This is a genomic window from Streptomyces sp. cg40 (assembly GCF_050320165.1).
In the GTDB taxonomy this organism is placed as follows: Bacteria; Actinomycetota; Actinomycetes; order Streptomycetales; family Streptomycetaceae; genus Streptomyces; species Streptomyces hokutonensis.
In genome coordinates, this window is record NZ_CP190128.1 from 4,347,078 (window position 1) to 4,404,201 (window position 57,124).

Here is a 57,124-nt window from a genome sequence, read left to right on the forward strand (position 1 = left end):
GTGGTCGATCACCCGGCGGGCGCCCTTGTCCTGGTCGTCGTAGCGGTAGGTGAGTTCGGCCCAGGTGGGGCCCGAGGTGCGGTCGAGGACCTGGTAGCCGGGCTGGCGGGCGAAGCCGTAGCCGGGGTCGTTCTCGGCGAGGTCGAGGGACAGCGCCGGGGAGTTCTCGGTGATCCGGAAGATCTGCAGGCGGCGGGTGCCGTCCGGGGAGTCGTAGGAGACCACCGGGGCCTTGGCGCCCTGCCGTTGGGCGCGGGTCCAGCCGCGGGGGATCTCGACGGTGTAGCCGGTGGGGTCCTGGGCGGTGCGGTACGACGATCCGGGCCCGGTCGCACCTGCGCCTGCGCCTGTGCCCGAACTCGCGCCCGCGCCCGCGCTCGTACTCGTACTCGTGTCCACGTGGTCGTGCGCGACGCGCCCGTGTGTGACGTACCAGAAGCCGCCACCCGCGCCCGCGCCCAGCACCACGGCGGCGACGACCGCGAGGACCACCCGCCGGACCCGGTGGTCGGGAGCCGGAGCGGGAGCGGGTGCGGAAGCCGGAGCCGGGACAGGCGTCGGCGGCGACACCCACGCCGGCGGGGTCAGCGAGGTCTGGGTCTCGGCCGTCGACCACACCGACCAGGGCGCCTGCCCTCTCTCCTCGCTCGGCCCGCGCTCCGCCCCGAAGCCGTTCCAGTCGCTCATCACGAACCCCCCGAATCACCCCACCGCGTGCCTCTTCGTACACCTTCCGAAGTTAGCGGCGGAAACAGGGAACGGGCCCTGTTCCGGCCGAAACCGGAACAGGGCCCGTGCATGCCCGTGACAGAGCCGTGGCGAACGGCTCCCGGGGGTGGCTCAGATGAGGCCGAGGGAGCGGACCGCGTCGCGCTCCTCCTCCAGCTCCTTCACCGACGCGTCGATGCGGGCGCGGGAGAACTCGTTGATGTCCAGGCCCTGGACGATCTCGTAGACGCCGTCCTTCGTGGTGACCGGGAAGGAGGAGATGAGGCCCTCGGGGACGCCGTAGGAGCCGTCCGAGGGGATGCCCATGGAGGTCCAGTCGCCGTCCGCCGTGCCGTTGACCCAGGTGTGGACGTGGTCGATGGCGGCGTTCGCGGCGGAGGCCGCGGAGGACGCGCCGCGGGCCTCGATGATCGCGGCGCCGCGCTTGGCGACGGTCGGGATGAAGTCCTCGGCCAGCCACTTCTCGTCGTTCACGGTCTCGGCGGCGTTCTTGCCGGCGACCGTGGCGTGGAAGATGTCGGGGTACTGGGTGGCGGAGTGGTTGCCCCAGATGGTCAGCCGCTTGATGTCGGCGACCGTGGTGCCCGTCTTCTTCGCGAGCTGGGTCAGCGCGCGGTTGTGGTCGAGGCGGGTCATCGCGGTGAAGCGCTCGGCCGGTACGTCCGGGGCGGCGGCCTGCGCGATGAGCGCGTTGGTGTTGGCCGGGTTGCCGACGACGAGGACCTTGATGTCGTCCGCGGCGTTGTCGTTGATGGCCTTGCCCTGCGGCTTGAAGATGCCGCCGTTGGCGGAGAGCAGGTCGCCGCGCTCCATGCCCTTGGTGCGGGGGCGGGCGCCGACGAGGAGGGCGACGTTGGTGCCGTCGAAGGCGACGTTCGGGTCGTCCGTGATGTCGATGCCCTGAAGGAGCGGGAAGGCGGAGTCGTCGAGCTCCATCGCGGTGCCCTCGGCGGCCTTGAGCGCCGGGGTGATCTCCAGGAGACGCAGCCGGACCGGCACGTCCGCGCCGAGCAGCTGGCCGGAGGCGATGCGGAAGAGCAGGGCGTAACCGATCTGGCCGGCCGCGCCGGTGACGGTGACGTTCACGGGAGTGCGGGTCATGGCGTTCTCCGTATGACAGCTGGCGGTGGGGCGGCACTGCCCCGGGGTGCGGGACGTACAAATGATCGATCTCTTGGCGTCAAGAGATCCACCGGTCAGGCTATCGCGCATCCGGGATCGCGGACTGCCGGGTCCGTGTGGCCCACCCCACAGCGCCCGGTTCGGGGCACGGAAAAGGCGGCCGTCCGGCTCGGGAGAGGAACACCGGACGACCGCCGTGGGGGGTACCGGGGGTCCGGACTCCCGTGGGGGTGCTGACCGCCTGCCCCGATCCGGGCCGGCCATTCCTCACGTTCACCGAATCCCCACAGACGCGTCCTGCGCGCCCTAAGTCGTGCACCCCTTCTGTCCCGAGGCCAGCGTCACGCAGGCCTTCGCCTCGCCGGCGTCCTTCACCGCCACCATCGGGGTGTAGGCGATGGTGTCGCCGGCCGCGGTGATGCCGTCGCTCTCCTTCGTGGTGCCCGCACTCACCTGCACGGAGTCCCCCGGGACACCCGCGGTGATCCGGCCCCAGGCGGCGCCGCAGGTCTTGCTGTAGCGGACCTCGACGACGGTCGTGCCGACGGTCGCGGTCTTGGCGGTCGTCGCCGCGCCCGCGTCCGTGGTGCAGCCCATCGCCTCGGCGTCCTTGCCGGTGCAGCCCGCGCCCGCGCACTTCACTCCGGCCGGCAGGTCGGGGTTCGTGCTGACGGACGGCGAGGCCGAGGTGTGCGTGGCGCTCGTCTTCTTGTCCCCGTCACCCTTGTTGGTGAACAGGAACACGGCCGCGATCACGACCAGCACCCCGACGACCCCGGCGACGAACATCAGCAACCGCCGTCTGGCACCGGCCAGTCCGTCCGGCGGCCCGGGCCGGGGCGCCCGCGGCAGCTCGCCGTGCGGCACCGGAGTCTCCGGCCCCCGCCCGGCCCCCGGCCGGGCAGCCGCCGGTCCAGCGGCAAAACCACCCGCGCCACCGGACTGCCCCGCCCCGGACGCCGACCCCGAATACCCCGCCAGCCCCCACGAGTTGCCGACCTGCGAGGCACCTTCCCGTACGTCGGGCTCGGGCGCCGCCGGCTGCGGCGGCACCGTCGGGGACACCCCCGCCGGGCCCGCGATCCCCGGGGTCGCGGTGGCACTCCCGCCCTTGCGGGCCGCCTTGCCGCCCTCGGCTTTCCCGCCCTCGGCCTTGCCGCTCTGTGCCTTGCCGCTCTGTGCGCTCGCGGGAGGCGCCCCGAACTCGCCGAGCGCGGCCCGCGCCTGGGAGATCCGCATCGCCTCCATGGTCATGTCGTGCCGCATCTCGGAGCGGCTCCAGGCCCGTTCGGCCAGCTCCCACATCGTGGTCAGATGGACGGGATGGGTGCCGGTGACCTCCGCGAGGGCGACGATCGCGCCCTTCGGCGCGAGGAGCCGGCCATTGAGATAGCGGTCCCAGGACGTCTTGCTGTAACCCGTGCGGTCGGCCACCGCCGCGACGCTCAGGCCGCTGCGGTCCACGAGCCGGCGCAGCTGACCCGCGAACTCCTTGACCTGCGGATCGAGTTCATCCGGCAAGGCCCTCCAACGAGGCATTGCTTTCCCCCCTCTGCCCTGAATCGCCCACGCTAACGCGGTTGTTGGTCGAGTTCGTTGCAAATCCGCAAACTTGTCAATACATCGACACACTGGGCACATACCGGCGTTCACCCGAGCACAACGGCCCCCACAACGGCCATGAGAAACATGAGCACCAGCAGCACCAGCAGCACCAGCGCGTACCGGAGCAGCCCTCCGCCGGGCCCGCGCTCCCCCTTCTCGGGCGGCGTGTCCCACCAGGGCAGGGTCGGATCGTCCCGGTACTCGTCCCCGTCGGCCGCCCGCTCCGGGACGGTGACCGGGCGGGGCCAGGCCTGCACCGCCAACTCCCAGCGCACCCCGATGCGTTCGGGGTCGGCGCCGGCCACCCGGCACAGCGCGACGACCGCCTGCCGGGGCGGCGGCTGGCCCGCGTTGAGATAGCGGTGCCAGGAGGACTTGCTGTACGCGGTGCGGGCGCCGAGCGCGGCCAGGCTCAGCCCGGTGCGGTCCTTGAGGAGGCGCAGGTGTTCCACGAAGTGCCGTACCTCCGCCGGGAGTTCGTCCGGCAGCGGCTGCCAGCCGCTCATCGCACCTCCACCGCCCGCCCGCTCGCCCGCCGGCCCGCCCCACTTGCCCGTTCCGAGCGAAATGACGACGCCGGAAGGGGAACGGTTCCCTCGTCGCGGCGGGGTGCGGACCGCGTAGCGAAACGGTCACCTCCCTGCCACAGCGCGCTGACAGCCGTTGAACAGCCCGCTCACCGCGCGGCACGCTGAAACGCAGACGGCGGCGCGTCCTTGCTCGGGGGAGGGGACGGGCCGCCGTCGTGTGTCGTGAACCGACCGGCTGTCAGCTGGTGTTGACCGTGTAGTGCAGCGTGTCCTTGAGGAACGGGATGACCAGCCACGGCTTGGGCTGCGCCATCATCGCCAGCAGGACGATCGCGAGGCCGAGCACGCAGTAGGTGACGACGTCGGTGAAGCGGGAGCGTACGGCGAGCATGCCGACGTCCGGCACGACCCAGCGCAGGACGGCGCCGGCCAGCAGGGCGGCGCCGATGAGCAGGGTGCCGTAGCGGAAGACGTCGAAGGCGGTCAGCAGGAGGCCGAGGCCGACCGTGCAGAGCACCGCGAGGATCGGCCACTGGCGGGCCGGTGCCGGGGCGGCACCGGACGCGGCCCGGCCGCCGCCCTCGGGGCGGGCGGTGTCGCGGGTGAAGAGGGGGAAGCGGCGGGTGGTGCGGCGCGGGACGCCGTCGGCGCCGGGGGCGCTGACGGGGTCCGTCACCTCGATGTCGTCCACGGCGTCCGTCCCCGTCCCAGTCGTCCCCTTGCCCGCCGGTTCCTTGCCCGCCGGTTCCTTGCTGTCAGGCGACACTGCGCTCCGCCGCCTCGACCACGTTGACGAGAAGCTGGGCGCGGGTCATCGGGCCGACTCCGCCGGGGTTCGGGGAGATCCAGCCTGCGACCTCGGCGACGCCCGGGTGGACGTCGCCCACGATCTTGCCGTCGGCGTTCCGGGAGACCCCGACGTCGAGGACGGCGGCGCCCGGCTTGACGTCCTCGGGCCGGATCAGATGGGCGGAACCGGCGGCGGCCACGATGATGTCGGCGCGCTTGAGGTGGGCGGAGAGGTCGCGGGTGCCGGTGTGGCACTGGGTCACGGTCGCGTTCTCGCTGCGCCGGGTGAGCAGGAGCGGCATCGGGCGGCCGATGGTGACCCCGCGTCCGACGACCACGACCTCGGCGCCCTTGATCTCCACGCCGTAGCGGCGCAGGAGGGTCAGCACGCCGTTCGGCGTGCAGGGCAGCGGGGCGGGCTCGTTGAGGACGAGGCGGCCGAGGTTCATCGGGTGGAGGCCGTCGGCGTCCTTGTCCGGGTCCATCAGCTCCAGGATGCGGTTCTCGTCGATGCCCTTGGGGAGCGGGAGTTGGACGATGTAGCCGGTGCAGGCCGGGTCCTCGTTGAGTTCCCGGACGACCGCCTCGATCTCCTCCTGCGTGGCGGTGGCGGGCAGTTCGCGCTGGATGGAGGCGATGCCCACCTGGGCGCAGTCGCGGTGCTTGCCCGCGACGTACTTCTGGCTGCCGGGGTCGTCCCCGACCAGGATCGTGCCGAGGCCGGGCGCGACGCCCTTCTCCTTCAGCGCCGCCACGCGGGCGGTCAGATCGGACTTGATCGCGGCTGCGGTGGCCTTGCCATCGAGAATCTGGGCAGTCATGAACCCATACTCGCGGATGACACCCTCCGGGTTCCAATCCGCCCCCGAAGGAGGACCTGCCTCACCAACTCGGAGCGGGCTTCCCACCATGATCGCCAGGATTCCACTTGTACAACATATCGGGAATGCGGCTGGACAAGTAAGCAAGAACTAAAGAACGATGAGCGGCGCAGTACCGCGGCATTGCTGGGGGGAGCGGGCCGCATCTGTGATCTTCCTCCAAGCGTTCCGCGACGTCCCCGCACTACCAACGGAGGAAACCGCGCCATGAGCTTTGGCGACCCGAACAACCCATACGGCCAGCCGCAGCAGCCCCCGCAGGGGCAACCGGGCTTCGGCCAACCCCCGCAGAACCAGCCCGGTTACGGCTACCCGCAGCAGCCCCCGCAGGGGCAGGCGGGTTACGGCTACCCGCAGCAGGCCGGCCAGCCTCCGTACGGAGCCTATCCGCAGCAGCCCGGTGGCCAGATCCCCGAGGGCTACGCGAACGTGCCCGGTCTCGGTGTGGTCGAAGTCGGCACCTACGGCGCGCGGTTCGGCGCCCGACTGCTCGACATGGTCTTCGCCTACATCATCGTCATCATTCTCAACGTGATCATCTTCGGAGCCGCCTTCGCGAGCTCCAGCGGCAGCGGGTCGAGCGGGCTGGCGATCGGCTCACTCCTCGCGTCGCTGCTGGTCTCCGCGCTCACGTTCATCCTCTACGACGTCATCTTCGTCAGCACGATGGGCACGACACCCGGCAAGATGATTCTCGGCATGCGCATCGTGAACTCACGCACCGGCCAGAAGCCGACCTTCGGCCCGGCCCTGGTCCGGTGGGGCTTCCCGATCGGGCTCGGCTACATCACGTGCGGCCTGGGATACGTCCTGATCGTGATCTCGCCCTTCTTCGACAACACCGGCCAGCTGCGCGGCTGGCACGACAAGGCAGCGAACACCATCGTCATCAAGAAGTGACGAGCGATACGGCCAAGGGCGGTGCCCCCAGTGGGGCACCGCCCTTGGCCGTACATCTCCGGGTCAGTGGAAGAAGTGCCGCGTCCCCGTGAAGTACATCGTGACGCCCGCCTTCTTCGCGGCCTCGACCACCAGCTCGTCACGGACCGAACCGCCCGGCTGGACAACGGCCTTGACGCCGGCCTCGGTGAGGATCTCCAGCCCGTCCGGGAACGGGAAGAACGCGTCCGAGGCGGCGAACGAACCCTGGGCACGCTCGGCGCCCGCCCGCTCGACCGCGAGCCTCGCGGAGTCGACGCGGTTGACCTGGCCCATGCCGACGCCGACCGAGGCACCGTCCTTGGCGAGCAGGATCGCGTTGGACTTCACCGCGCGGCAGGCCTTCCACGCGAAGGCGAGGTCGGCGAGGTCGGACTCGGACAGCGCCTCGCCCGTCGCCAGCGTCCAGTTGGCCGGGTCGTCGCCGTCGGCCTGGAGCCGGTCGGTGACCTGGAGCAGCGCCCCGCCGTCGATGGCCTTGAACTCGACCGCGTTCGCCGGGCCGCCCGGGGCCTTCAGCACCCGGATGTTCTTCTTCTTGGCGAGGGCCTCGAGCGCGCCCTCCTCGTAGTCCGGCGCGACGATGACCTCGGTGAAGATCTCGGCGACCTGCTCGGCCAGCTCCTTGCTGACCGGCCGGTTGACGGCGATCACCCCGCCGAACGCCGACAGCGGGTCGCACGCGTGCGCCTTGCGGTGCGCCTCGGCGACGTCCGAACCGACCGCGATACCGCAGGGGTTGGCGTGCTTGATGATCGCGACACAGGGCTCGGCGTGGTCGTAGGCGGCCCGGCGCGCGGCGTCCGTGTCCGTGTAGTTGTTGTACGACATCTCCTTGCCGTGCAGCTGCTCGGCCTTGGCGAGACCGCCGCCCGAGGCGTCGACGTAGAGCGCGGCCGGCTGGTGCGGGTTCTCGCCGTAGCGCAGGGTGTTCTCGCGCTCCCAGGTGCCGCCGAGGAAGTCGGGGAACTGCGACTCGTCGACCGGCGCGTACGAGGACGCGAACCAGCTCGCCACGGCCACGTCGTACGAAGCCGTGTGCTGGAAGGCCTCCGCGGCGAGCCGCTTGCGGGTGGCGAGGTCGAAGCCGCCGTTCTGTACGGCGTTCAGGACGTCGGCGTAGCGTGCGGGGCTGGTGACGACCGCGACCGAGGGGTGGTTCTTGGCGGCGGCGCGGACCATGGAGGGGCCGCCGATGTCGATCTGCTCAACGCACTCGTCGGGAGAGGCGCCCGAGGCGACGGTCTCCCGGAACGGGTAGAGGTTGACGACCACCAGGTCGAAGGGGGCCACGCCCAGCTCGTCGAGCTGCTGGCGGTGGCTCTCCAGCCGCAGGTCGGCGAGGATGCCGGCGTGCACCTTCGGGTGCAGGGTCTTGACCCGGCCGTCCAGGCACTCGGGGAAGCCGGTCAGCTCCTCGACCTTGGTGACGGGGACGCCGGCGGCGGCGATACGGCCGGCCGTGGAGCCCGTGGAGACGAGTTCCACGCCCGCCTCGTGCAGGCCGCGCGCCAGCTCCTCGAGGCCGGTCTTGTCGTAGACGCTGACGAGCGCCCGTCGGATGGCTCGCTTGTTGCTCTCGGCGGTCACTGGATAACTACCTTTCGTCCCTCGATGCGATAGCCGTTGCGGGCCAGCCGCCCCACGACATCGACGAGCAGCCTTCGCTCGACTTCCTTGATGCGCTCGTGCAGAGCGCTCTCGTCGTCCTCGTCCCGGATCTCGACCACGCCCTGAGCGATGATCGGTCCGGTGTCGACGCCGTCGTCGACGAAGTGGACGGTGCAGCCGGTGACCCGGGCGCCGTACGCGAGCGCGTCCCGTACGCCGTGGGCCCCCGGAAAACTGGGCAGCAGGGCGGGGTGCGTGTTCACGACCCGGCCGCCGAAACGGGCGAGGAACTCCTTGCCCACGATCTTCATGAACCCGGCCGACACGATCAGATCGGGCTCGTACTCCTCGGTCGCCGCCGCGAGGGCCGCGTCCCACTCCTCGCGGGTCGCGAAGTCCTTCACCCGGCACACGAAGGTGGGCAGTCCGGCGCGCTCGGCGCGGGCCAGGCCCTCGATGCCCTCGCGGTCAGCGCCCACGGCCACGATCCCGGCTCCGTACGCCGTCTCGCCCTCGGTCGCGATGGCGTCGAGCAGCGCCTGAAGATTCGTACCGGAACCGGAGACCAGCACGACAAGGCGCTTGGCCACGGGCTTGGCGGCCACGGCGGGGCCCTTTCTCGGGGGAGCGGGGTGCGTGCGGGCGGCCCGTTCGTGCATTCATACGAATGCTTCGCGCCCCGGGATACGGGGAAGTCTACGAAGCGGCCGACCGTCAGCAACGATACCGGCACACCGGACAGCCCCCACGGGACGGGGGCGTGGCCGGAAGGTAGCGTCTGGGGAGAGCGGGTTCGGGAACGCGGTTGTCGTGCGACGCGTTCACGAAGTGACAGCTCATGTCGGAGAGACGTATTCAACAAGGGGAAGACGCTCACTTGATGCCGGACCGCAGTCCCCGACTCCTCGCGTTCCCCCCGCAGTCGTTGCAGGGAGGGGAGCGCGGCACCGTGCTGCTCCGGGAGCGGCCCTCGTCGCCGCCGGACGCGCCCTCGGAGGGACAGAGCGGTGCGGGGCAGGACGACAACCCGTTCGCCCCGCCGCCCGAGGGCACCCCGGACCGGCCGTGGCAGCCGCGGCGCCCGGAGGGCGGCGACAGCGACGCCTCGAAGGGGGACGGCGGTCGTTCGCCGTGGGGCAGTCAGTGGAGCGACCGGCAGCCCGGGCGTTCCCAGGGCGGCTTCGGCGACCGGCCCGGCGGCCAGGGCGGACCCGGCGGCGGCCCCGAGGGCCCGAGCGGTCCCGGCCCCGGCCAGGGCATGCGCTGGGACCCGACGGACCCGGCCCAGCGGCGCGCCCGCTACGCCCTGCTGAGCGGCATGTGGGCCTTCTTCTTCGCCCTCTTCAGCTGGCCGTACGTGGCCCTGCTGCTCGGCGCGCTGGCCCTCTACTGGGGCGGCAGCGCCCTGCGCGCCAAGCCCCGCCCCGGCGACCCGGACACCCCGGCCGCGCCCGAGCCGGCGGGCCGCCCCCAGACGACGGCAGCGGTGAGCGGCCTGGTCACCGCGTCCCTCGCCATCGCCCTGGTCGCCGCGATGTTCGTCGCGCAGCTGGCCTACAAGGACTTCTACACCTGCACGAACGACGCCCTGACGAACGAGGCGAAGCAGTCCTGCAACCAGCTCCTGCCGAAGGATCTGCGGGGCTTGCTGGGAACCGCCAACTGACGGACGGCGCCGGTCAGTTCGGCCCGGACCCGTCCGTGGGTTCCGGGCGTTCCGGCTGTTCCGGTGGAGTCGCCGCCTCCCGCAGAGCCGCCCAGCGGGCCTCGCGGGAGGCGTCGTCGTACCAGGGGGTGGGCGAGGGCCCCGACGGGACGTCGGCGGGCAGGAAGTCGTACGGATCGAACGTCGGATCGTGGTCGTAGGCGATGTACGGCTGGTCGACGGGAGGCTGGACCGGTACGGGAACAGGTACGGGCGTGGCCTTCGGCCTGCGGGTGAACCGACCCCGGGCGGCGGTGAACGGCTTCAGGAGGCGGCGTCCCGGCGGAGCGTCCGGCGCCTCCTCGGACGCGTCCTCCCGCGGCTTCCCGATCATCGGCTTCGGCACCCTGGGTTCCCGCAGTCGCCACGCCCGCAGCCCCGTCGCCGTGGGCACCGCGACCACCGCGAGCCACGCCAGCGCCGCTCCCCCGGTCTGCCACCACACCGGCCCGAACCGCGCGAGCGCGGCACCCCCGAGCGGACCACCCGACAACTCCGCGAACAGCGCCAGCGCCACGGCGCACAGGGCGGCGGCGAGCAGCGCGGTGGCGGCGGTACGGCCCTGCGGCCAGGGCGACGACGCCGGACCGCCCGCGCTCCCCGACTTCGTCAACTGGCCCTCGCCGTCGCCCCGTTGCCCCACCGCGACCCGCGCCACGAACCACCCGGCCAGCAACCCGGCGGTCAGCGGCACCAGCCCCGCGAGCCAGTTCAGCGGGGTTCCGGCGCCCGCGTCCGGGACCGCCGCGAGGAGCGGGAACGGCGGGAGCAGCGGGGCCGGGGCCGAGGAGAGGGGGTCCACCGTGTGGCGGGCGCCGAGCGCGAAGCCGGGGCCGAGGGCGTAGGCCGCCGACCAGACCGCCGCGTTCGGGATCAGCGCGAGGCAGAGCAGCAGCACGGCGAACCGGCCCGACAGCGCCTCCGTCAGCCGCAGGAACGAGGTCTGCGCCGCGCCGCCGTGCCACACCAGGGACGCCGTGAGCAGCAGCGCGCCGCCCCCGACGAACACCGCCGTGCCGATACCGGCGGCGCGCACCGCGGTGCCGATCCGGGCCCGGGACTCGCGGGCCTCCGGGCCGAGGACCAGGCGCCGCAGCCCGGCCGGCAGCAGGACCAGCACGCTCAGCACGGGTTCACGCGGGCGCCCGTACGCCGTCCAGACGCCGGAACCTGCCGCGCCCGCCGCGAGCAGCGGGAGGCACACCGCCGTCCAGCTCCAGGAGGGGGAGAGTTCGCCGCCGGACGCGTAGAGCCCGGCGCCGGTGCCGACGGCGAGGTAGCCGAGGGCGACGCCGGTCCAGGCGGTGCGGGCCGGGACCGGCGGGATGTCGGTGTCCTCGTCGGCTCCGCCCAGCACGGCGTCCCGGGCCGCCCGGTGCAGCAGCCAGACCGGCAGGACGAGGAGGAGCAGCGGGGTAACGCCGACGGGGGCGGGGATTCCGGAGAGGGTGTCGGTGCGGACCAGTTCGACGCCGTGTGCGAGGAGCCAGAGCGCGGCGGCCATGTGCAGGGCGCCGCCGGGTCCGCTGTCCGGGTACGGCGAGCTGATCCACAGCACCATCACGAGCACGGCGAAGGAACCGAGACCGAGCCCCGCCGCGACCGCGCCACCCAAGAGGCTGGCGGCCAGTCCGGGGGATCGGTCGCGCATCCGGGTGAGGAGGGGCGACAACGACGGTCGGCGGTGGGTCATCGGCATCACGACCGCCATGCTCCCAACGACACGCGCTTTCTCGTCGTAACAGGCGAACCTCCGAAGTGTCGCTCAATATATATTTATGTACTTTTTCGTACGAAGGGGCATCCGGTGACGCAGACCCCTGCAACCCCGCTCCCGCCGCCCAAGGAACGCCGACGGCTGCGCGAGGCCGCGTCCCTGACGCAGGCTCAGCTCGCGGAGCGGGTGGGCGTCAGCCGCGCGACGGTACGCGCGTGGGAGACCGGCCGCACCTCACCGCGCGGCCGGAAACGGGACGCGTACGCGCAGTTGCTCAACGACCTGGCCGAGGACTCCCCCGCGGTGGAAGAGACGGAGGCAGCGGTGGAAACCCTCGCCGCAGTGGTGCCGGAGGCTCAACCGGAGCCGCCGCACACCGACATCGTCGTCGTCGAGATCCCCGTACCGCACACCGAGCCGGCGCCCGCCCCCCTGACCCCCGCTCAGGCCTTCGACGCGCTCTACGCGTTCTGCGCGCCCTCCCTCGTACGGCAGGCCTATCTGCTGACCGGGCGGCGCGAGTTGGCGCGGGAGTCGGTCGAGCGCGCCTTCCAGACCGCATGGCAGCGCTGGCCCGAGGTGGCAGTCGACCGCGATCCGGCCGGCTGGGTGCGCTCGGCCGCGTACGAGTACGCGCTCTCCCCCTGGCACCGCTTCCGCCCCAGATACCGCCACCCGGAACCCCCGCCCCCGGCCCCCGCCGACCGCGCCCTGCTCACCGCACTCCTCCGCCTCCCCCCGTCGTACCGCCGCACCCTCCTCCTCTACGACGGTGTCGGGCTCGGTCTCGCGGAGATGGCGGCGGAGACGGAGGCGAGCACGCCGGCCGCGGCCAACCGGCTGCTGCACGCGCGCGAGGCGCTGGCCGCGCAGCTCCCCGAGCTGTCCGACCCCACCGAACTGAACCGGCGGCTGACCGAACTGGCCTCCACGGGGCGGTTGCACGCGGCGAAGCCGCCGGTGGTTCGTTTCGTGGGTGAACGCCGAACCGTGTTCTGGACCCGGGCGGCGATCGCGTTCACCGTCACGATCATCGGCGCGACGACGCTCACGGTGCGGACGGCTCCGACACACTACGAGCCGCCGGTTCCTTTGGGTCAGCGGGTGGAGGGGGTGCCGGCGCGGGCTGTTCAGGGGGCGTTGTCGGCGGAGGAGGTGGCGCTGAGGGATCGGCTGCGTAGCGGGATGACCGCTGGGCCGGAAAGGCTGCTTCCGTTGAGTCGATAAGTGCGGGCCGGTGGGGGCTGGTCGCGCAGTTCCCCGCGCCCCTGAAACGCACGGTGCCTTTAGCGTTTTTAGGGGCGCGGGGAACTGCGCGAGCAACCATGACGCACCCGCACCCGACAACGCACCGATGGGCTCGCTCCAACCCACGGAGCGAGCCCATCGACGTGCAGCTACGTAACTCAGCCGGCCAGAATCTCGCGCGCCAGCTTCGCCGTCTCCGTCGGCGTCTTGCCGACCTTGACGCCGGCGGCCTCAAGGGCCTCCTTCTTCGCGGCAGCCGTGCCGGAGGAGCCGGAGACGATGGCGCCGGCGTGGCCCATCGTCTTGCCCTCGGGCGCGGTGAAGCCCGCGACGTAACCGACGACCGGCTTCGTGACGTTCTTCGCGATGAAGTCCGCCGCACGCTCCTCGGCGTCGCCGCCGATCTCACCGATCATCACGATCAGGTCGGTGTCGGGGTCAGCCTCGAACGCGGCGAGCGCGTCGATGTGCGTGGTGCCGATGACCGGGTCGCCACCGATGCCGACGGCGGACGAGAAGCCGATGTCACGGAGCTCGTACATCATCTGGTACGTCAGCGTGCCGGACTTCGAGACCAGGCCGATACGGCCCGGCTTGGTGATGTCGCCCGGGATGATGCCGGCGTTCGACTGGCCCGGGGTGATGAGACCGGGGCAGTTCGGGCCGATGATCCGGGTCTTGTTGCCCTTCGCGACCGCGTACGCGTAGAACGCGGCCGAGTCGTGGACGGCGATGCCCTCGGTGATGACGACCGCGAGCGGGATCTCGGCGTCGATCGCCTCGACGACGGCGGCCTTGGAGAAGGCCGGCGGTACGAAGAGGACGGATACGTTCGCACCCGTCTTCTCGATCGCCTCGGCGACCGTGCCGAAGACCGGGATCTCGGTGCCGTCGACGTCGACGGACGTGCCGGCCTTACGGGGGTTGACGCCACCGACGATGTTGGTGCCGTCCGCCAGCATGAGCTTGGTGTGCTTCATGCCCGTGGAGCCGGTCATGCCCTGGACGATGACCTTGCTGTCCTTGGTGAGGAAGATAGCCATGGCTGTTTTGTCCCTCGTCCCTTACTTCGCAGCCGCGAGCTCGGCGGCCTTGTCGGCCGCGCCGTCCATGGTGTCCACGCGCTGGACCAGCGGGTGGTTGGCGTCGGAGAGGATCTTGCGACCCAGCTCGGCGTTGTTGCCGTCGAGGCGGACGACGAGGGGCTTGGTGACTTCCTCGCCCTTGTCCGCGAGCAGCTGCAGCGCCTGCACGATGCCGTTGGCGACCTCGTCGCACGCGGTGATGCCGCCGAAGACGTTGACGAAGACCGACTTGACGTCGGGGTCGCCCAGGATGATCTCCAGGCCGTTCGCCATCACGGCCGCGGACGCGCCGCCGCCGATGTCGAGGAAGTTGGCCGGCTTCACGCCGCCGTGGTTCTCACCGGCGTACGCGACGACGTCCAGGGTGCTCATGACGAGACCCGCGCCGTTGCCGATGATGCCGACCTCGCCGTCGAGCTTGACGTAGTTGAGGTTCTTCGCCTTGGCGGCGGCCTCGAGCGGGTTGGCGGAGTCGTGGTCGACCAGCGCCTCGTGCTCCGGCTGACGGAACTCGGCGTTCTCGTCCAGCGAGACCTTGCCGTCGAGGGCGATGACACGGCCGTCGGCGACCTTGGCGAGCGGGTTGACCTCGACGAGGAGGGCGTCCTCCTTGACGAAGGTGTCCCACAGGGTCACCAGGATCTCGGCGACCTGCTCGGCGACGTCGGCCGGGAACTTGGCCTGCGCGACGATCTCGCGGGCCTTCTCGATGCTCACGCCCTCGTTGGCGTTGACCGGGACCTTCGCGAGGGCCTCGGGGTTCTCCTCCGCGACGACCTCGATCTCCACGCCGCCCTGGACGGACGCCATGGCGAGGAAGGTGCGGTTGGTGCGGTCGAGGAGGTACGAGACGTAGTACTCCTCGACGATCTCGGGCGCGGTCTCGGCGATCATCACCTTGTGGACCGTGTGGCCCTTGATGTCCATGCCGAGAATGTCCGTCGCACGCGCGACGGCCTCGTCCGGGGTGGCGGCGAGCTTCACGCCACCGGCCTTGCCACGGCCGCCGACCTTCACCTGGGCCTTGACGACGGACTTGCCGCCGAGCCGCTCTGTGGCTGCGCGGGCCGCCTCAGGCGTGTCGATGACTTCACCGGCCAGCACCGGTACATCGTGCTTGGCGAAGAGGTCCCTCGCCTGATACTCGAACAGGTCCACGCGCTTCCGTCCTCAGTGATCTCGCGGTTCGTTGGATGCGTGGGCGTGCCGCGAAGGGCAACGTGACGTCCGCTGTCACAAGGGAGGCGCACACGGTGACCGAGCGCGCGGCATGTCCGTCTCGCAGGTTATCGCTGCTTTCGGAGGGCCCCTAAATCGAGGGTCACACCTGAGCGGTGATACCTGTCACATGATGCCGGAATCGGTGACACGGAGTGCCGCGGACGGGGCGTACGGGCGGTCGCTCAGGCGGGTCGTCTCGGGCGGGGTCCCGCCGGGTTGGGGTTGGCCCGGCGGGACCCCATACCGCGAAGCGCGCCCCCGGACAGACCGACGGCATTCGGCCGTCCGGGGTCACTGCCTCACGGAGTCTGTTACTCCCAGTGCCGGACGGTCCGGGTGCACACAATGTGTGCGGCGCGCGCGGTCCGCGCGGCCCGCGCGCCCTGGATGGCCGCGGCGGCCCTCACCCGGGACCCTCGCGGGACGGAGACCACGGCATCGACGAGACGTCGCCGGACTTCGGCCGGGGTGATGTCGGTGCTTGTGGTCGCGCTCATGGTCGTGCTCGTGCTGTGGCTCATCGGTACGTCGGTTCCTCAGGCGTTCCAGAAAAGGAGACATGGCGACATTCCGGGCAGACCAACTGCCCGAAGAGCCTGCCTAGCCTGGGAAGACGGGAACGTCCCGGTACCTGTCCCGGGTCTCCGCGGCGTCCGCACGCGCGTCGGCACCGGGCACGAACCGCACGAACACCCGGTTGTCCAAGGTCACGGCCTGCGCGTCACAGTGCCGCGAGGTGCCGCCGTCCACGGCCTGCTGGTCGCGCGAGGCGCCGTCCGGGTCACCGCTGGGTGCCTGGCGCGCCGGAGCATGCCTGACGGACGGCACATGACGTACGACCGCACGCCCTACGGCGCCGATCTCGTCGGCGCCGACGAGCGGCCCGTACGTCACGCCTGTCTCCACGGCCGCCTCAGCGGGCCGCGCCGTCGAACGATGCCCGCCACCCGAAGGCCGCGGGGCCGACCGGACGGGCGTCGGCACCGCCACCGGCGCGGTGTGCGCCGGAGGCTCCTGCACCGGGGGCACGGGCTGACTCGGCACTACGGGGACCGGGGGCAAGGTGGGCAGCGAAGGCAAGGTGGGTAAAGAAGGCGCCTCGGCCAGCACCGCGGTCACCGTCTTCGTCACCACGTCGGTCACGGGCCGCACGACCCGCTCCACGGTGTCCGAGACCGGAGCCGGCACGGGAGCGAGAACAGGAACCTGAACCGGAACCCGAACCGGTTTCACCACCACCGGAAGCCCCGGCCCGCCGAGACTCACCGGCTTACCCGGAATCCCGTCGGCCGCCTGCGCCTGTCCCCCGCACAGCAAGCCGAGCACGAACAACCCGCCCACCAGCAAGGCCAGTTGAAGAGCACGCCGCCCAACCGCCGTACGCATCACGCGCAGGGCGGCACCGGGTATCGCGGCGGGCCAGATCATGAGGCGACGATCCTCGCACGGGCCGCCCGAGGACGCGCAACCCCCCTGCCCCTCAAGCCCGTTGTCGCCCCGGGCCCGTTCGTCAGGCCGTGTCGGGTATCGGCAACGGCCGCTTCTCGATCGCCGCCGCCATCACCTCCGGGAAGAGGTCGGGCGTACAGGCGAAGGCCGGCGCCCCCAACGCGGCCAGCGCTGCGGCGTGTTCGCGGTCGTACGCCGGCGCCCCCTCGTCGGACAGCGCGAGCAGCGTCACGAACTGCACCCCCGACGCCTTCATCGCCGCGACCCGCTTGAGCATCTCGTTCCGTATGCCCCCTTCGTAGAGGTCGCTGATCAGCACGACCACCGTCTCCGCGGGGCGGGTGATCTGCGACTGGCAGTACGCGAGCGCCCTGTTGATGTCCGTACCGCCGCCGAGCTGGGTCCCGAAGAGCACGTCCACCGGGTCGTCGAGCTGGTCGGTGAGGTCGACGACCGCCGTGTCGAAGACGACGAGCCGGGTGTCGATCGACCGCATGGACGCCAGCACCGCCCCGAACACGGACGCGTAGACGACGGACGCGGCCATCGACCCGGACTGGTCGATGCAGAGGACGACCTCCTTCTTCACGGACTGGGACGCCCGCCCGTATCCGATCAGCCGCTCCGGCACGACCGTCCGGTACTCCGGCAGGTAGTGCTTGAGGTTGGCCGCGATCGTGCGGTTCCAGTCGATGTCGTGGTGGCGCGGCCGGTTGATACGGGCGCTGCGGTCGAGGGCGCCGGTGAGGGTGGCCCGGGTGCGGGTGGCGAGCCGCTTCTCCAGGTCCTCGACGACCTTGCGCACCACCATCCGTGCCGTCTCCTTCGTGGTCTCCGGCATCGCCTTGTTGAGGGAGAGCAGCGTGCCGACCAGGTGCACATCCGCCTCCACCGCTTCCAGCATCTCCGGTTCGAGCAGCAGCGCGGACAGCCCGAGCCGGTCGATGGCATCGCGCTGCATGACCTGGACGACGGAGGAGGGGAAGTACGTGCGGATGTCCCCGAGCCAGCGCGCGACGGACGGCGCCGACGCCCCGAGCCCCGCCGAACGGTCCTTCCCCGGCCGCTCCTTGTCCCCCCTGCCGTACAGCGCGGCCAGCGCCCCGTCCATCGCGGCGTCCCGCCCGGACAACGCACACCCGGTGCCGTCGGCCGCGTCACCCCCGAGCACGAGCCGCCACCGCCGCAGGCGCTCCTGCCCCGGGTCCGGGGCCGGGGCCGGATCCGGACCCGGCCCCGGCCCCGCGACTCCGCCGGCGCGGCCTGCGCGGCCGGTCCCAGCCACCCCGTTCACCGTCACCGCCGTCGCCCCCGTCACGCCGGTCGCCCCCATCTGGCCGGTCGCCCTCGCCGCGCCAGTCGTCCCCGCCGCGCCGGCTGCCCCCGTCCCGCCGATCGTCCCCGTTCCGCCAGTCGTCCCCGCCGCGCCGGCTACCCCCATCCCGCCGATCGACCCCATCCCGCCAGTCGTCCCCGCCGCGCCGGCTACCCCCATCCCGCCGATCGACCCCATCCCGCCAGTCGTCCCCGCCGCGCCAGCTGCCCCCGTCCCGCCGATCGTCCCCGTCCCGCCGATCGTCTCTGTCACGCCGACTGCTCCCGTCCCGCCTGCTGCCCCGCGCGCTGTCGCCCCCGCCCCACCAGTCGCGCCAGTCGCCGTAGCACCATTCGCCGTCATCCGCGCACCCCCGCACGCAGCCCTTCCCACAGCGGCACGACCCGCACGGCAGTCGGCGGACGACCCTCGGTGCGCCGCCCGGCGCCCGCAGACTGAGCCCGCTCCCCCGGCCTCTTCGTGTCCTTCCTACCGCTGCTCGCCGTCTTCATCACGCCACCCCCACAAGCTCGTTGTCGCTGTTCCCCACCATGTCGTCCAGCCCCAGCATCAGCCGCAGCACCGGCACCACCGCGTCCGCCCGCCCGGCATCCACCTCCGCGCCGAACCCGGATATCCCGACCGCCGCCGCCACCGCGCCCGCCTGCTTCCCGGGCCCGCGGCGCACCAGCTCGCCGAGCGTTCTGCGCACCCCCGGCTCGTACGCCGAGAACGTGCGCCGCAGCAGCGGCAGTACGTCCGTGAACGCCTCCGCCGACACCCCGGCCAGCCACGCGTCCACCAGAGCGAGCAGCCGCTCGTCGTGCACCAGGAGCAGCCCGCCCCCGCCTCCGACGAAGCCCTCGATCCACGCCGCCGCGTCCGCCGGCGGTGTCCCGGGCGAGAGCACCAGCCCCATCAGCTGGGCCGCCTCGTCCGGCCCCAACTCCCCGCCGTCCAGCAGAAGTCGTACGGCACGGCCCCGGATGACGCCCGGCACGGTGTCCCGCGCGGAGAGCGTCCGAAGCACCGCACGCCAGCGACGACGCAGGTCGCCGTGGCCTAGGGCGGTGGCATCGCCGTGGCCGGGGACTTCACCCCGGCCAGCCCCACCGACCTCCCCCAGCAGTGCCACCGCCCCGTGCACCGCGTCCACATGGCGTCGCATTTCGTCCGCCGCGTCCGCGTCGAGGGCCGTGCAGGCCGGGGGCAGGCCGACGAAGATCCGCTCGGCGAGGCCGGCGGCGACCTCCGTCAGCGCGCCGGTGTCGGTGCCGCGTACGTCGCCGTAGCGCAGCGAACGGACCAGGGCGGGCAGCGCCTGGGCGAGGTGGCCGACGTCGGTGTCGAGGGCGGCGCGGTCGGCGAGGACGCGCATCACCACGGGGAGCGCGTCCGGGAGTTCGGCCAGCAGGCAGTGCTCGGCGAGTGCGGTGACGTCGGAGAGGCCCTGTGCCGCGACGGCGTCCGCCTCCGCCTTGGCGTTGGCCGCGGCGAGCACGGTGGTGCCCCAGACGCCCGCCTCGGCGACCCGCACCGCCAGCTCCGGTTCCCAGCGCAGCCGCCACGTCTCCCGGAACGTACCCGTGCTCCCCCGCGAGGCGACCGGCTCGCCCCACTCGACACCCAGCAGCCGCAGCCGGTGCAGCAGTCTGCTGCGCGCGGCGTCGGTCTCCTTGCGCAGGTCGAGCTCCAACTCCCGCTCCAGCGCCTCCGGTTTGATCCGCAGCCTGCGCTGCTGCCGGTCGAGGTCGCGCTGCAACGGCACGGCGGGGGCGCCCGGCGGCACCTCGCCCAGCACGTCCCCGACGACGAGCCGGTCACGCACCAGGGACAGCGGGACGTCCGAGCCCTCGCACATCACCGCGCGTACCGCGTCGGTCGTCTCGCCGAGCCCCGGCAACGGCCGGCCGCGCATCACCGCGAGGGTCTCCGCCAGCCGTACCGCCTCGATGACATGGGCCGGGGAGACGATGCGGTCCTCCTCCCGCAGCAGCCCCGCGACCTTGGTCATCCACCGCTCGACCGGCCGGTCCGGCGCCGCGAAGAGATGGCCGTACCAGCCCGGCGAGTCGATGCCCGCGCCGTATCCGCCGGCCCGGGACAGCCGGCGGTGCGTCCACGGCACCCAGGTCAGCTCGGCCTTGACCTTGGGCAGCCCCTTCAGCAGGGCACGGTCCGCCGCGACAGCCGCCCGCTGCCGCAGCGCGGGCACATGCCAGGCCCCGCACACCACGGCCACGCAGTCCTCGAACTCCCGCTGTGCCGCGCGCACTTGGAGCCGCATGTACGCCTCGCGGACCAGGTCCCGGTCGTGGCCGCCGACACCGTACGTCTCGCGCAGCGCCCCCATGGCCTCCTCCAGCGCGGTGAACGGCGCGAACGGGTCCCGGTCCCCCACACCCCGGTGCTCGACGACGTCCTCCCACCAGCGCTCGGGGTCGTCGTACCCCGCGGTCTCGGCGAGCACGGCGAGGGGGTCGACGCGGATGTCGGGGCCGGAGGGAGTCTCCGGGTCCGTGGGGCTCTCTTCCTGCTCCTCGCCCGTGGGTTTGTCCTCCCTCCCCCATGCCAGCGTGTGCGCGGCCGGGAGGTCGATGAAGCGGGCCGGCACCCCGTGCTCCAGGGCCCAGCGGATCGCGACCCATTCCGGGGAGAACTCGGCCAGCGGCCAGAAGGCCGAACGGCCGGGCTCGTCCACGGCGTGGGCGAGCAGCGCGACCGGCGGTCGCATGTCCTCCTCGGCGGCCAGCGGGATCAGCGCGTCGGCCTCGGGCGGCCCCTCGATCAGTACGACCCTCGGCCGGGCCGCCGCCAGCGCCGCCCGCACGGCCCGCGCGGAACCGGGCCCGTGGTGCCGCACCCCGAGCAGCAGCGGTCCGACGCCCGGACCACCGACCCCCTCAGTACCCGTCACTTCGTCCCCCTCGCCTCCGGATCAGACTCCACGCGGTGTCGTCGTCGGCCAGTCCCCTGGACTCGCTCACGCGCTCACCTCCCGGCAGGCCCGGTAGAAGTCCTTCCAGCCGTCACGCTCCCGGACGACCGCTTCCAGGTACTCCTGCCAGATGACCCGGTCGGCGGCCGGGTCGCGGACGACGGCGCCGAGGATGCCCGCGGCGACATCGCTCGGCCGCAGCAGTCCGTCACCGAAGTGGGCCGCCAGGGCAAGGCCGTTGGTGACGACGGAGATCGCCTCGGCCGTGGACAGCGTGCCGCTGGGCGACTTCAGCTTCGTCCGCCCGTCCGCCGTGATCCCGTCGCGCAGCTCGCGGAAGACGGTCACCACCCGGCGGATCTCGTCGACGCCCTCCGGCACCGCCGGCAGATCGAGCGAGCGGCCGATCTGGTCGACGCGGCGGGCGACGATGTCGACCTCGGCGTCCGCGCTCTCCGGCAACGGCAGCGCCACCGTGTTGAAACGGCGGCGCAGGGCGCTGGAGAGGTCGTTGACGCCGCGGTCGCGGTCGTTCGCCGTGGCGATCAGGTTGAAGCCGCGGACGGCCTGCACCTCCCCTCCCAACTCCGGTATGGGCAGCGTCTTCTCCGACAGGATGGTGATCAGCGAGTCCTGTACGTCGGCGGGGATACGGGTCAGTTCCTCGACCCGCGCGGTCATCCCCTCCGCCATGGCCCGCATGACGGGGCTGGGCACCAGGGCGTCGCGGCTCGGGCCGTTGGCGAGCAGCTGCGCGTAGTTCCAGCCGTAGCGGATCGCCTCCTCCGGGGTGCCGGCGGTGCCCTGGACGAGCAGGGTCGAGTCGCCGCTGACCGCCGCCGCGAGGTGTTCGGACACCCAGGTCTTGGCGGTGCCGGGCACGCCGAGCAGGAGCAGGGCGCGGTCGGTGGCGAGGGTGGTGACGGCGACCTCGACGATGCGGCGCGGGCCGACGTACTTCGGCGTGATCACCGTGCCGTCCGGCAGGATGCCGCCGAGCAGGTAGGTGGCGACCGCCCACGGCGACATCTTCCAGCGGGCCGGGCGCGGCCGGTCGTCCTGTGCGGCGAGCGCCGCGAGCTCGTCGGCGAAGGCGTCCTCGGCATGCGGACGCAGTGCCTCCGGCCGCTCGGCCGGCTGCTGCTCACTCGCCTGCGCGTTGATGGGTTCTGCGGACACAGTCATGGCTGAGGCCCCCTCCAGCTCGGCCGGTTCGGATCTGGTGTCCACCGTGCACCACGCCACTGACAATGCGATCTGACCTGCGGAAATGTCGGAGCCAGGCCGATTGTCAGTGCCGGGATCTACCTTCGATGTCATGACTCAGCAGGGGGTGCGCTGGACGGCTGACCAGGTGCTGGCACTGGCGCCTGACGCAGCGTCACGCAAGGCGGGAAGCAAGCTCGGGGCGGCGGGGCCGTGGTCCGAGGCGGGGAGTTCTGACGAGGGGACGGTGTGGGGGCTGTGCAAGGGCAGCGGCAGCAAGCCGTATCAGACGGTCGTCGACATCGCGGACACCGCGGGTCCGGCGTACAAGTGCAGTTGTCCGAGCCGCAAGTTCCCGTGCAAGCACGCGCTGGGACTGCTGCTGTTGTGGGCGGGCGAGGACGCCGCGGTGCCGGCCGGGCAGGCGCCGGACTGGGCCGAGCAGTGGCTGGCGGGGCGGCGGAAGCGGACGGAGGAGAAACGGGCGGCGGACGCGTCCGGTTCCCCAACCGCCGCTGATCCGGAGGCGGCGCGGCGCAGGGCGGAGCGCCGGGCCGAGCGGATCACCGCGGGCGCGGGCGAGTTGGAGCAGCGGCTGACGGACCTGCTGCGCACCGGGCTGGCCTCGGCGGAGCAGGCGGGGTACGGGGTGTGGGAGGAGACCGCGGCCCGCATGGTCGACGCGCAGGCGCCCGGACTGGCCGCGCGGGCAAGGGAGTTGGGGGCGATCCCGTCCTCGGGGTCCGGCTGGCCGGTGCGGCTGCTGGAGGAGTGCGCGCTGCTCCACCTCCTCGACCGGGCCTGGCTGCGCCGCGAGCGGCTGCCCGACGGCCTGGCGGCGACGGTCCGTTCCCGCATCGGCCTGCCCGGATCGGCGGACGGCCCGCCGGTGCGCGACAGTTGGCTGGTCCTCGCCCAGTACGACACGGCGGACGCGAAGCTGACCACGCGCCGCATATGGCTGCACGGCACGGCGTCGGACCGCACGAGCCTGCTGCTCTCGTACGGCGCGGCGGGCCGCGCTCCGGAGCTCGCGCTGCCCGTCGGGCTGGCCCTGGAGGCGGAGGTGTCCGCTTTCCCCGGCGCCGGGCAGCTCCGGGCGGCCCTGGGCGAGCAGTTCGCGCCGCCCGGGCCGACGACGGCACGGCCGCGAGGCGTGACGACGGAGCAGGCCGCCGTCCGCTACGGGGAGGCGCTGCGGGACGACCCGTGGCTGGACGCGGTCCCGGTGACCCTGGACCGGGTGGTGCCGACCCCGGACGGCGACTCCTGGCAACTGGCCGACGCCGACACCGAGTCGGCACTCCCTCTCACCCCCACCGCCCGCTCCCGGCCCGGCCTGTGGCGGCTCGTCGCGCTCTCCGGCGGCGCCCCGGTCAAGGTCTTCGGCGAGCTGGGCCACCGGGGCTTCACCCCGCTCACGGCCTGGCCGGAGGCGACGGGAGAGCCGGTGTCCCTGTGCTGAGCACATCCATCGAATCGACGGTGTCGCCGTGCCGACCGCACGCACCAACCCGACGGAAAGGCACCGCATGAACAGCACCTCCGCCTCGGGCGACTGGGAGGACCTCGTCACCACGGCGCTCCTCGGCACGGACCGCCGTACGCCTCCGTGGTGCGCGCCGGGCCAGGACGCCCCCGTGGCGCTGCTGGACGCGGCGGCCGTGGAGACCGTACGGCGGCGGGCGGGGCTCCGTCCGGCGCGGGCGGCCGAGCGGCCGGAGCCGGCCGTGCCCGACCCACGTCCGGCGCTGCCCGTGGCGGCGGCCCGCAGACTGGTGATGCTCCTGACCGACCGTCCTGGTACGGGTGGCGGGGGACGCCGGGGTACCTCGCCCGATCTCATGGAGTTGCTGCCCCAGTGGCTCGCGGCGGCCAACGCGCGCGGTTTCGGCGCGCCCGTCCAGGTGCTGCCCGCGCTGCTGGACGCGGCCCGGGGGCGTACGGATCTGCGGCCTGCGGCACTGGAGTTCGCGGGCCCGCGCGCGTTGTGGCTGGCCCGGCTGAACCCTGACTGGCGGTTCGCGCTGCGCGCCACCCCGGGCGGCGGCACGGCCCTGCCGGACCTCGACGACCCGGGCCAGGTCCAACAGCTGTGGCAGGAAGGGCTGTTCGCCGAGCGGGTCGCCCTGCTCGCGGCGATACGGGCTCAACGACCCGTGGTCGCACGGGAATTGCTCGTCACCACCTGGGCGACGGAGCGGGCGGAGGACCGGCTGATGTTCCTCGACTCGCTGCGGACGGGACTCACGGCCGAGGACGAACCCTTCCTGGAGCAGGCGTTGGCCGACCGGAGCCGCAATGTGCGGGCCACGGCGGCGGAGTTGCTGTCGGCGCTCCCGGACTCGGCGCTCGCCGCGCGGATGGCGGTCCGGGCCGCGGCCTGCGTCGCGGTGGACCGTACGCGTGACGAACCCGGCCTGGTCGTCGAGGCGCCGCACGAGTGCGACCCGGGCATGGAGCGGGACGGTGTGGTCGCCAAGGCTCCGGCGGGACGCGGTGAACGGTCGTGGTGGCTGGGCCAGTTGGTGGAGGCGACGCCCCTCGGGACCTGGGAGCGGCGGCTGGGCGGCCGTACGCCCCGGGAGATCGTGGCACTCGCGGTGGCCGACGACTGGCGGAGCGAACTGCACGCCGCGTGGTGCCGGGCGGCGGTGCGGCAGCGGAACGCGGAGTGGTCCCGGGCGCTGCTCGGTTCGCCGTCGGCGCCCGAGGCGGGCGGGCCGGGGGCGGTGTCGCTCGCCGAGCGCGCCAAGCTGCTCAGCACGCTGGGCGGGGGCGAACGGGCCGAGTGGGTGGCCGGGTTCATCGCGGCGCAGGGGTTGTCCGAGGCGTTTCAGTTGCTCGGGGTGTGTGCGGTGCCGTGGGCCGCGCCGCTGGGGCGGGCCGTGGTGGACTCGCTCAACATCGCGCGGGACGCGGGGAGTTACCCATGGAGTTTCAGTGGGGTGATGGGACTGGCCGAGCGGTGTCTCGACCCGGCCGAGGCGAGCCGGCTCGACGGGTTGCTGGCGGTGCCGGACGAGTCGGAGGACGCGGCGCCGGGAGCGGGGGGTTACTGGGCGGAGGCGTTCCAGCGGCTGGTGACGACGTTGCGGTTGCGGGCGGCGATGGCGCGGGAGCTGGAGGGGCCGTAGAAGCTGCGGGGGTTGGAGGCGCCGTAGAAGCTCGGGGGCGACGAAACGACCGGCGCCGAGACGCGGGCCCCCGCTCGCCGTCGGCCCTACGCCCCGGCCGGTTGCCGCACGTTCTCCCGTACCCAGTCGACGATGGACTGCGTGGTCGCCCCGGGGGTGAAGATCTCCGCGACGCCCTTCTCCTTGAGGGGGCCGATGTCCGCCTCGGGAATGATCCCGCCGCCGAAGACGAGGATGTCCTCCGCCTCGCGCTGCTTCAGCAGGTCGATCACGGCGGCGAAGAGCGTGTTGTGGGCGCCGGAGAGGATGGAGAGGCCGATCGCGTCGGCGTCCTCCTGGATCGCGGTGTCGACGATCTGCTCGGGGGTCTGGTGGAGGCCGGTGTAGATGACCTCCATACCGGCGTCGCGCAGCGCCCGCGCGATCACCTTGGCGCCGCGGTCATGGCCGTCGAGCCCCGGCTTGGCCACCACCACGCGGATCGGACCGGCTGCCACACCCATCACTGCCTCCATGAAGCGACTGCGTTCGCCCCTACCGACGGGTACCGCGGCACCCGCTCCGGCGCGGGGAGTGAACGAACGTTATCTCCAGCATCCCGCAACCGGCAGTTTCGCGGCGGATACCGAGGGGGAAATCACACGATGGGACACGTTCACCGCGCAGCGTTCCAGCGGGAACAAGCGCAACGGGAGCCGCAACGAGGTCGCCGCACCACCGCGCCGCAGGCCGCGCGCCGTGGTGGTGCGGTGCATCGGCGCAGGCACGAAGGGCACGCAGGGCAGGTGCGCCACGCCCGCCCGCGCGTACCCCTCGCGCACCGTCGGTGGTCCTCGCGGTGGCCTCCCACGAGGGCACACGGGGGACGGAGCTGTCGTTCCGTGTGCCGACAGGAGGTCGGCCATGAAGGTCACCAGGGCGGTGCAGCCCTTTCTCCCCCTCTGTCAGCGTCTTCTGCCCAGCAGGCTGGCGGGGCTCTCCATGACCCTCCTCAAAGCGACGGCCCTCGAGATCGCGATCCTCGCGGGCCATCTGCTCCTCTATCCGTCGGGCATCACCCAGGAACGCAGGCTGCCGCGTCCTCCGGCCCCCTCCCCGGAGGACGCGGCACCGCTGCCGACCGAGGCAAAGCCCCCGGTGGTGCTGTTGCACGGGTTCATCGACAACCGCTCGGTGTTCGTGCTGCTGCGCCGGACCCTGGCCCAGCACGGCCGACGGCCGGTCGAATCACTCAACTACTCGCCGCTGACCTGCGACATCCGTACGGCGGCCGAGCTGCTCGGCCGGCATATCGAGGAGATCTGCGAGCGCACGGGCAGTGAGCAGGTGGACGTCGTCGGGCACAGTCTCGGCGGGCTGATCGCCCGCTACTACGTGCAGCGGCTCGGCGGTGACCTGCGGGTCCGCACGCTGGTGACGCTCGGGACCCCGCACTCCGGCACCGCCGTGGTCCCGCTGGCCAACGCCCATCCGATCGTCCGCCAGATGCGGCCCGGCTCGGCGGTGATCGAGGAACTGGGCCTGCCCGCCCCCGGCTGCCGCACGCACTTCGTCAGCTTCTGGAGCGACCTCGACCACCTGATGGAGCCACTGGAGACCGCCCGCATCGACCACCCCGACCTGATCGCGGAGAACGTGCAGGTCAGCGGCATCGGCCACCTCGCGCTCCCCGTACACCCGGCCGTCGCGTCGGGCATCCGCCAGGCCCTCGACACGCCACGGCCGCAGGCACCGGCCGCCACTCGCCGGGGCGGCCTGACGGTGGCCTGACCGGCGCCGCGCTTCAACGGCGCGCGACTCCTACTGGTAGCAAGGATTCCCGCACCGAACGCTGACGGTGCCGGCCTCCCCGGCCGGGACCACCGCCGCACCCCGCTCCGGGGCGGGCCGGTGCGCCCGGCTGGTCTCCCACGGCGCGGGGGCGGCCGATGCCGCCGGACCCACGAGGCCGACCGTCGCCGCGGCCAGTACGACAGCGATCCCCGCACGCTTCCACACCCTCATGACGCTCTCCCCACGTCGAATGCCGTCGGCCGCAGTCAACGCGCCCGGCCTCCGGCGCGGGAAGCATTTCCATGCCCTTCGAAGCGTCCGCACAGGGCGCCTACAGCGCCTGAACAGTCTCTGACCTCGAACGCTATTCGAACGCCAGGCCAAACCCGTGCCCGCCGTCCCCCGAAACACGGCCGAATGCCCGTTTCCGGCGGACGCGAAACCAGAGGAAGATTGTCGGGCCCGCGTACTGCCGGGTACAGTCGCCGCACTGCTCTGGCAGCCCCTGTTGTCGAGGCGAATAGAGAAGTTGGTGAACGACCGTCACCCGTCGGGGATCATGACCACCCCGGCTCCGGCTTCCGATGCCACCTCGGCGCAGTACGCGTCGTACGGCGGGCAGGACGCTCAGTACGGTGACTTCACCACGTACGGCGACTACTCCGCCACGGGTTTCCACCCGGGCGCGGACAGCGGGCACAGCACCGCGAGCTTCGCGACCGACCCCCTCTTCGGCGACATGCAGAGCCACGACACCGGCTCGCACGCCACCGGCGCCTACGACTCCTCGGCCTGGTCCACGGGCGGTCAGCACACCCTGAACTACGACCCGTACGCGGCCCAGCACCACGCCGCCTACAACGATACGGGCGCCTACGAGACCACCGCCTGGTCGGCCGACTACCAGCAGCTGTCCGCCATCCCGCCGCAGGCCACCGGCCCCGACTACAGCGGCCAGTGGGATGCCAACGCCTGGCTCCAACCCGACCAGTCGGCCCATTCCGCCGCCCCCGCCGACCAGACCCAGCACTGGGAATGGGGCACGCAGGCCTTCGACACGGGCGCCTACGACGCAACGCAGTGGAACGCCGACGGCAGCCCCGCCGACGCGACCACCGCCTTCGAGCAGCCGTCGTACGACGGGACGCACGAGGGCACGTACGACGGGACACACGGGGACTCGTACGACGAACCCGCCCCGGACGGCGGCGAGTTGACCGCCACCGGTGAGATGCCGACCCTCGACGGGGCCGAGCAGGACCGGGACGGATCCGAGGCACAGCCGGAACTCCTCGAAGACCAGGAGGAGTTCACCCCGGCCCCGGCGACCGCCTCGCGGGCCGCGGGCCGTGGCGGGAGCCGTTCGCGGCGCCGTACGCCTCCGAAGCGGTCCAAGCTGATGACGATCGCCGTGCCGTCCGCGTGTGTGATGGGGGTGGCGGGGATCGCCGCCGCGTCCGTCGGCACACTGACCGGCGGCAGCGACTCGACGGCGTCCGCCTCCGACGCGACCTCGGTGAAGCCGTCCGTGGCGAACAACAAGCTGGACGCGCAGATCAAGAGCCTCTCGGCCGGCGCCGACGACTTCGCCGACCGGGCCAGCCGTACGCAGGAACGTATCGACCTCAAGGCCCAGCAGGAGGCCGAGAAGAAGAAGGCGGCGGCGGAGGCGGCCCGCAAGGAGCGGCTGCGCCCCAAGTACGTGCTGCCGGTGACGCAGAAGGGGCTCAGCGCCTACTTCGGCCAGGCCGGCGTCAACTGGATGTCCGTGCACACGGGCATCGACTTCCCCGTCTCGTACGGCACGACGGTGATGGCCGCGACCGACGGCGTCGTCAGCACGAAGTGGAACAGCGCCTACGGCAACATGCTGATCCTCACGGAGAAGGACGGCACGCAGACCTGGTACTGCCACCTCTCCAGCTACCGCGTTCCCTCGGGGACGACGGTGAAGGCCGGCGACCCGATCGCGTATTCCGGGAACTCCGGCAACTCGACCGGCCCGCACCTGCACTTCGAGGTGCGCCCGGCGGGCGGAGCGGCGATCGACCCGCTCCCGTGGCTTCGCAGCCACGGGCTCGACCCGACGTAACTCCCGCTCCCCCTACAGCTTTTCGACCGGCGCGTACCGCAGGAGCAGGCGCTTCGGCTTGGCCTCTCCGAAGTCGACCGTCGCCTCCGCGTTCGCCCCCGTGCCCTTCACTCCGACGACCGTGCCGAGGCCGAACTGGTCGTGGGTGACCCGGTCTCCGACGGCCAGGGACACGACCGGCTTCTCCGAGGTCCTGCGGGTGGCGAAGCCCGAGGCGCCCGAGGCCGACGAACGCGAACGGGTCGAGGACAGCGAGGCCGCGATGCCCGAGGCCGGACCCGTGGACGGCGGGGCCGCCATGGCGCCGGTCCGCTTCCACTCCACGTGCGCCGCCGGGATCTCCTCCAGGAAACGGGAGGGCGGGTTGTAGGACGGCTGACCCCAGGCGCTGCGCAGCGACGAGCGGGTGAGGTACAGGCGTTCCCGCGCGCGGGTGATGCCCACGTACGCGAGACGCCGCTCCTCCTCAAGCTCCTTGGTCTGGCCGAGGGCGCGCATGTGCGGGAAGACGCCGTCCTCCATGCCGGTGAGGAAGACGACCGGGAACTCAAGTCCCTTGGCGGTGTGGAGAGTCATGAGCGTGATGACTCCGGAGCCGTCCTCGTCCTCGTCGGGGATCTGGTCGGAGTCGGCGACCAGGGCCACCCGCTCCAGGAAGGCGGCGAGGCCGACAGGCGTCTCGCTCTCGCCGTCGCCCGCGGTGTTCTCCTGCTCGAATTCCAGGGCCACGGCGGCGAGTTCCTGGAGGTTCTCGATGCGGGTCTCGTCCTGCGGGTCGGTGGAGGCCTGCAACTCGGCGAGATAGCCGGTGCGTTCGAGGATCGCCTCCAGGACCGTCGCCGGTCCGGCGCCGGACTCGACGATCGTACGGAGGTCCTCCATCAGCGTGTTGAACTTCTTGACCGCGTTCGTCGACCGCGCGGCCATGCCGTAGGCCTCGTCGACGCGCTTCAGCGCCTGCGGGAAGCTGATCCTCTCGCGCTGCGAGAGGGCGTCGATCATCGCCTCGGCGCGCTCGCCGATGCCGCGCTTGGGGACGTTGAGGATGCGGCGCAGCGGGACCGTGTCCTCCGGGTTGGCCAGGACGCGGAGGTAGGCCAGGACGTCCCGGACCTCCTTGCGCTCGTAGAAGCGGACGCCGCCGACGACCTTGTAGGGCAGGCCGACGCGGATGAAGATCTCCTCGAAGACACGGGACTGGGCGTTCGTCCGGTAGAAGACGGCGACGTCCGAGGCCTTGGCCTCGCCCGCGTCGGTGAGACGGTCTATCTCCTCGGCGACGAACTGCGCCTCGTCGTGCTCGGTGTCGGCGACATAGCCGGTGATCTGCGCACCCGCGCCCGCGTTGGTCCACAGGTTCTTGGGGCGGCGGGACTCGTTGCGCTCGATGACCGCGTTGGCGGCGGAGAGGATCGTCTGGGTGGAGCGGTAGTTCTGCTCCAGGAGGATCGTCGTCGCGTTCGGGTAGTCCTCCTCGAACTGGAGGATGTTGCGGATCGTCGCGCCCCGGAAGGCGTAGATCGACTGGTCGGCGTCGCCCACGACGCACAACTCGGCGGGCGGCAGGTCGTGTTCGCCCGGCGGTACGTCCTCGTCGTGCGCGCCGGTGCCGACGAGTTCCCGTACGAGCGCGTACTGCGCGTGGTTGGTGTCCTGGTACTCGTCGACCATGACGTGCCGGAAGCGGCGGCGGTAGTGCTCGGCGACGTCGGGGAAGGCGCGGAGCAGGTTGACCGTGGTCATGATCAGGTCGTCGAAGTCGAGGGCGTTGGCCTCGCGCAGCCGCGACTGGTACATGGCGTAGGCCTGGGCGAGGGTCTTCTCGAATCCGTCGGCGGCCTGTGCGGCGAAGTCCTCCTCGTCGATCAGCTCGTTCTTCAGATTCGAGATCTTGGCGCTGAAGGACTTCGGAGGGAACTTCTTGGGGTCGAGGTCCAGGTCGCGGCAGACCAGGGCCATCAGGCGCTTGGAGTCGGCGGCGTCGTAGATCGAGAACGAGGAGGTGAAGCCGAGCTTCTTCGACTCGCGGCGCAGGATGCGCACGCACGCGCTGTGGAAGGTCATCACCCACATCGCGTTGGCGCGCGGGCCGACGAGCTGTTCGACGCGCTCCTTCATCTCGCCCGCGGCCTTGTTGGTGAAGGTGATCGCGAGGATCTGGCCCGGGTGCACATGGCGCTCGCCGAGGAGGTGGGCGATGCGGTGGGTGAGCACGCGAGTCTTGCCGGAGCCCGCGCCGGCCACGATGAGCAGCGGGGTGCCGGAGTGAACGACGGCCGCGCGCTGGTTCTCGTTCAGCCCGTCCAGGAGGGCTGCCGGGTCGACCGCCGGGCGCGGGGCGCCGTCCCGGTAGTAGGCGTCCCTGCTCGCGAGCACGTCGAACTTCCCGCCGAACAGGTCGTCCGGAACCGGCTCCGGTCCGTGCTCGTCCTCGGGTGGTGGCGGGGGCTCTTCTTCGTGGGCCCGAGGGGCCTTGAGATCCGCCAGGAAGCTGTCGTCAAAGAGGCTGCTCATCGCCCTCCGAGTTTAGGGCGCCCCACTGACAACCGGCCGCCACCCCGGGAACTGGGGAAAATTTACGGTCCAGAACCGGTCGATAACGATCAGCGACGGCCAGACCCATACATGACCGAGTTCACACAAACGTAGCGGGCATATCGGCCATCGACCTTCACACAAGCCACACAAGTTGGTTAGCGTGCGATCAAGCTCCCCGGCCCCACCGACTTCGGAAGGAGTCGCCCCCTTGGCGTCGTCGCACCGCAAGCCGCGTTCCGCGGGCTCGCGCATCGCAGGCATATGGACCCCCGCCGCCGACGGCGACCCGCGCCTCGGAGAGGTCGAGCAGAAGGTCGACGACCTCTACCGGCGGGCGGATTCGGCGACCGGGAGAACCGACACGGCCAAGCGCATGCCGAAGATCAACTCCCTGCGGAAAAAGCCGAGTTCCTTCACCGCCACCCCGCACGACCACTACGACCAGGCCCAGTTGATGAGCCGGCTGGCCGCCCGTCGCCAGAACGCGGTCGCCGCGCACCTCACGGAGCGGTCCACACCGACGGAGAAGCGCCTCCAGGTCCCCGACGGGACGCAGAGCGACCCGAGAACGGCCAAGGCCGCCGTCCAGCACAAGCTCTCCACCGCACGCGCGCTGTTGTCGCGGTCGGCCGCGCGGCAGCAGCGCCAAGAGGCGGCAGCGGCACTCGCACGGCAGGCCGTCGCCTTCGCCCGCGCCCAGGTCGGCAAGCCCTACGTCGTGGGCGCCGCGGGCCCCGGCTCGTACGACTGCTCGGGCCTCGCCCAGGCCGCCTGGAAGGCCGCCGGAGTCACCCTCCCGCGCGCGACCACCGCCCAGGCGAACGCCGGCACGCCGGTCCCCCTGGCCGACGCCCGACCCGGCGACCTGATCTTCTTCCACGACGACGCCGGCCATGTCGGCGTCTACGCGGGCGACGGCCTGATGATCCACGCCCCGAAGCCCGGCACCTGCGTCCGCGAGGAGTCGATCCACTACGGGGACACGTCGATCATCCACAGCGTGGTGCGTCCGGCCTGAGCGGCGTCCGGGGTGTTTTTGACGGCCACGCACGCGTGCAGGTGTTTTTGACGTCCACGCGCGCGTGGCCCGCTGTCGGCGCCGGGGCGGCTCCCTAGCATCGGAATCATGTCCGGTACCGGTATCTCCCGCTTCCGCGCCTGGTGGGCGCAGCGTCCGCCGGCGGCCGGGGCCGTCGTGATGGCGACCGGCATCGTGTCGGTCGGCCTGCATCTCACCGGGTACGAGGTGCTGTCCCGTATCGCCTTCGCGCTGGCCTGCGCCTTCTGGCTGGGGCTGGCCGCCGACTTCGCCGTACGGCTGCTGCGAGACCGGCGGAGGTGGCTCACGGAGGCGGGGACGCCGGGTGCGCTGACCGCCGTCGCCGCGACCGCCGTACTCGGAACGCGGTTCTCGATCGCGGGCTGGCAGACCGTCGCTGAGGCACTGCTCGCGCTCGCCGTGGTGCTGTGGCCGGGGCTGCTCGTGCGGGTCCTGGGGAACTGGCACGGGCGGATGCCCGGGACGGTGTTCCTCGGCTGTGTGGCCACGCAGTCGCTGGCCGTGCTGGGGGCCACGATCGCCGCGGCCGAGTCGGTGGCCTGGCTCGCGCACACGGCGCTGGCGCTGTTCTGGTTCGGGCTGGTCCTCTACGGGTTCGCGCTGGCCCGTTTCGAGTGGCGGCAGGTGATCATCGGGGCCGGTGACCACTGGATCGTCGGCGGCGCGCTCGCCGTCTCGGCGCTGGCCGGGTCGAAGCTGATCGCCGCCGACAGCGCCCGCCTGTATCTCTGGAACTCCGACGACCGGGGCGTCCTGCGGGCCGTGACCGTGGCGCTGCTGGTGCTCGACGTGGCCTGGTGCGTGGTCCTGCTGGCCGCCGAGATCGTCTGGCCCCGACCGCGCTACGACGTGCGCCGCTGGTCGACGGTGTTCCCGCTCGGGATGACGGCGGCGACCACGCTGTCCGTGGGCACCGCCGTGGACGTCTCGTGGCTCAGGACGCCCGGGCAGGTGGTGCTGTGGATCGCGGTGGCGGCCTGGCTGGTGGTGGCCGCGGGGACGGTCCGGTTCTACCTCGCCGGCACGTCCGGGGTCACGTCCACAGGACCGCGATGAAGATGTTGACCATGGTGAGGCCGCCGACCAGCGCGAACTGGTTCCTGTCGACCGTCTCCTCGTCCCGCTTCACATAGACGAGTCCCAGGATCACGACCAGCAGCGCGAGCTTGATGCCGATCTTGATGTTGTTGACGTGCTGATCGTCGGCCTGGTTGAGGCCGACCAGGATCGCGCCGGTGACCAGCATGGTCAGCGCGCCGTGCAGCATGCCGGGGACGAAGCGGGCCGTGCCCTGGCCCATCGCCTTCAGCTGGGTGAGGAAACCGCCGAGCAGCGCGGCGATGCCGATGATGTGCAGGCCGACGAAGAGATGGATGAGTACGTCCATGGTTCCGGAGCCTATGCAGGGGCTCGGAGCCGGCCGACACCGGGCCGCCCTGTCGCTCACACGACCTTGCATATATGCGGCCCATAGCACTGGGTCACCTACCGCCGCGCGGGAACCGCCGCATCGGTCAGCGCGCCGCGTGAAGGCGGTGGCGCCGGACCGGAATCACAGTCATTCGACGTAAAAAGCCGATCACCTCATGCCATTTCCGTACATGCGTTACCGGGCCGTCATCTTCAGGTTTAGCGTCCTCCACCAGGTGACCGGCTCCCCACCGCCGCCCGGACCAGGGGCGGCCGTCGGACACCACCGCCGAGAAGGTCCGGCGGCGGCCCGCTCCCCCTGTGCGGGCCGCCGCCGGACGCGCAAACCGCCCGCTCCCCCTGGCGGTCGTACGAAAGGACGTGCAGTCCACGTGGCAGCGCACCGCAAGCCCCGACAGCGCTCGCTCAGCGGCCATACGGCCCGCACCGCCGCCACGATCGCCCTCGCGGGCGCGGCGACGGCGACCGGCTTCGACGGGACCTCGCACGCCGAGCCGCAGCTGACACCGACACAGGTCAAGGCCAAGGTGGACAAGCTGTACCAGGAGGCGGAGGTCGCCACCGAGAAGTACGACGGTGCGAAGGAGAAGGCGGACGCGGCCGAGAAGCAGCTCAACACCCTGCGGGACGAGGCGGCGCGCAAGACGGAGAAGCTCAACTCGGCGCGGGACTCACTGGGTTACGTCGCCGCCGCCCAGTACCGCAGCGGCGGCATGGACCCCGCGGTGCAGCTCATGCTCTCGGACGACCCCGAACAGTATCTGGACGGCGCCGAGTTCGCCGACCGGGTGGGCCACCGCCAGACGGCCGCCGTCGCTCTCGTACGGCAGCAGCTGCGGGAGATCGAGCAGTTGCGCGGCGCCGCGCACATCGAGCTGACCTCGCTGAAGTCGCGGCAGGCGGAGCTCGGCAGGCAGAAGAAGACGATCAACGGCAAGCTGGACCAGGCGCGGCGACTGCTCTCCGCGTTGCCGCCGCAGCAGCGGACCCAGGTCGAGCAGACCGCCGGCACCTCGGAGCGCGCGTCCCGGTCGGCGACCACGGCACGGGACGGGCTGCACGCGCCCGGCTCCTCCGCGGCCACGGCCGATGCCCCCAACTCCCGCGCGGCGGCGGCCGTTTCCTACGCCTACCAGAAGCTCGGCAGCCCCTACGTCTGGGGCGCGACCGGCCCCAACGCCTTCGACTGCTCGGGCCTGGTCCAGGCCGCCTACAACTCCGCCGGAGTCTCCCTGCCCCGCACGACCTACGCCCAGATCAACGCCGGCCAGCGGGTCTCCCGGGACGAACTACGCCCCGGCGACCTGGTGTTCTTCTACTCGGGCATCAGCCACGTCGGCATCTACGTCGGCGACGGCCAGATGATCCACGCCCCGAACCCGAGCGCTCCGGTACGGCTGGCGCCGATCGACCAGATGCCGTTCGCGGGGGCGACGCGGGTGGTGTGACGCCCGATCCCCGCCAGCCCCCGGCCGCGCCCGACGCTCCCCCAGGTGAACTCCCTTACGGGTCACACCAGTCGGCGTGCCGTGGCCCAGCGGGTCAGTTCGTGCCGGTTCGACAGCTGGAGCTTGCGCAGCACCGCCGAGACATGGGACTCGACCGTCTTCACCGAGATGAACAGCTGCTTGGCGATCTCCTTGTAGGCGTAGCCGCGGGCGATCAGGCGCAGGACCTCGCGCTCGCGCTGGGTGAGGCGGTCGAGGTCCTCGTCGACCGGCGGGGCGTCGGTCGACGCGAAGGCGTCGAGGACGAAGCCGGCGAGGCGGGGCGAGAAGACCGCGTCGCCCTCCTGGACCCGGAAGACGGAGTTGACGAGGTCGGTGCCGGTGATCGTCTTGGTGACGTAGCCGCGCGCACCGCCGCGGATCACCCCGATCACGTCCTCCGCCGCGTCCGACACGGACAGCGCCAGGAAGCGGACGGGCTGCTCGGCGTCGCTCATCAACGGGGCGCAGCGGCGCAGGACTTCGACCCCTCCGCCGCCCGGCAGATGGACGTCCAGGAGGACCACCTCGGGGCGGGTCGCGGTGATGACCGTGACCGCCTGGTCGACGTCCGCGGCCTCGCCGACCACCTCGACGCCGGTCTCCTCGGTCCGGCCGATCTCCGCCTGGACCCCCGTACGGAACATGCGGTGGTCGTCGACGAGGACCACCCGCACGTGTCGCCCGCCGGTCGGTTCCGCAGGCTCGTTCGTCTCGGTCGCGTCGCTCATGACGTCTTCTCCACCCTCTCCATCTCCAGCTCGACCTCGGTACCGCCGTCCGGCACCGCGCGCAGCCGTGCCGTACCGCCGTGTCGCTCCATACGGCCGATGATCGATTCTCTGACGCCCATGCGGTCGGCGGGTATCGAGTCGAGGTCGAAGCCCGGTCCGCGGTCCCGGACGGACACGAAGACCTTCTTCCCCTCCACCTCGGCATAGACCTGCACGGCGCCGCCCTCGCCACCGTACTTGGCCGCGTTCACCATCGCCTCGCGCGCGGCCTGCATCTGGGCACCGATTCTCTCGTCGAGCGGGCAGTCCCCGACGATGACGACCTCTATGGGGACGCCGTGCTTGTCCTCAACCTCGGCCGCACTGCGCCGCACCGCCTCGGCGAGGGTGTCGGGTTCGTCGGCCTCGTCCTTGCCGGTGCCCTCCGGTTTGTAGAGCCAGGCGCGCAGATCGCGCTCCTGGGCGCGGGCCAGGCGGCGCACCTCGTTCGGACTGTCCGCGTTGCGCTGGATCAGGGTCAGGGTGTGCAGCACGGAGTCGTGGACATGGGCGGCGACCTCGGCGCGCTCCTGGGCGCGGATGCGCATCAGGCGCTCCTCGGAGAGGTCCTGGGTCATCCGCACGAGGTACGGGCCGGCGAGCAGGGTGATGCCGACTAGGACCGCGAGGGCGGCCTGGAGCACCGAACCGAGGTGGGCTGCGGAGCCCTGAAGCACGAAGATCGCGGTGGCACCGGCGGTCACCAGCAGGACACCGCCGCCCGCGCGCAGCAGGCTGAGCGTACGGCGCCGCCCGCCGACCTCGGCCCAGCGGGCGCGGCGGGCGTTGTCCGCCTGGCGCCAGACGAGGGCGACGCCCGCGCCGACGAGGACGACCGGGAAGAGATAGGCCTTGGCGCCGTCGCCCAGATTCACATTGCCGACGAAGACGAGCGCCACGACGACCATGAGGAGCAGGGCGACGATCTGGCCCTTGTCCGGCTTGCGGGCGACGAGTCTGCGGCGGCCGTCCGGCGAGGTCTCGGTGGAGACGAGCGACGGGGGCCGCTGACCGGCGACGCCGCCGACGCCGAGCGGCACGAAGAACCAGAACGAGGCGTACAGCAGCGCGCCGAGGCCGTCCGCGAGGAACAGGCCCACGAACACCAGCCGCACCCAGATCACCGGCAGGCCCAGATGCCCGGCGAGCCCCCGCGCCACACCACCGAGCCAGCGTCCGTCGCTGCTGCGGTAGAGCTTGCGCGGCGGCCGCGGGTCCTCGACTGGCACTGCTGCGGCTTCCGGCATGCCACCGATGTTCACACGCTCCGCCGCCCAGGGCATCAGGGTCGGCCCCGGAGACTCCCCTGATCTTCGGAAACGCCTTGGCTCAGGGGCCTTTCGCGGTGTCGGAGCCGGTGTCGGGGTTGGTGTCGAACACTCCCCCGGTCCCCGTCAGGGCGGATTTCAGGGTTCGGCCAGGGTCGTCCCGACTGCCATCGGCGCCTCGCGGCGGGCAGCATGGACGCATGACAGATCACGAGCACGCCGCGACGGGTCAGGGACCCGGCTCCGGCCCCGGCCCGGCAGCGGGCGGCGGGCGGCGGGACGCCGTGCCCGCAGCGGGTGCCGCGTCCTCGCCGGGCGCCGCGTCGTCGGGTGCCGCGCCCGGCGACACCCTCACCGCCGCGCCTCCGCACCGGTTCCGGCGGGACCGGCGGACCAAGGTGCTCGCGGGCGTGTGCGCGGGGCTCGGGCGGCAGTGCGACATGGACCCGGTGATCTTCCGCATCACCCTCGCGGTGCTCTCGGCGACGGGCGGCATCGGCCTCATCTTCTACGGCTTCGCCTGGCTCTTCGTCCCCTATGACGACGAGGAGGAGAACGAGGTCCGCAAGCTCTTCACCGGCCGCGTCGACGGCCAGGCCCTGGCGGCCGTGCTGTTCGCGCTGGTCGGCTGCGGTGTGTTCCTGTCGATGCTGAGCAACGCCAGCGTGCTCACCTTCGCCGTCGTCCTCTCCCTCCTGCTGGCGGGCGCGGGGTACTGGTCGCAGCAGCGCGGCGCCCCCGACCCCGATCCGCTGGCCGCGCAGGCCGTCGCCGACGCCCCGCCTGAGGCCCAGGCACCGCCGGTGCCCGCCGCCTACCCCTCCTGGTGGCGCGACCCGATCGTCAAGGACGGCACCCATGTCGGTGGCACCGGCTATCTGTGGGGCCCCGGCGACTCCCGCGCCCGCGACATCACGGACGCGATCCACATCAGCCTCGGCCCCTCGTACCCGCACTGGCCGCAGGATCTGCGGCCGCCGCGTCCGCCCGCCCCGAAGCCGCGCGGCCCGCGCTGGATCGGCGGCTGGGTCTTCCTGCTCGCCCTGTTCGCCGGTGCCCTCGGCACCGCCGCGCGCTGGGACGACCAGGCGCTCGGCACCAGCCTGCAGATGGGTCTGGCCTGCGCGCTCGTCGTCTTCGGCCTCGGGATAGCGGTCAGCTCCTTCCTGGGGCGTACGGGGGCGGGCTCGGTGTTCCTCGCGATCGTCACGGCCGGCCTGCTCGCCGCCTCGGCGGCCCTGCCCAAGGACCTCACCACCCACTGGGAACGCCTCACCTGGCAGCCGACGACGGTGGCCCAGGTACAGCAGAACTACGACCTGGGGAACGGCGTGGGCACCCTCGACCTGACCCGGCTGCGGCTGGCCAAGGGGCAGACGGTGGCGACGTACGCCCAGGTGGGCATCGGGCAGTTGAAGGTGATCGTGCCGTCGGACGTGACGGTGAAGCTGAGTGTGGACGTGGGCGTCGGGGACATCCAGTTGCCCGGTGACGACAAGAAGGACGTGGACGTGGAACCGGGCAAGCACAAGCAGGTCACTCTGACCCCGGAGACGGGCGTGAAGAGCACCGGCACGCTGGACCTGGACCTCCGGGTCGACGTCGGACAGGCGGAGGTCAGCCGTGCTGCGTCATGAGTTCCAGCCGGGGAAGCTGGTCGTCGGTCTCTTCCTCGTCGCCGCGGGCGTGGCCTACGCCGGGGACGCGGGCGGGCTGTGGGTGACCGAGTGGTTCGCGGCGATCCCCCTGGTCGTCGCCGGCCTGGTGCTGGCCGGTGTGGTGGCGGGCATCAACGGGGCGGTCCGCAGACGACGCAGGGCCGGCCGTACGAGCACGGCCGACCCCGGTCCTGAGATATCCGGCTGAGGGCCGACTACCGGTAGCCACCCGTCCGTTGCCTTCGCCTCGCGCGTAGTGCCGAGTCCAGGGAGAACACGGAGGCGCCGGCGAGGACGAGGGGCAGCCAGGCCATCAGGTAGGCGAGGTCGTTGCCGTAGTAGTACGGGTCGGACTGCCAGCTGATGGTCAGCCACAGGCTGAGGGAGATCAGCGCGCCGCCGAGTGCGGCGATGCGGGCCAGCAGGCCGATCAACGTGCCGATTCCGACGGCGAGTTCACCGAAGGCGATGGCGTAGCCGAAGCCGACCGGGCTCTTCAGGGAGAGGTCGACCAGGGCCGGAATGGCGGACGAGTCGCGCACCGCCCGCATCGTCTCGCCGACCGACCCCGCGCCGGAGGCCTTCATGAAGGCGCTGTCGGTGAGTTTGTCGAGGCCCGCGTAGATGAAGGTGACGCCCAGGAAGACGCGCAGTGGGAGGAGGGCGTACCGGGTGGCGGTGTCGCGCCAGCTCCGGTCGCCGTCGAGGTACGGGGTTTGCGTATCCATTCGAGTGCCGTGAGTCATCGCCCTTAGCCGCCTCTCGCCCGCCGTTGACCCCTCAACAGACCATACGTACGAAAAGGGGGACCCGCTCAACCATGCTTCGGACAGTTTTTCGGACTTCGGCCAAGTTCGGGCGGCGGTCGGCCGCGTTCTATGGATATTCAGATGTGGGCGCGGATCTGCCGCACGGGATGCCCCAGGACTTCGGCGACGGCCGACAACTCGTCGTCCCCGAACCGGAGGAGGCGTCCCGGGTTCCAGACGGCGATCTCGAAGCGAGCGAAGCCACACGGCCAGTCGTAGTCGAGGGCATCCAGAGAGGTGGCAGCGGCACAGCAGGGGGCGGTCACGGCGAGGGCCGTGAAACCCTCCGGGTGGTGCTCGACCAGGTCGGCGTACCACTCCCTGTCGATCGAGGCGCCGCAGTGCGGGCAGCCGATGCGTTCCAGGTTGCCGCCGCAGTCCACGACGGTCGGGACGGCGTACCAGTCGACGTCGATCTGCGGATCGTCGTCGTCCAGGTCGTCCGCGGAGGCCCGGCGGGGCGAGGACAGCCGGGTCACCAGGGCCGCCGCGCGCTCGCCGGCCTCTCGCCCGGGCTGCCAGTGGGGGTCGGTCGGGATGACCGACAGGACGTCCTCGCTCATCGGCCGGCTCAGTCCGTCACGTCGACCACGCAGGCGTTCGTCTCCACGCCCGCCGCGGTCACGACCTGCACTTCCACGCGGCCGGGCTCGACGTCCACGGGGACCGGGACGGTGAGGAGGGTGTCGGTCGGGTTGGAGAAGCCGCCGGCGACCGGGACCAGGGGGACGTGGACGTTGACCGGGCCGATGCGGACGACCATGCGGGAGAGGCGGTCCGCGGTCTGGGCGCCCGGGGGCACGAAGCCGACGCCGCGGATCTCGATGTCGTCGCCGGTGCGGATGGGGGCGTCGAGGTCGCCCGCCTCGCGGGAGCGCACCACCGAGAGGATGACCGGACGGCCGCCCTCCGCGTACTTCCCGGCCAGGTATGTCGCGGCGGAGATCAACACGACCACCGCCAAGCCCCAAGGGAGGTCCGGCAGTTGGTCGGGGCGGCGAGCGAGTCTCACGGCCGCGAAGACGAGGGCGACGGCGCTGATCGCGACGTACTGGATGTCGGCGAAGGTGCCGCGTCCCGCGTCGTCGGTGAGGAGGTCGGCCGCGCGCGGGCGGTCGGCGGGGATCTTCTGGAGGCGCTGGCCGAGGACCCGGAGGCCGACCACGCGTCGTACCAGCACGGCGATCGCGCAGACCACGGCGAGGACGGTCACCACACCGGCGCCGCGGGCGAGTTCGAGGCCGGAGATGAGGGCGTCGCGCTCGGCGTGGTCGGAGGCGGCGGCGAGCCGGCCGGCCAGGACCAGCACCGCGTACGCCACGAACAGCACCCAGGAGACGGCCACCGCGCGGGAGGTCGACAGCCGGTTGTCCTCACCGATGACGGGGGCCAGCGCCCCGCCGCGCGCCCGGTGGAACCAGGAGGCGGCACTCAGCGCGCCGGCGATCACGAGCGCGGCCAGCAGTCCGGCCGTACGGGCCGCCGTCCAGCCCGCGCCGATCGCGGTGAGCGCCTGCACCAGGAGCAGGACGACGAAGCCGCCCCACACGGCGAAGGCCGTGCGGTGCCACAGGCGCGCCAGCCAGGCGCCGCCCTCGGCCCGGCCGCGTTCGGCGACGGCGTCGGCGGACTGGGTCAGTTCGTCCGAGACCCACTGCCGGGAGGCCGACGCCGAGTGCGCCACCGCGGCCGGCAGGCCCTCCCCGGCCGCGAAGCCGTCCCGCTTGACGAGAAACGCGGCGACCGCGCGCCGATGCCCCTCGCGTGCTCCGTGCGGGCAGTCCCCGCAGGTGCAGCCACCTCCGTGGGCACCCATGTGCTCGCCGCCCTGTCTCGCCTCCTGCACCGCCACGCCCGACGCCTGCCTTCCCCACGACCCTCATGGACTTCGGCCCTCGACCCCGGGCCCTCACGTTCGGCGACCGGCTCCGAAGCCTTTGGCCACCACCTTGCAACTCCCGCACGACAACAGCGGATTGTGCCCTACGGGACACGGCTCGCGTCCGGCAGGTCTGGTCAGCGCGGGTGAAGTGAGCGCCGCCGTGTTGACCCGGCTGCGAGAATTTCCGTATGGCCGAGATCATCCAGCGCGACGGGACCTGGGCCTTCGACGGCACAACGGTCAGGATCACACCGGGACTTCACCGCTCCGTGCCCCTGTTCCGGCAGACGTACGGCGAGATCGCGGTGCCCCTCGAAGCCGTCGCGGGCGTCGTCTACGAACCCGAACGCAAGCGTGGGCGGCTGCGGCTGAGGCTGCGCGAGGGTGCCGATCCGCTGTTGCAGGCGACCGGTGGGCGGCTGCCGGACGCGGCGGATCCGTACCGGCTGATCGTGGACATCGACCGGTCCGGGGTCGCCGAGTACGTGGCGGAGGAGATCCGGCACGCGCTGCTCCTGGACCAGATCCCCAAGGAGCCGACGAAGGCCTACCTGCTGCCGGGTCCGCCGGTGCCCGTGTCGGTGCGTTCGTCCGACGGCACGGTGTCCTTCGACGGGGCGCAGGTACGCATCGACTGGGCGGACACCTCCGAGCGCGTGAAGCGGGCCACCGGGCCGCGGATAGTCGCCGTGGGGGATCTGGTGCAGGTGGAGTGGCTGCCCAACTCCGGTTACGAGGACGGGTTCATGCGGTTCGTGACCCGGGAGACGGTGTTCTCCAAGCTGCCGCCGGAGAAGGACCCCTACGCCCTGGACCTGTGGGGCAGCACCCGCCGTGATCTGCTCACCGCGCTGGTGGCGACGGCGGTGACCGCGCGGCTGCCGCATCCGTCGGTCCGTGAGCGGGAGAACGGCGAGTTCACGGACCGGCCCCCGCGTGCGGCCACCGTTCCGCCCCCGGCCGACCATCACGATGTACTCCTGCGCAGGCTGCGGGAGTTGGGCGAGCTGCACCGGGAAGGGGTGCTCACGGACGAGGAGTTCACGATGACCAAGGCGGCGGTGCTGCGCGGCTTCAGGTAGACCGGACAGAGGAACCTCAGCCGAGGAGGTCGGGTTCGCTGCGGCTGATGTCCTGCCACAGGGGCTGGTAGTTGATCCACGCCACGAGGTCGCCGCCGGTCTGTTCGCGGGTGGCGACGGCGAGTTTGTGGTCGATGAGGAGGGGTCTGCCGGCCGCCTTCGCGAGGAGCTGGACCTGGCAGGAGCGTTCCATGGACAGGAACCACCAGGCCGCCGCGTCCACCGAGTCGCCGACGGTCAGCAGGCCGTGGTTGCGCAGCACGAGCGCCTTGCGGGAGCCCAGCCCGGCGGCGATCCGCTTGCCCTCCTCGGCATCGACGGAGACACCGCTGTAGGCGTCGTAGAGCGCGTGGTCCTCGTAGAAGGCGCAGCTCTCCTGGCTGATCGGGTCGAGGAAGTCGCCGAGGGCGGAGAGGGCGCGGCCGTGCACGGAGTGGCAGTGGGCGACGGCGACGACGTCCGGGCGGGCGGCGTGGACCTGGGAGTGCACGGTGAAGGCGGCCTGGTTCACATGGTGGCCGCCTTGGAGGACCTGGCCCTCGGAGTTGGCGAGCACCAGGTCGCTGACGGTGACGTGCCGGAAGGGCATTCCGAAGGGGTTGACCCAGAAGCAGTCGGTGAACTCGGGGTCGCGGGCGGTGATGTGGCCCGAGACCCCGTCCTCGAAGCCGAGCCGGCCGAACAGGCGCAGGGCGCCCGCGAGCCGTTCCTTGCGGTGCCGGCGTTCGTCCTCGACCGACTCGTGCATCGGCGGCATGGCGAACCGCAGCCGGTCGGTGGGCAGGGGGGAGGGCGGCGTCGGCCCGTGCATCGGTCCTCCAGCACTGGGTTTGTCGTAAGGGCGAGAAGTTACCGCCGGTCGGTCGAAAAGGGCAGTGCGGGTCGGTAAAGAAGACAGAGGTTGTCGGATATCGGCGGAACACTCGCCGTATGACAGCGAACTGGGCCACCTTCACCGCCGCCGAACCGGAGCTCGCCGCGACCGTCGAGGAGCGGTTCGGCGCCTTCACGCATCACATCCTGGCGACCCTGCGCAAGGACGGGTCGCCGCGCACGACCGGGCTCGAAGTGCGGTTCCTGGACGGCGAGTTGTGGCTCGGGATGATGCCCGACTCGCTCAAGGCGGCGGATCTGCGGCGGGATGCGCGCTTCGCGCTCCAGGCCAACCCGGGGCCGGGTACGGAGATGGGCGGCGGGGACGTAAGGGTCAGCGGGCGGGCGGTGGAGGTGACGGACGCCGGGGTGAAGGGGGCGTACAGGAAAGAGGTGGAACCGCCGGAGCCGTTCCACCTCTTCCGCACCGAGTTGACGGAGGTCGTGCGGACCTACGTCGAGGACGAGAAGTACCTCGTCGTACAGGTCTGGAAGCCCGGAGAGCCGGTGCGGACCCTCAAGCGGACCTGAGCCGTCAGAGGGCTCACTCCCACTCGATGGTCCCCGGGGGCTTCGAGGTGATGTCGAGGACGACCCGGTTGACGTCGGCGACCTCGTTGGTGATCCGGGTGGAGATCTTCGCGAGGACGTCGTACGGCAGACGGGACCAGTCGGCCGTCATGGCGTCCTCGGAGGAGACCGGGCGCAGGACGATCGGGTGGCCGTAGGTGCGGCCGTCGCCCTGGACACCGACGCTGCGGACGTCCGCGAGGAGGACCACCGGGCACTGCCAGATGTCGCGGTCGAGGCCGGCCGCGGTCAGTTCCTCGCGGGCGATGGCGTCGGCGTCGCGGAGCAGGTCGAGGCGGTCCTTGGTGACCTCGCCGACGATGCGGATGCCGAGGCCGGGGCCGGGGAAGGGCTGGCGCTGGACGATCTCGTCCGGGAGGCCGAGCTCCTGGCCGACCATCCGGACCTCGTCCTTGAACAGCTTGCGGAGAGGCTCGATCAGCTTGAATTCGAGGTCTTCCGGCAGGCCGCCCACGTTGTGGTGCGACTTGATGTTGGCCGTGCCGGTGCCGCCGCCCGACTCCACGACGTCCGGGTACAGCGTGCCCTGGACCAGGAACGCGACCTCGGGGCCCTCGTCCGCGATGATCTCGGCCTGGGCCTGCTCGAAGACGCGGATGAACTCGCGGCCGATGATCTTCCGCTTCTGCTCCGGGTCGGAGACCCCGGCGAGCGCGGTGAGGAAGCGCTCCTCCGCGTCGACGACGACGAGCTTGACGCCGGTCGCGGCCACGAAGTCCTTCTCGACCTGCTCGGTCTCGCCCTTGCGCATCAGGCCGTGGTCGACGTAGACGCAGGTCAGCTGGTCGCCGATGGCGCGTGCGACGAGAGCTGCCGCCACGGCGGAGTCGACGCCGCCGGACAGACCGCAGATGGCGCGCTTGTCGCCGACCTGCTCGCGGATCGCGGCAACCTGCTCGTCGATCACGTTGCCGGTGGTCCAGGACGGGGTGAGGCCCGCGCCCCGGTACAGGAAGTGCTCCAGGACCTGCTGGCCGTGCGTGGAGTGCATGACCTCGGGGTGGTACTGGACGCCGTAGAGCTTCTTCTCGTCGTTCTCGAAGGCGGCGACCGGGACGACGTCCGTGGACGCGGTGACCGTGAAGCCCTCGGGGGCGGCGGAGCAGGCGTCGCCGTGGGACATCCACACGGACTGCTCGTCGGGGGTGCCCTCGAAGAGGGTGGAGGACGAGCGGGAGACGTGCAGGGGCGTACGGCCGTACTCGCGGGCGCCGGTGTTGTCGACGGTGCCGCCGAGGGTGGTGGCCATCAGCTGGAAGCCGTAGCACATGCCGAAGATCGGGACGCCGGCCTCGAACAGCTCGCGGTCCAGGCGGGGGGCGCCCTCCGCGTACACGGACGAGGGGCCGCCGGAGAGGATGATCGCCGCCGGGTTCTTGGCGAGCATCTCGGCGACCGGCATGGTGCTCGGCACGATCTCGCTGTAGACCCGGGCCTCGCGGACGCGGCGGGCGATGAGCTGGGCGTACTGCGCGCCGAAGTCGACGACCAGGACGGTGTCGGGGGCGGGGGTCGCTGCTGACACGGGGGCCTTCCGGCGGTGGGGCGGGGGTCTTGGGTACCGATTCTAACGGGGTCGGCGTGGGGCACCTGGTCGTACCGGGGGCTCCGCCCCCGGACCCCCGGGACCTATGCCCATCCACCGCCCACCCACTGCCCGCCCCGGTCCGCAGCAGAAGTGCTGTGGCATACTCGCCCCATGCTCACGCACCCGACCTTCCTCTTTACCTATGGCAACCGGCCCGCCGGCTGCCATGGTCGAGCTGCTTGAGCTACTGACAAGCGACTTTCCAGGCGCCCCGGGCCGACAAGGCCCGGGGCGCCTGTCGTTTCCCGGTCCGTCGGTCCAGGCGTTCCAAGCCACCAGGAGCCCCTCATGACCACCTCCACCCCCGAGCAGACCATCGCCGACGCCCGCGAGCGGATCGACGCTCTCGACGACCGGATCATCGGGCTGATCCAGGAACGGGTCGCCGTGTCGGCCGTCGTGCAGGAGACGCGGATCGCCTCCGGCGGACGGCGGGTGCACCTGTCGCGGGAGAACGAGATCCTCGGCCGCTACCGGGACGCGCTCGGCAAGCCCGGCACCTCGCTCGCGATGACGCTGCTCGAACTGTCGCGGGGGCGGATCTGAGTTCGAGCCCCGTCTCACCCGTACGGCGCGTGACCGCCCCCGGAACCGCTTCGTTGGTGGGGGTCCGTGCCAGCCAGGGGCGGGCCCGAAAGAACCACGCGTGGCTCGCTGGGGCGATGAGACGTACGGATCGTGCCGTACGTCGTGGGACCTCGCTCCAGGGTCGTGACCGGACGGCAGGGGACAGCAGCCCGGTCACCCAAGAGAACGGTCGGCTCCGGGGACGCCCGGGGCCGCCCGGCGGAAACTGCAAAAATGCACAAAGCCGGACCGAACGGTTGCGATCGTCGTCTCCATCCAGCACGATGCGTAGAAGCCCCCCGAACTCTCCTTTGAGCCCCAAGTCCCATAGCAGCCAACCGCATTGCGGTGCACCGTCCCACTGCCAAAGGTCGAGACCAAGCGCGCGCCCCGCGTGCGCCGGGGCGCCGACCCGGGGCACCGAAGACAACTCGAGACCAGCGGCGCAACCCCCCGGCGCCGCTCCCCGGCACCGGCGCTGCCCTGACGTCGGTGCTGACGAAGAAGGGCCCCGCGGCTCCGTCCCGCGGGGCCCTTCGCCTGCCGTCGGCGCCCGGCAGCCAGGGGCGTCAGGTCCGGCTCACCGTCCCGCAGGTGCCCTGGCCCTTGCTGATGTCCTTGCTGCGGTCGTACGGGTCCGTCGTCGGGCCCGAGGGTGTCGCGCCCGTGGGGGACGACGTGGCGTCGGAGTCGAACTGCGGGTGCAGATAGCCGTCGTAGACGTCGCAGGCCGAGTTGCCGAAGTCCGCGTTGTTGAGGGTGAGGGTCAGCAGGCCGGGGGTGACCTGGTAGCGGGCGGGGTCCAGGATCTCGGTGTCGATCACCCGGCGGACGATGGTGCGGGCCACCTCGGTGGAGCCGTCGGTCCGGACCAGCGGGTAGACGAAGGTGTAGTCGGCGTGGACGGTGACGCCCCCGCTGGAGTCCTTCGCGAAGGTGATGCGGCCGCGGGTCTTCACCACCTTGCCGACCAGCCGTACGTCCTTGGGGTCGAAGCGGCTGAACAGCAGCGTGGGGTCGTTGGCCTTGGTCGGGAGGGCCAGGGAGGCCTTCAGGTCGGCGAGCACCTTGGGCTGCTTCGGGTCGAGGACCGCGAGCGCGGCGGACGGGCGGGCGCCGCCGATCGTCTTCGGGTCGAGGTTGGAGGCGACGAGCAGGATCTTCGTCTGCTGGAGGGCCAGTTCGACGCGGTCCTTCGAGAAGCCGCCCACGGCGGTCGCCTTCGGCAGGATGATGCCGGCCGCGCCGTCGGCCCAGTTCAGGGCGGGTGAACCGGCGAACGGCCGGTCCAGGGTGGGTATTTGGGGGTCCACGGTGGAGGGCGCGGCGGTCGGGGCGGCGGTCTCCGGGGCGAGCGGGGACGCGGAGCCCGAGTCCGCCTTGGCGCCGAAGGGGTCGCCGGGCAGCAGCGACGGTCTCATCGCGACCACGGCGACGGCCACCGCGAGCGGGACGCCGAGGACGGCCCACAGGCGGCGCCTGCGCCGGGACCGCCCGTTCATCTCCTGCCAGGCCGGACCGGTGCGCCAGCCCTCGGGCTGCTCGGCCTTCTTCAGCCGTTCGGTCACCTCGCGGGCGCGCGCGGACGGTTCCTTCTGTGCGGAGGCCCGGATGTCGCGCTCCGTGTCACGGGCGAACTTGTCCCAGACGTCGTCGGGGATCTCCGGGGTCGAGGACGGTTCCTCGGACGGTTTGTCAGACACCAGGTAGTTGTAGGCGCCCGAAAGCGCGTTCACAAGCAGAACATGGGTGTGACACAGCCCACATAAGAATCAGGTGAGGATTAGCACAACCATTCACAGGTTTCCCGGGTCACACCTGCATAACCAGGGCCACACCCGCGCCCCACACGCGGAGCCCTCCGACCCAGCGTGCTGCACTGTCGCAGCACTCCGGACTTCTTGAGGACTTCATGAAGCTTCGCCGTGTCATGGCCGCGGTCGCCGCGACGGCCGCCATCGCCCCCCTCGCCCTGCTGTCGGCACCGGCCGCGTTCGCCGACGGCGACTCGCCGGTCACGTCGTCCAGCAGCCCCGCGGCCGAGGACAGCAGCCCGGCGGCCGACGCGAGCACCCCCGCGGCCGACGACAGCACTCCCGCGTCGGACACGAGCAGCCCGGCGGCCGACACCAGCACGCCCGCCTCGGACACCAGCTCCCCGGCGGCGGACACCAGCAGCCCCGCCGCGTCGGGCACCCCGAGCGGGAGCACCTCGCCGAGCCCGTCCGCGTCGCCGAGCAAGCCGGGCGACGACTTCGACCCGTACGCGGACTGCAAGACGTTCGACCTGGACGAGAAGCTCACCGCGTCGATCACCGGGCTGCCGAGCAAGATCGTCGCCGGTTCCGGCTGGCACAACTTCAAGTTCGCGGTGACGAACGCCTCGGACAAGGACCTGCAGAACGTCTGGATCAACGCGCTCACCGAGTACAGCGACGAGGTGAACGACGACTCCTCGCTCATGCTGAACCTGGCCGAGATCCAGCTGAAGCAGGACGGCAAGTGGACCGACTCCTACCAGGAGACCGTCGGCTCCGGCAGCGACGCGACCACGCTGTCCGGCAGCATCGTCGCGATTCTGCCCACCCTGGAGAAGAACTCCTCCACCACGCTCGACCTGCGGGTGCAGATCAAGCCCAAGGCCCCCGCGGGCTCGTCGTTCGCGCTGAGCCAGGCGATCTACGCGGGCAAGGGTGACTCCTGCTACGGCAACGGCGACTTCTACGAGTTCTCCGTGCTCGCCGCCGGCAGCGACCCGGGCAACACGGGCGACGCCAAGCCGACCGGTGAGAAGCCCACCGGAACCGACGAGGACCTGAAGCCGCAGGGCTCGGTCAACGAGGCCACCGGCAACCTCGCCGAGACCGGCTCCAGCTCCGCCCTGCCGGTGATCGGCCTCGTGGGCGGCGCGGCCGTCGTCGCGGGTGCCGCCGCGGTCGTCATGGTGCGCCGCCGCAAGACCGGAGAGAGCGCGTAAGCACGTAGCTCGTTCGACAAAGGACCTGCGCTCGGAGGGGGGCGCAGGTCCTTCTGTTTGTGGCCCTTCTGTCTGTGGCCCTTCTGTCGTGCCGAACACCTTCCTACGACTTCGGCGGCACCGTCGGCATCCCCAGGAACGGCAGCTTCAGCGCGCCGAACGCGCCCTCGGGGACCGCCGGTTGGCGCGGCTCCACCGGCTTCAGCCGTTCGTACGACGCCCCTTGGCGCGGACGCGGGTCCGGCTCGCCCTTGTTGGGCCAGTACGACATCGCGCGCTCGGCCTGCGCGGTGATGGTGAGGGACGGGTTCACGCCGAGGTTCGCGGAGACGGCCGCGCCGTCGACGACCGAGATGCCGGGGTGGCCGAAGAGGCGGTGGTACGGGTCGATCACGCCGGTCTCGCGGGAGGCGCCGATGGGGCAGCCGCCGAGGAAGTGGGCGGTGAGCGGGGTGCCCATCAGTTCACCGACGTTGGAGCCCGCGAAGCCGTTGATCTCGGCGGCGATGACCGTCGCGGCCTCCGAAGCCGCCCTGATCTGCTTGGGGTTGGGGGCACCGTGCCCCTGACGGGCCGTCAACAGACCTTTCCCCACACCGTCCTGCTTCAGATACGTGGTCAGAGAGTTGTCCAGCGACTGCATCACCAGGCCGATGATGGTCCGCTCCGACCAGCGGCGGTTGGAGAGGGAGCGGAGGACCAGGAGCGGGTGGCGGGCCGCGTTCGCGAGCCAGGCCAGGACCCTCGACGAACCCTCCGCGTACGGGACTTGGAGGATGGAGAGGCCGCCCATCGAGTTGGACCCCTTGCCGTAGCGGACCGGTTCGATGTGGGTGTTCTCGTCGGGGTGGATCGAGGAGGTGATGGCGACTCCGCGGGTGAAGTCGGCCTTCGCGGTGCCGGTCGCCCTGCGGTAGCGGCGGTCGTTCGTCTGTGCGCCGACCAGCGCCTCCGAGTTGGTGCGGGTGAGTTCGCCCAACTTCTCGGAGAGGTACGGCAGTTGGCCGCCCGCCTTCATACGGTGCAGCAGGGTCTGGGTGCCGTAGGTGCCGGCGGCGAGGACGATCCTGCGGGCCTTGAAGGTGCGCCCCTCGGACTTCCGGCGGGCGTCGGTCGGCAGGGTCGCGACCGCGTAGCCGCCCTGCGAGTCGTCCGTGACGGACACGACCGTCGTCATCGGGTGGACCTCGGCGCCCGCCTTCTCGGCGAGGTGGAGGTAGTTCTCGTTGAGGGTGTTCTTGGCGCCGTGCCGGCAGCCCGTCATGCACTCGCCGCACTCGGTGCACGCCTTGCGGGCCGGGCCCGCGCCGCCGAAGTACGGGTCCGCGACCTGCTCGCCGGGCCTGGCCTTCGCGGTGCCGTCGGCGTCCTCGCCGTCACCGAAGAAGACGCCGACCGGGGCCATGTGGAAGGTGTCGCCCACGCCCATCCGCTGGGCCGCGGCCTTCAGATGGACGTCGGACGGGGTCATCGTCGGGTTGAGCCGTACCCCGAGCATGCGGCGGGCCTGGTCGTAGTACGGGGCCAACTCCTCCTGCCAGTCCGTGATGTCGCGCCACTGGGGGTCCTGGAAGAACGGCTCGGGCGGGACGTACAGGGTGTTGGCGTAGTTCAGGGAGCCGCCGCCCACGCCCGCCCCGGCGAGGACCATGACGTTGCCCAGCAGGTGGATGCGCTGGAGGCCGTAGAGGTTGAGCCTGGGGGCCCAGAGGTAGTTCTTGAGGTCCCAGGAGTTCTTGGGGAGGGTGGCGGGCGTGAAGCGGCGGCCGGCTTCCAGGACACCTACGCGGTAGCCCTTCTCCGTCAGGCGCAGGGCGGTTACGGAACCACCGAAGCCCGAGCCGACGACGATGACGTCGTAGTCGTAGGTGTCCTGTGACACGTGCTCTCCTCGTCGAGAACCAGAACCGGGGACTGCTACTTGAGACGCAGGGCCTTCATCACCCGCAGGCTCCTGCTCATGAACTGCGCGTACGCCTCGTCGGTCATCCCCAGCGAAGGGGCCATCGGCAACAGCCGCTGCTGGGCGACCGTTTGGGCCTCGGTGTACTTGAGGATGCCCTCGGAGCCGTGGCGGCGGCCGAGGCCGGAGTCCTTCATGCCGCCCATGGGGGACTGGACGCTGCCGTAGGCGGAGGCGTAGCCCTCGTTGACGTTGACCGTGCCGGTGCGCAGACGGGCGGCGACGGCGCGGCCACGGCGGCCGTCCTTCGTCCACACCGAGGAATTGAGGCCGTAGGACGTCGAGTTGGCCGCTTCGACCGCCTCGTCCTCCGTCGTGAAGCGGTAGATGGAGACGACCGGGCCGAAGGTCTCCTCGCCGCACACCGACATGGGGGCCTCGACGCCGTCGAGGATGGTCGGTTCGAAGAAGTACGGGCCGATGTCCGGGCGGGCGACACCGCCCGCGAGCACCTTGGCGCCCTTGGCCACGGCCTCCTCCACGTGGCGCGTCACCGTCTCCAACTGCCGCTCCCCCACCAGCGATCCCATGTCGGCGCCGTAGGCGAGGGAGGTGCCCAGGCGCATGGCCTTGGTGCGGGCGGCGAAGCGTTCCAGGAATGCGTCGGCGACCGACTCGTGGACGTACAACCGCTCGATGGAGATGCAGAGTTGACCGGCGGAGGAGAAGCAGGCACGGACCGCGCCCGCCGCCGCCTTGTCGAGGTCGGCGTCCTCCAGGACCAACATGGCGTTCTTTCCGCCGAGTTCGAGGGAGACACCGACGAGGCGGGCGGCGGCGCCCTGCGCGACCTCGCGGCCCGTGCGGGTGGAGCCGGTGAAGGAGACGTAGTCGGCGTGCTTGACGACCTCGGGGCCGACGACCGGGCCCTCTCCCAGGACGACCTGGAAGACGTCGGCGGGCAGACCGGCCTCGATGAGGAGGTCGCGGGCCCACAGGGCGGTCAGGCAGGTCTCGGTGTCCGGCTTCATGACGACCGCGTTGCCCGCGACGAAGGCCGGGAGGGCGTCGCCGACGGAGAGTTCGAGCGGGTAGTTCCAGGGGGCGATCTGGCCGACCACCCCGCGCGGGTGGCGCAGTTCGGTGACCTTGGTGAGCGTCGGGACGGCGCCGGTGTGCCGCTTCGGGCGGAGGTAGGCGGGGGCCTTGCGGCCGTAGTGGCGGGCCGCGACGGCGACGGCCTGCACCTCCTCGTGCGCGTGCAGCCGCGCCTTGCCGGTCTCCAGCTGGATCAGGTCGAGGACCTCGGCCTGCCGGGCGAGGACGAGGTCGTGGAAGCGGAGCAGGACGGCCGCGCGCTCGCGTACCGGCGTCTGCGCCCACAGGGCCTGGGCGGCGCGGGCCGCCTCGAAGGCCTTCGCCACGTCCTCGGGGGTGGACTCGGGCAGGTCCGCCAGCTTCTCGCCGGTGAACGGCGTGTGGTTGGCGGTCCGCCCGGAACCGGCCACACCCTTCGTGAGCTGGGCGATCAGCTCCGGGGTGACCACGTCGGCGGCGGTACGGGCGCCTGTGGGGGCCGGCGCGAGGGGGTTGGTGCCGGTCGTCGTTTCCGTACCGGTCTTTTCCGGGGCCTGCGAGTCCGTCATGTGCGGCAGGGTATGCCGCCACGAGGGGTTTGGGTACCCGTCGGTAATCGGGATTCACCAGGCGCTCACACCATGCCAGCGATCACTGGCAACGAATGCGCTGATCAGGGCGTTATGAGAGTGAGCCGACCACGGGCACCCTTGAAGAGGGCTGTGCCCTTCCTCTCGTCCTGGGTGCCCTTGGGCATGTCCACACGTAGCTCGTACATACGGTGGTCGGCGGTGCGGATGATCAGGGCCATGGTGCGGGTGGGGACGCCGGACCGTTCGTAGGTGGTGTCGGCGAGCACGGCGTCCTTGTTTCCGCGGAAGCTGGTACGGGTGTACCGGGGGTTGGCGGTGCCCTCCCCCAGGGTGTGGGCCTCGACGAGCGGCGCGCGGGCCTCGTCCCATTCCACGAGGCTGGCCCGGAGGGCGCCGGTGCCGTAGGTGACGGTGCGGGTGCCGGGTCCCGCCTGTGTCTTGAGAATCCGGTACTGGGGCGGGAGGAAGAGGACCGCGTTCATACCGTCCCGCCGGTGAGCGGTCCAGGAGTCCGAGTCCTTGCCGAGGAATCCCTCCAGGACGGTGCCGAAGACGAGGCCCGCCAGGAGGAGCGCGCCGAGGGTGACGAGGAGGGTGCGGCGGGGGCGGGACTTGGGCTTGGGCTTGGGCGCGGCTTCGGCTTCCGGTACGGCTTCGGGTTCCGGTACGGCGGCCGCTTCTTCGGGCTCGGCGTCGGGCTCCGCGTCCTGGAGGGCGATCGCCGGCTCCGGTACGTCCTTCCCCGCGGCCACCGCCTCCAGTACCGCGCCGACCTCCTCCGCCCCCGGCCGCTTCTCCGGGTCGCGGGCCAGCATCCGTACGATCAACGGTCCGAGAGGGCCCGCCCGGGTCGGCTCGGGCGGTTCGCCGGCCAGGATCGCGCCGAGGGTGGACTCCACGGTCGTACGGCGGAAGGGGGACGCGCCTTCGACGGCCGCGTACAGGAGCACGCCGAGGGACCACAGGTCGGAGGCGGGTCCGGCGCCGGTGCCGGACATGCGCTCGGGGGCGATGAACTCGAGCGAGCCGACGAACTCGCCGCTGGCGGTGAGGGATTCCTCGCCCTGGATGTGCGCGATGCCGAAGTCGGTGAGGACGACCCGGTCGTGGGGGCCGAGCAGGACGTTGGCGGGCTTCACGTCACGGTGCACTATCCCCACGGCGTGCGCGGCGCTCAGGGCGCCGAGGACGGCGCGGCCGATGCGCGCCGCGTCGGCGGGCGCGAGGCGTCCGCGCCCGAGCAGTTCGTGCAGGGACTCGCCACGCACCAACTCCATGACGATCCAGGGGAGTTGGTCGTCCTCGATGACGACGTCGTGGATGGCGACGGCGGAGGGATGGTCGACCCTGGCGGCGGCGCGAGCCTCGCGGTAGAGGCGGTGGGCGGCGCGCCGGAACTCCTCGTCCTCCGGGTCGCCGGGCAACCTCGGCTGTTTGACGGCGACTTCGCGGTCCACGAGTTCGTCGAAGGCCCGCCATACGGTGCCCATGCCGCCGGAACCGATCCGTTCGAGCAGCCGGTAGCGACCGCCGACCAGCCGTCCGTCGCGCACCTGTTCGCCGACTTCGCTCATGCCCCATCAGTACCGTGCCGGATACGGCCTTGTCGACGCGCGCCCCACTTCCTGGCACCGGCGTGTCGCCCACCCGCCGCACCTCCGCGCCCCCGCTCCCGCCGAAGTGCGCCGGAATCACCAACTCCCCTTTGCCCAAGGCCCGTTCACCGGCCGGGGCAACGGGCCGACGTCGGCGGCGACCCGCCTGCGGGAGACGCCCGACCCTAGTCGCCGTCGGGATCGTCGTACTCCTCCGCGAGCCGGAGTCCGAGGTCGGACTCCCACTCCAGGGCCCACTGCCGTAGTTGCCCGGTCTCATCCGCGCCGAGTCCGAGCGCCCCGAACTCCTCGTCGCTCATCCAGACCACGCCCTCCAGCCGGTCCCGCAGGCCGGAGAGGTCGAACTCGGGCCCCGCGTCCCGCAGTCCGAGCTGTTCGAGTTCGACGACGGAGAAGTGGCGGCAGGCCGCGTGCACGGCGAGCACGTCCTGCGGCAGACCTCGGTCGGCGAGCGCGCGCACGCCCGCGACCGCCAGGTCCTCGTGACTCGCCGCCTCCGGCATCCCCACCGCCAACTCCCTTTCCACAGGCACCCGGCCAGACGTCCGCGCCGCCCGCGCTCAGCATCGCCGGTCGGGTAGTCCGTCCCGGTGCCCGCCGTGACGCTCCGGCCGATCTGTCGTGCGCCGCCCCGAACGGCGAGGCGGGCGCGGTGACCGTGGTGGTCGGCACGTCGGAGCGCCCCCGAATCCGTAGCGGTACGGCACCACGTCGTCGGACGCCGAGGCAACTCCCGTCACCTTGACTACCGCCACTGACAACGCAATTGAGCTCCGCCGCCGCACCGCTCACAGGCTGTCGACGTCCAGGTTGGCGATCGCCGCCCTCGCCACCTCGCGGCCCCGGTTCGTGAAGTCGCCCTTGCCCGGATAGCTGACGGTGAGCCGGTACATGTCCCCGGCGGAGGTCTTGTAGTAGAGGATCCGCAGCTCGCGGGGAAGCGGGTTCAGGCTGTCGTCGGAGTCGTAGACGACCGTGTTCTCGGCGGACGGTTCGCCCCGGTAGGTGCCGGTGGGCTTCGGGACGGTCTCCTTGGCCTTGCCCATGTCGAGGTCGACGCTGCCGTTGGTCTTGAAGTCGCCGTTGTCCGAGTACATTTCGGCCGCCGCCGAGTCCTTGATGTACCCGTTGGTGTCCTCGGACTTCTTGTCGAGGCTGAGGAAGACCCAGATGCTGCCGCTCGGATCGGTGTACGTGACCCAGTGGCCCTTGTCCGAAGTGCGGTCGGGGGCGGTCCTCTTGTACGCGGCCGGGACGGCGAGCGTCGCGGCCACATCGGACTCGTGGTGCTTCTTCCAGCCGTGCGGCAGCGGCCCCGCGAACGGGTCGGCGATCAGTACATACGTGGCGGCCACCGCGACCGCGACGACCGCGGCACCGAGCCCGAGCCATGCCCTGCGGCCCAACCGGCGCTTCCCCGGGGGCCGTTGGACGTACCGCACCTCCTGCGTCGACGACGGAACCGGCGGGTTCGCCACCGCTTCGAGTACGGCGCGCACCCGGGCCGCGTCCGGGCGGCCCGCCGGGTCCTTGGCCAGCAGACCGGTGATGAGCTCGGCGAGCGGGCCCGGCGCCGAAACCGGCGGTGCGGGCACGGAGTTGAGGACCGACTGGAGCGTGGCGGGGGTGTTGCTGCGGCGGAACGGGGAGACGCCCTCCGTCGCCGCGTACAGGAGCACGCCGAGCGACCACAGGTCGGAGGCGGGGCCGGGGCGCTGGCCCAACACCCGTTCCGGCGCGATGTATTCGGGCGAGCCGACGAAGCCGCCGGTGTCGGTCAGATTCGTCTCGCCCTCGATCTGGGCTATCCCGAAGTCGGTCAGCACGACCCGGTCGTGGCGGCCGAGCAGGACGTTGTCCGGCTTGACGTCACGGTGCAGGACACCCGCCGCGTGCGCGGCTTCGAGGGCGCCCAGCACCTGGAGGCCGATCCGGGCCGCGTCGCGCGCGCCGAGGGTGCCCTCCTGGAGCACCTCGCCCAGCGAGCGGCCGGTCACCAGCTCCATGACGATCCACGGCCTGCCGTCGACGACGGCCACGTCATGCACGTTGACGACGGCCGGGTGGTCGAGCCGGGCCGCCGCACGAGCCTCGCGGCGCATCCGTTCGAACGCGTTGTCACGTTCGCGCTCGGGAAGATGGTCCGGGACACGGGGTTCCTTGACGGCGACCTCGCGGTCCATCGTCTCGTCCCGGGCGCGCCACACCGTGCCCATACCACCGTGCCCGAGCTTGGCGAGCAGCCGGTAGCGCCCGGCG

The 57,124-nt window shown here is 71.6% G+C and carries 49 protein-coding genes (2 of these 49 only partly in view); 16 read left to right on the top strand and 33 right to left on the bottom strand.

The features are described from left to right. The 6 genes from ACQHII_RS19125 to ACQHII_RS19150 form a co-directional block, all read right to left on the bottom strand. On the bottom strand, window positions 1-687 hold the 5' portion of the coding sequence (locus tag ACQHII_RS19125) for a hypothetical protein (RefSeq protein WP_427920439.1). The gene continues 132 nt to the left of window position 1, outside the view; 687 of the gene's 819 nt are visible here — the first part of the coding sequence; it begins with the start codon at window positions 685-687; the stop codon falls past the left edge of the window. Window positions 688-840: 153 nt separating this feature from the next. Beyond that, on the bottom strand, window positions 841-1,830 hold the full coding sequence (locus ACQHII_RS19130) for a malate dehydrogenase (protein ID WP_093628716.1): 990 nt from the start codon (window positions 1,828-1,830) through the stop codon (window positions 841-843). Between the two features lie 327 nt (window positions 1,831-2,157). Continuing rightward, window positions 2,158-3,372, bottom strand: coding sequence for a DUF2690 domain-containing protein (locus ACQHII_RS19135; RefSeq protein ID WP_427920440.1), 1,215 nt, complete (start codon window positions 3,370-3,372; stop codon window positions 2,158-2,160). A 128-nt stretch (window positions 3,373-3,500) separates the two neighbouring features. After that, window positions 3,501-3,962, bottom strand: a complete 462-nt coding sequence (locus ACQHII_RS19140) for a helix-turn-helix domain-containing protein (RefSeq protein WP_427920441.1) — start codon at window positions 3,960-3,962, stop codon at window positions 3,501-3,503. 262 nt (window positions 3,963-4,224) lie between these two features. Continuing rightward, window positions 4,225-4,677 carry a DUF3017 domain-containing protein gene (locus ACQHII_RS19145; RefSeq protein ID WP_427925354.1) on the bottom strand — a complete coding sequence of 151 codons (453 nt, stop codon included), beginning with the start codon at window positions 4,675-4,677 and terminating at the stop codon, window positions 4,225-4,227. Window positions 4,678-4,741: 64 nt separating this feature from the next. Beyond that, entirely contained in the window at window positions 4,742-5,596 is an 855-nt protein-coding gene (locus ACQHII_RS19150; RefSeq protein WP_427920442.1) for a bifunctional methylenetetrahydrofolate dehydrogenase/methenyltetrahydrofolate cyclohydrolase, read from the bottom strand. A 267-nt stretch (window positions 5,597-5,863) separates the two neighbouring features. Here ACQHII_RS19150 and ACQHII_RS19155 point away from each other — a divergent pair, with 267 nt between their 5' ends. Beyond that, window positions 5,864-6,556 carry an RDD family protein gene (locus tag ACQHII_RS19155; protein WP_427920443.1) on the top strand — a complete coding sequence of 231 codons (693 nt, stop codon included), beginning with the start codon at window positions 5,864-5,866 and terminating at the stop codon, window positions 6,554-6,556. 63 nt (window positions 6,557-6,619) lie between these two features. On the opposite strand, the gene purH is transcribed toward ACQHII_RS19155, so the two are convergent. Next, a complete protein-coding gene (gene purH / locus ACQHII_RS19160) occupies window positions 6,620-8,185 on the bottom strand; it encodes a bifunctional phosphoribosylaminoimidazolecarboxamide formyltransferase/IMP cyclohydrolase (protein ID WP_427920444.1) in 1,566 nt (521 codons plus the stop codon). After that, window positions 8,182-8,811, bottom strand: coding sequence for a phosphoribosylglycinamide formyltransferase (purN, locus tag ACQHII_RS19165; protein ID WP_427920445.1), 630 nt, complete (start codon window positions 8,809-8,811; stop codon window positions 8,182-8,184). Before purN ends, purH begins: the two co-directional genes overlap by 4 nt. Window positions 8,812-9,086: 275 nt before the next feature. Here purN and ACQHII_RS19170 point away from each other — a divergent pair, with 275 nt between their 5' ends. Continuing rightward, entirely contained in the window at window positions 9,087-9,872 is a 786-nt protein-coding gene (locus tag ACQHII_RS19170) for a hypothetical protein (RefSeq protein WP_427920446.1), read from the top strand. A 13-nt stretch (window positions 9,873-9,885) separates the two neighbouring features. On the opposite strand, the gene ACQHII_RS19175 is transcribed toward ACQHII_RS19170, so the two are convergent. Beyond that, window positions 9,886-11,622, bottom strand: coding sequence for a DUF6350 family protein (locus tag ACQHII_RS19175; RefSeq protein WP_427920447.1), 1,737 nt, complete (start codon window positions 11,620-11,622; stop codon window positions 9,886-9,888). A gap of 96 nt (window positions 11,623-11,718) precedes the next feature. Here ACQHII_RS19175 and ACQHII_RS19180 point away from each other — a divergent pair, with 96 nt between their 5' ends. Continuing rightward, window positions 11,719-12,855: a helix-turn-helix domain-containing protein gene (locus ACQHII_RS19180; RefSeq protein ID WP_427920448.1), complete on the top strand. Its 1,137-nt coding sequence runs from the start codon at window positions 11,719-11,721 to the stop codon at window positions 12,853-12,855. 179 nt (window positions 12,856-13,034) lie between these two features. On the opposite strand, the gene sucD is transcribed toward ACQHII_RS19180, so the two are convergent. The 7 genes from sucD to ACQHII_RS19215 form a co-directional block, all read right to left on the bottom strand. After that, a complete protein-coding gene (gene sucD / locus ACQHII_RS19185) occupies window positions 13,035-13,919 on the bottom strand; it encodes a succinate--CoA ligase subunit alpha (RefSeq protein ID WP_019066811.1) in 885 nt (294 codons plus the stop codon). Window positions 13,920-13,940: 21 nt separating this feature from the next. Further along, entirely contained in the window at window positions 13,941-15,119 is a 1,179-nt protein-coding gene (sucC, locus tag ACQHII_RS19190) for an ADP-forming succinate--CoA ligase subunit beta (protein ID WP_019066810.1), read from the bottom strand. Between the two features lie 374 nt (window positions 15,120-15,493). After that, window positions 15,494-15,703: a hypothetical protein gene (locus ACQHII_RS19195; RefSeq protein WP_427920449.1), complete on the bottom strand. Its 210-nt coding sequence runs from the start codon at window positions 15,701-15,703 to the stop codon at window positions 15,494-15,496. Window positions 15,704-15,782: 79 nt separating this feature from the next. Next, window positions 15,783-16,610, bottom strand: a complete 828-nt coding sequence (locus ACQHII_RS19200) for a hypothetical protein (RefSeq protein ID WP_427920450.1) — start codon at window positions 16,608-16,610, stop codon at window positions 15,783-15,785. Window positions 16,611-16,692: 82 nt separating this feature from the next. Next, window positions 16,693-17,820, bottom strand: a complete 1,128-nt coding sequence (locus tag ACQHII_RS19205) for a VWA domain-containing protein (protein ID WP_427925355.1) — start codon at window positions 17,818-17,820, stop codon at window positions 16,693-16,695. 637 nt (window positions 17,821-18,457) lie between these two features. Beyond that, window positions 18,458-20,863 (bottom strand): DUF5682 family protein, encoded by a 2,406-nt coding sequence (locus ACQHII_RS19210; RefSeq protein ID WP_427920451.1) that lies wholly within the window; start codon window positions 20,861-20,863, stop codon window positions 18,458-18,460. A 66-nt stretch (window positions 20,864-20,929) separates the two neighbouring features. After that, on the bottom strand, window positions 20,930-22,069 hold the full coding sequence (locus ACQHII_RS19215; protein WP_427920452.1) for an ATP-binding protein: 1,140 nt from the start codon (window positions 22,067-22,069) through the stop codon (window positions 20,930-20,932). A 133-nt stretch (window positions 22,070-22,202) separates the two neighbouring features. Between ACQHII_RS19215 and ACQHII_RS19220 the strand changes: the two genes are divergently transcribed. Both ACQHII_RS19220 and ACQHII_RS19225 read left to right on the top strand, forming a co-directional pair. After that, entirely contained in the window at window positions 22,203-23,555 is a 1,353-nt protein-coding gene (locus ACQHII_RS19220) for an SWIM zinc finger family protein (RefSeq protein WP_427920453.1), read from the top strand. 67 nt (window positions 23,556-23,622) lie between these two features. Beyond that, the gene (locus ACQHII_RS19225) at window positions 23,623-25,227 is read left to right on the top strand and encodes a DUF5691 domain-containing protein (RefSeq protein WP_427920454.1); all 1,605 of its coding nucleotides are present in this window, start codon (window positions 23,623-23,625) and stop codon (window positions 25,225-25,227) included. Between the two features lie 86 nt (window positions 25,228-25,313). Here the strand turns inward: ACQHII_RS19225 and ACQHII_RS19230 are convergent, their stop codons facing one another. Next, window positions 25,314-25,730 carry a cobalamin B12-binding domain-containing protein gene (locus ACQHII_RS19230; RefSeq protein ID WP_427920455.1) on the bottom strand — a complete coding sequence of 139 codons (417 nt, stop codon included), beginning with the start codon at window positions 25,728-25,730 and terminating at the stop codon, window positions 25,314-25,316. A 400-nt stretch (window positions 25,731-26,130) separates the two neighbouring features. Between ACQHII_RS19230 and ACQHII_RS19235 the strand changes: the two genes are divergently transcribed. Then, entirely contained in the window at window positions 26,131-26,997 is an 867-nt protein-coding gene (locus tag ACQHII_RS19235; RefSeq protein ID WP_427920456.1) for an esterase/lipase family protein, read from the top strand. A 30-nt stretch (window positions 26,998-27,027) separates the two neighbouring features. On the opposite strand, the gene ACQHII_RS19240 is transcribed toward ACQHII_RS19235, so the two are convergent. Next, the gene (locus ACQHII_RS19240; RefSeq protein ID WP_427920457.1) at window positions 27,028-27,231 is read right to left on the bottom strand and encodes a hypothetical protein; all 204 of its coding nucleotides are present in this window, start codon (window positions 27,229-27,231) and stop codon (window positions 27,028-27,030) included. A gap of 328 nt (window positions 27,232-27,559) precedes the next feature. On the opposite strand from ACQHII_RS19240, the gene ACQHII_RS19245 reads away from it, so the two are divergent. Then, window positions 27,560-29,092: a M23 family metallopeptidase gene (locus tag ACQHII_RS19245; protein ID WP_427925356.1), complete on the top strand. Its 1,533-nt coding sequence runs from the start codon at window positions 27,560-27,562 to the stop codon at window positions 29,090-29,092. A gap of 12 nt (window positions 29,093-29,104) precedes the next feature. Here the strand turns inward: ACQHII_RS19245 and pcrA are convergent, their stop codons facing one another. Further along, window positions 29,105-31,606, bottom strand: a complete 2,502-nt coding sequence (gene pcrA, locus ACQHII_RS19250; protein WP_427920458.1) for a DNA helicase PcrA — start codon at window positions 31,604-31,606, stop codon at window positions 29,105-29,107. A gap of 232 nt (window positions 31,607-31,838) precedes the next feature. Between pcrA and ACQHII_RS19255 the strand changes: the two genes are divergently transcribed. Then, window positions 31,839-32,648 carry a C40 family peptidase gene (locus ACQHII_RS19255; RefSeq protein WP_427920459.1) on the top strand — a complete coding sequence of 270 codons (810 nt, stop codon included), beginning with the start codon at window positions 31,839-31,841 and terminating at the stop codon, window positions 32,646-32,648. 108 nt (window positions 32,649-32,756) lie between these two features. After that, window positions 32,757-33,746 carry a tellurite resistance/C4-dicarboxylate transporter family protein gene (locus ACQHII_RS19260; protein ID WP_427920460.1) on the top strand — a complete coding sequence of 330 codons (990 nt, stop codon included), beginning with the start codon at window positions 32,757-32,759 and terminating at the stop codon, window positions 33,744-33,746. Here ACQHII_RS19260 and ACQHII_RS19265 read toward each other — a convergent pair. Beyond that, entirely contained in the window at window positions 33,724-34,077 is a 354-nt protein-coding gene (locus ACQHII_RS19265) for a hypothetical protein (protein WP_427920461.1), read from the bottom strand. The two genes, ACQHII_RS19260 and ACQHII_RS19265, sit on opposite strands and share 23 nt — an antisense overlap. A 415-nt stretch (window positions 34,078-34,492) precedes the next feature. On the opposite strand from ACQHII_RS19265, the gene ACQHII_RS19270 reads away from it, so the two are divergent. Beyond that, window positions 34,493-35,569, top strand: a complete 1,077-nt coding sequence (locus ACQHII_RS19270) for an NlpC/P60 family protein (RefSeq protein ID WP_427920462.1) — start codon at window positions 34,493-34,495, stop codon at window positions 35,567-35,569. Between the two features lie 62 nt (window positions 35,570-35,631). Here ACQHII_RS19270 and ACQHII_RS19275 read toward each other — a convergent pair whose 3' ends face one another. Further along, window positions 35,632-36,339: a LuxR C-terminal-related transcriptional regulator gene (locus ACQHII_RS19275; RefSeq protein WP_427920463.1), complete on the bottom strand. Its 708-nt coding sequence runs from the start codon at window positions 36,337-36,339 to the stop codon at window positions 35,632-35,634. Next, complete coding sequence (locus ACQHII_RS19280; RefSeq protein WP_427920464.1) at window positions 36,336-37,628, bottom strand: PspC domain-containing protein; 1,293 nt, start codon at window positions 37,626-37,628, stop codon at window positions 36,336-36,338. The genes ACQHII_RS19275 and ACQHII_RS19280 overlap by 4 nt, the downstream gene beginning before the upstream one ends. A gap of 221 nt (window positions 37,629-37,849) precedes the next feature. Between ACQHII_RS19280 and ACQHII_RS19285 the strand changes: the two genes are divergently transcribed. Together ACQHII_RS19285 and ACQHII_RS19290 are read left to right on the top strand one after the other, a co-directional pair. After that, the gene (locus ACQHII_RS19285; protein WP_427920465.1) at window positions 37,850-39,286 is read left to right on the top strand and encodes a PspC domain-containing protein; all 1,437 of its coding nucleotides are present in this window, start codon (window positions 37,850-37,852) and stop codon (window positions 39,284-39,286) included. Further along, window positions 39,273-39,515 (top strand): hypothetical protein, encoded by a 243-nt coding sequence (locus ACQHII_RS19290; RefSeq protein WP_427920466.1) that lies wholly within the window; start codon window positions 39,273-39,275, stop codon window positions 39,513-39,515. The genes ACQHII_RS19285 and ACQHII_RS19290 overlap by 14 nt, the downstream gene beginning before the upstream one ends. A 7-nt stretch (window positions 39,516-39,522) precedes the next feature. On the opposite strand, the gene ACQHII_RS19295 is transcribed toward ACQHII_RS19290, so the two are convergent. The 3 genes from ACQHII_RS19295 to ACQHII_RS19305 all read right to left on the bottom strand — a co-directional run bounded on the left by ACQHII_RS19295 (window position 39,523) and on the right by ACQHII_RS19305 (window position 41,968). Beyond that, window positions 39,523-40,053 (bottom strand): DoxX family protein, encoded by a 531-nt coding sequence (locus tag ACQHII_RS19295; protein ID WP_026178244.1) that lies wholly within the window; start codon window positions 40,051-40,053, stop codon window positions 39,523-39,525. Between the two features lie 140 nt (window positions 40,054-40,193). After that, window positions 40,194-40,679 (bottom strand): hypothetical protein, encoded by a 486-nt coding sequence (locus ACQHII_RS19300; protein WP_427920467.1) that lies wholly within the window; start codon window positions 40,677-40,679, stop codon window positions 40,194-40,196. A gap of 8 nt (window positions 40,680-40,687) precedes the next feature. Next, window positions 40,688-41,968, bottom strand: a complete 1,281-nt coding sequence (locus ACQHII_RS19305) for a hypothetical protein (protein ID WP_427920468.1) — start codon at window positions 41,966-41,968, stop codon at window positions 40,688-40,690. A 218-nt stretch (window positions 41,969-42,186) separates the two neighbouring features. Between ACQHII_RS19305 and ACQHII_RS19310 the strand changes: the two genes are divergently transcribed. Further along, on the top strand, window positions 42,187-43,080 hold the full coding sequence (locus ACQHII_RS19310; protein ID WP_019066786.1) for a DUF4429 domain-containing protein: 894 nt from the start codon (window positions 42,187-42,189) through the stop codon (window positions 43,078-43,080). Window positions 43,081-43,096: 16 nt separating this feature from the next. Here the strand turns inward: ACQHII_RS19310 and ACQHII_RS19315 are convergent, their stop codons facing one another. Beyond that, complete coding sequence (locus tag ACQHII_RS19315) at window positions 43,097-43,891, bottom strand: class II aldolase/adducin family protein (RefSeq protein ID WP_427920469.1); 795 nt, start codon at window positions 43,889-43,891, stop codon at window positions 43,097-43,099. A 119-nt stretch (window positions 43,892-44,010) separates the two neighbouring features. Between ACQHII_RS19315 and ACQHII_RS19320 the strand changes: the two genes are divergently transcribed. Beyond that, window positions 44,011-44,484 carry a pyridoxamine 5'-phosphate oxidase family protein gene (locus ACQHII_RS19320; protein ID WP_427920470.1) on the top strand — a complete coding sequence of 158 codons (474 nt, stop codon included), beginning with the start codon at window positions 44,011-44,013 and terminating at the stop codon, window positions 44,482-44,484. A gap of 13 nt (window positions 44,485-44,497) precedes the next feature. Here ACQHII_RS19320 and guaA read toward each other — a convergent pair whose 3' ends face one another. Next, a complete protein-coding gene (gene guaA, locus ACQHII_RS19325) occupies window positions 44,498-46,069 on the bottom strand; it encodes a glutamine-hydrolyzing GMP synthase (RefSeq protein ID WP_381248864.1) in 1,572 nt (523 codons plus the stop codon). A gap of 351 nt (window positions 46,070-46,420) precedes the next feature. On the opposite strand from guaA, the gene ACQHII_RS19330 reads away from it, so the two are divergent. After that, complete coding sequence (locus ACQHII_RS19330; protein ID WP_019066782.1) at window positions 46,421-46,678, top strand: chorismate mutase; 258 nt, start codon at window positions 46,421-46,423, stop codon at window positions 46,676-46,678. A gap of 590 nt (window positions 46,679-47,268) precedes the next feature. On the opposite strand, the gene ACQHII_RS19335 is transcribed toward ACQHII_RS19330, so the two are convergent. Then, a complete protein-coding gene (locus ACQHII_RS19335; protein WP_427920471.1) occupies window positions 47,269-48,402 on the bottom strand; it encodes a hypothetical protein in 1,134 nt (377 codons plus the stop codon). A gap of 209 nt (window positions 48,403-48,611) precedes the next feature. Between ACQHII_RS19335 and ACQHII_RS19340 the strand changes: the two genes are divergently transcribed. Beyond that, window positions 48,612-49,676 carry an LAETG motif-containing sortase-dependent surface protein gene (locus ACQHII_RS19340; protein ID WP_427920472.1) on the top strand — a complete coding sequence of 355 codons (1,065 nt, stop codon included), beginning with the start codon at window positions 48,612-48,614 and terminating at the stop codon, window positions 49,674-49,676. Window positions 49,677-49,779: 103 nt separating this feature from the next. Here the strand turns inward: ACQHII_RS19340 and ACQHII_RS19345 are convergent, their stop codons facing one another. The 5 genes from ACQHII_RS19345 to ACQHII_RS19365 form a co-directional block, all read right to left on the bottom strand. Continuing rightward, window positions 49,780-51,558 (bottom strand): GMC oxidoreductase, encoded by a 1,779-nt coding sequence (locus ACQHII_RS19345; protein WP_427920473.1) that lies wholly within the window; start codon window positions 51,556-51,558, stop codon window positions 49,780-49,782. A 35-nt stretch (window positions 51,559-51,593) separates the two neighbouring features. Beyond that, complete coding sequence (locus ACQHII_RS19350) at window positions 51,594-53,225, bottom strand: succinic semialdehyde dehydrogenase (RefSeq protein ID WP_427920474.1); 1,632 nt, start codon at window positions 53,223-53,225, stop codon at window positions 51,594-51,596. Between the two features lie 104 nt (window positions 53,226-53,329). After that, window positions 53,330-54,823 (bottom strand): protein kinase domain-containing protein, encoded by a 1,494-nt coding sequence (locus tag ACQHII_RS19355; RefSeq protein ID WP_427920475.1) that lies wholly within the window; start codon window positions 54,821-54,823, stop codon window positions 53,330-53,332. Between the two features lie 206 nt (window positions 54,824-55,029). After that, on the bottom strand, window positions 55,030-55,368 hold the full coding sequence (locus tag ACQHII_RS19360; RefSeq protein ID WP_427925357.1) for a hypothetical protein: 339 nt from the start codon (window positions 55,366-55,368) through the stop codon (window positions 55,030-55,032). Window positions 55,369-55,653: 285 nt separating this feature from the next. Next, window positions 55,654-57,124 carry the 3' portion of a serine/threonine-protein kinase gene (locus ACQHII_RS19365; RefSeq protein ID WP_427920476.1) on the bottom strand. 116 nt of this gene lie beyond the right edge of the window, so the window shows 1,471 of its 1,587 coding nt (coding positions 117-1,587); its start codon lies beyond the right edge, outside the window; its stop codon occupies window positions 55,654-55,656.

Excerpts from the sequence above, each read along its gene's own strand:
- ACQHII_RS19130 (WP_093628716.1), bottom strand. The coding sequence starts at position 1,830 with ATGACCCGCACTCCCGTGAACGTCACCGTCACCGGCGCGGCCGGCCAG.
- ACQHII_RS19140 (WP_427920441.1), bottom strand. The coding sequence starts at position 3,962 with ATGAGCGGCTGGCAGCCGCTGCCGGACGAACTCCCGGCGGAGGTACGG.
- ACQHII_RS19150 (WP_427920442.1), bottom strand. The coding sequence starts at position 5,596 with ATGACTGCCCAGATTCTCGATGGCAAGGCCACCGCAGCCGCGATCAAG.
- ACQHII_RS19155 (WP_427920443.1), top strand. The coding sequence starts at position 5,864 with ATGAGCTTTGGCGACCCGAACAACCCATACGGCCAGCCGCAGCAGCCC.
- ACQHII_RS19170 (WP_427920446.1), top strand. The coding sequence starts at position 9,087 with ATGCCGGACCGCAGTCCCCGACTCCTCGCGTTCCCCCCGCAGTCGTTG.
- ACQHII_RS19175 (WP_427920447.1), bottom strand. The coding sequence starts at position 11,622 with ATGGCGGTCGTGATGCCGATGACCCACCGCCGACCGTCGTTGTCGCCC.
- sucD (WP_019066811.1), bottom strand. The coding sequence starts at position 13,919 with ATGGCTATCTTCCTCACCAAGGACAGCAAGGTCATCGTCCAGGGCATG.
- ACQHII_RS19195 (WP_427920449.1), bottom strand. The coding sequence starts at position 15,703 with ATGAGCCACAGCACGAGCACGACCATGAGCGCGACCACAAGCACCGAC.
- ACQHII_RS19200 (WP_427920450.1), bottom strand. The coding sequence starts at position 16,610 with ATGATCTGGCCCGCCGCGATACCCGGTGCCGCCCTGCGCGTGATGCGT.
- ACQHII_RS19215 (WP_427920452.1), bottom strand. The coding sequence starts at position 22,069 with ATGACTGTGTCCGCAGAACCCATCAACGCGCAGGCGAGTGAGCAGCAG.
- ACQHII_RS19220 (WP_427920453.1), top strand. The coding sequence starts at position 22,203 with ATGACTCAGCAGGGGGTGCGCTGGACGGCTGACCAGGTGCTGGCACTG.
- ACQHII_RS19225 (WP_427920454.1), top strand. The coding sequence starts at position 23,623 with ATGAACAGCACCTCCGCCTCGGGCGACTGGGAGGACCTCGTCACCACG.
- ACQHII_RS19230 (WP_427920455.1), bottom strand. The coding sequence starts at position 25,730 with ATGGGTGTGGCAGCCGGTCCGATCCGCGTGGTGGTGGCCAAGCCGGGG.
- ACQHII_RS19235 (WP_427920456.1), top strand. The coding sequence starts at position 26,131 with ATGAAGGTCACCAGGGCGGTGCAGCCCTTTCTCCCCCTCTGTCAGCGT.
- ACQHII_RS19240 (WP_427920457.1), bottom strand. The coding sequence starts at position 27,231 with ATGAGGGTGTGGAAGCGTGCGGGGATCGCTGTCGTACTGGCCGCGGCG.
- ACQHII_RS19245 (WP_427925356.1), top strand. The coding sequence starts at position 27,560 with ATGACCACCCCGGCTCCGGCTTCCGATGCCACCTCGGCGCAGTACGCG.
- pcrA (WP_427920458.1), bottom strand. The coding sequence starts at position 31,606 with ATGAGCAGCCTCTTTGACGACAGCTTCCTGGCGGATCTCAAGGCCCCT.
- ACQHII_RS19260 (WP_427920460.1), top strand. The coding sequence starts at position 32,757 with ATGTCCGGTACCGGTATCTCCCGCTTCCGCGCCTGGTGGGCGCAGCGT.
- ACQHII_RS19265 (WP_427920461.1), bottom strand. The coding sequence starts at position 34,077 with ATGGACGTACTCATCCATCTCTTCGTCGGCCTGCACATCATCGGCATC.
- ACQHII_RS19275 (WP_427920463.1), bottom strand. The coding sequence starts at position 36,339 with ATGAGCGACGCGACCGAGACGAACGAGCCTGCGGAACCGACCGGCGGG.
- ACQHII_RS19280 (WP_427920464.1), bottom strand. The coding sequence starts at position 37,628 with ATGCCGGAAGCCGCAGCAGTGCCAGTCGAGGACCCGCGGCCGCCGCGC.
- ACQHII_RS19285 (WP_427920465.1), top strand. The coding sequence starts at position 37,850 with ATGACAGATCACGAGCACGCCGCGACGGGTCAGGGACCCGGCTCCGGC.
- ACQHII_RS19295 (WP_026178244.1), bottom strand. The coding sequence starts at position 40,053 with ATGACTCACGGCACTCGAATGGATACGCAAACCCCGTACCTCGACGGC.
- ACQHII_RS19300 (WP_427920467.1), bottom strand. The coding sequence starts at position 40,679 with ATGAGCGAGGACGTCCTGTCGGTCATCCCGACCGACCCCCACTGGCAG.
- ACQHII_RS19310 (WP_019066786.1), top strand. The coding sequence starts at position 42,187 with ATGGCCGAGATCATCCAGCGCGACGGGACCTGGGCCTTCGACGGCACA.
- ACQHII_RS19315 (WP_427920469.1), bottom strand. The coding sequence starts at position 43,891 with ATGCACGGGCCGACGCCGCCCTCCCCCCTGCCCACCGACCGGCTGCGG.
- ACQHII_RS19320 (WP_427920470.1), top strand. The coding sequence starts at position 44,011 with ATGACAGCGAACTGGGCCACCTTCACCGCCGCCGAACCGGAGCTCGCC.
- ACQHII_RS19330 (WP_019066782.1), top strand. The coding sequence starts at position 46,421 with ATGACCACCTCCACCCCCGAGCAGACCATCGCCGACGCCCGCGAGCGG.
- ACQHII_RS19340 (WP_427920472.1), top strand. The coding sequence starts at position 48,612 with ATGAAGCTTCGCCGTGTCATGGCCGCGGTCGCCGCGACGGCCGCCATC.
- ACQHII_RS19350 (WP_427920474.1), bottom strand. The coding sequence starts at position 53,225 with ATGACGGACTCGCAGGCCCCGGAAAAGACCGGTACGGAAACGACGACC.
- ACQHII_RS19355 (WP_427920475.1), bottom strand. The coding sequence starts at position 54,823 with ATGAGCGAAGTCGGCGAACAGGTGCGCGACGGACGGCTGGTCGGCGGT.
- ACQHII_RS19360 (WP_427925357.1), bottom strand. The coding sequence starts at position 55,368 with ATGCCGGAGGCGGCGAGTCACGAGGACCTGGCGGTCGCGGGCGTGCGC.